General features: G+C 68.2%; 42 protein-coding genes. 22 read left to right on the forward strand and 20 right to left on the reverse strand.

Going from position 1 to position 43,620, the window contains the following annotated elements; translation table 11 throughout:
• Nucleotides 1-124 precede the first annotated feature (124 nt).
• Nucleotides 125-1,807: an ABC transporter substrate-binding protein gene (locus tag ACFWUU_RS25100; RefSeq protein WP_380178715.1), complete on the reverse strand. Its 1,683-nt coding sequence runs from the start codon at nucleotides 1,805-1,807 to the stop codon at nucleotides 125-127.
• Between the two features lie 165 nt (nucleotides 1,808-1,972).
• Nucleotides 1,973-3,016: a LacI family DNA-binding transcriptional regulator gene (locus ACFWUU_RS25105; protein ID WP_380178717.1), complete on the reverse strand. Its 1,044-nt coding sequence runs from the start codon at nucleotides 3,014-3,016 to the stop codon at nucleotides 1,973-1,975.
• 232 nt (nucleotides 3,017-3,248) lie between these two features.
• Here ACFWUU_RS25105 and ACFWUU_RS25110 point away from each other — a divergent pair, with 232 nt between their 5' ends.
• Nucleotides 3,249-4,427: an ROK family transcriptional regulator gene (locus tag ACFWUU_RS25110; protein ID WP_380178719.1), complete on the forward strand. Its 1,179-nt coding sequence runs from the start codon at nucleotides 3,249-3,251 to the stop codon at nucleotides 4,425-4,427.
• Here the strand turns inward: ACFWUU_RS25110 and ACFWUU_RS25115 are convergent.
• Complete coding sequence (locus ACFWUU_RS25115) at nucleotides 4,424-5,650, reverse strand: family 16 glycosylhydrolase (RefSeq protein ID WP_380178721.1); 1,227 nt, start codon at nucleotides 5,648-5,650, stop codon at nucleotides 4,424-4,426. The genes ACFWUU_RS25110 and ACFWUU_RS25115 overlap by 4 nt on opposite strands.
• 234 nt (nucleotides 5,651-5,884) lie before the next feature.
• Here ACFWUU_RS25115 and ACFWUU_RS25120 point away from each other — a divergent pair, with 234 nt between their 5' ends.
• The 4 genes from ACFWUU_RS25120 (at nucleotide 5,885) to ACFWUU_RS25135 (ending at nucleotide 10,374) form a co-directional block, all read left to right on the forward strand.
• A complete protein-coding gene (locus ACFWUU_RS25120; RefSeq protein ID WP_380178723.1) occupies nucleotides 5,885-7,747 on the forward strand; it encodes a ricin-type beta-trefoil lectin domain protein in 1,863 nt (620 codons plus the stop codon).
• On the forward strand, nucleotides 7,744-9,114 hold the full coding sequence (locus ACFWUU_RS25125) for a ricin-type beta-trefoil lectin domain protein (RefSeq protein ID WP_380178725.1): 1,371 nt from the start codon (nucleotides 7,744-7,746) through the stop codon (nucleotides 9,112-9,114). The genes ACFWUU_RS25120 and ACFWUU_RS25125 overlap by 4 nt, the downstream gene beginning before the upstream one ends.
• Before the next feature lie 93 nt (nucleotides 9,115-9,207).
• Complete coding sequence (locus ACFWUU_RS25130) at nucleotides 9,208-10,023, forward strand: MerR family transcriptional regulator (RefSeq protein ID WP_380178727.1); 816 nt, start codon at nucleotides 9,208-9,210, stop codon at nucleotides 10,021-10,023.
• A 3-nt stretch (nucleotides 10,024-10,026) separates the two neighbouring features.
• The gene (locus ACFWUU_RS25135; RefSeq protein WP_137258102.1) at nucleotides 10,027-10,374 is read left to right on the forward strand and encodes a VOC family protein; all 348 of its coding nucleotides are present in this window, start codon (nucleotides 10,027-10,029) and stop codon (nucleotides 10,372-10,374) included.
• Here the strand turns inward: ACFWUU_RS25135 and ACFWUU_RS25140 are convergent.
• Both ACFWUU_RS25140 and ACFWUU_RS25145 read right to left on the reverse strand, forming a co-directional pair.
• Nucleotides 10,371-10,676 (reverse strand): helix-turn-helix transcriptional regulator, encoded by a 306-nt coding sequence (locus ACFWUU_RS25140; protein WP_137258101.1) that lies wholly within the window; start codon nucleotides 10,674-10,676, stop codon nucleotides 10,371-10,373. The two genes, ACFWUU_RS25135 and ACFWUU_RS25140, sit on opposite strands and share 4 nt — an antisense overlap.
• Before the next feature lie 38 nt (nucleotides 10,677-10,714).
• Nucleotides 10,715-11,275 carry a TetR/AcrR family transcriptional regulator gene (locus ACFWUU_RS25145; RefSeq protein ID WP_380178729.1) on the reverse strand — a complete coding sequence of 187 codons (561 nt, stop codon included), beginning with the start codon at nucleotides 11,273-11,275 and terminating at the stop codon, nucleotides 10,715-10,717.
• A 33-nt stretch (nucleotides 11,276-11,308) separates the two neighbouring features.
• Between ACFWUU_RS25145 and ACFWUU_RS25150 the strand changes: the two genes are divergently transcribed.
• Entirely contained in the window at nucleotides 11,309-12,052 is a 744-nt protein-coding gene (locus ACFWUU_RS25150) for an SDR family NAD(P)-dependent oxidoreductase (RefSeq protein WP_380178731.1), read from the forward strand.
• Here the strand turns inward: ACFWUU_RS25150 and ACFWUU_RS25155 are convergent.
• Nucleotides 12,032-12,769 carry a 6-phosphogluconolactonase gene (locus ACFWUU_RS25155; RefSeq protein WP_380178733.1) on the reverse strand — a complete coding sequence of 246 codons (738 nt, stop codon included), beginning with the start codon at nucleotides 12,767-12,769 and terminating at the stop codon, nucleotides 12,032-12,034. The genes ACFWUU_RS25150 and ACFWUU_RS25155 overlap by 21 nt on opposite strands.
• 110 nt (nucleotides 12,770-12,879) lie before the next feature.
• On the opposite strand from ACFWUU_RS25155, the gene ACFWUU_RS25160 reads away from it, so the two are divergent.
• Nucleotides 12,880-13,557 carry a DedA family protein gene (locus tag ACFWUU_RS25160; RefSeq protein WP_380178735.1) on the forward strand — a complete coding sequence of 226 codons (678 nt, stop codon included), beginning with the start codon at nucleotides 12,880-12,882 and terminating at the stop codon, nucleotides 13,555-13,557.
• A 59-nt stretch (nucleotides 13,558-13,616) separates the two neighbouring features.
• A complete protein-coding gene (locus ACFWUU_RS25165; RefSeq protein ID WP_137258096.1) occupies nucleotides 13,617-14,234 on the forward strand; it encodes an NADPH-dependent FMN reductase in 618 nt (205 codons plus the stop codon).
• Here the strand turns inward: ACFWUU_RS25165 and ACFWUU_RS25170 are convergent, their stop codons facing one another.
• The 3 genes from ACFWUU_RS25170 to ACFWUU_RS25180 form a co-directional block, all read right to left on the reverse strand.
• Nucleotides 14,235-16,700 (reverse strand): ABC transporter permease, encoded by a 2,466-nt coding sequence (locus tag ACFWUU_RS25170; RefSeq protein ID WP_380178737.1) that lies wholly within the window; start codon nucleotides 16,698-16,700, stop codon nucleotides 14,235-14,237.
• Complete coding sequence (locus ACFWUU_RS25175) at nucleotides 16,697-17,482, reverse strand: ABC transporter ATP-binding protein (protein WP_380178739.1); 786 nt, start codon at nucleotides 17,480-17,482, stop codon at nucleotides 16,697-16,699. The genes ACFWUU_RS25170 and ACFWUU_RS25175 overlap by 4 nt, the downstream gene beginning before the upstream one ends.
• Nucleotides 17,483-17,559: 77 nt before the next feature.
• Nucleotides 17,560-18,156 carry a TetR/AcrR family transcriptional regulator gene (locus ACFWUU_RS25180; RefSeq protein ID WP_137258093.1) on the reverse strand — a complete coding sequence of 199 codons (597 nt, stop codon included), beginning with the start codon at nucleotides 18,154-18,156 and terminating at the stop codon, nucleotides 17,560-17,562.
• Between the two features lie 101 nt (nucleotides 18,157-18,257).
• Between ACFWUU_RS25180 and ACFWUU_RS25185 the strand changes: the two genes are divergently transcribed.
• From ACFWUU_RS25185 to ACFWUU_RS25200, 4 genes are all read left to right on the forward strand, one after another.
• A complete protein-coding gene (locus ACFWUU_RS25185) occupies nucleotides 18,258-19,253 on the forward strand; it encodes a hypothetical protein (protein ID WP_380178741.1) in 996 nt (331 codons plus the stop codon).
• Nucleotides 19,254-19,443: 190 nt separating this feature from the next.
• Nucleotides 19,444-20,844, forward strand: coding sequence for an extracellular solute-binding protein (locus ACFWUU_RS25190; protein WP_380178743.1), 1,401 nt, complete (start codon nucleotides 19,444-19,446; stop codon nucleotides 20,842-20,844).
• A 28-nt stretch (nucleotides 20,845-20,872) separates the two neighbouring features.
• Nucleotides 20,873-21,811: a carbohydrate ABC transporter permease gene (locus ACFWUU_RS25195; RefSeq protein WP_371404249.1), complete on the forward strand. Its 939-nt coding sequence runs from the start codon at nucleotides 20,873-20,875 to the stop codon at nucleotides 21,809-21,811.
• Complete coding sequence (locus ACFWUU_RS25200) at nucleotides 21,808-22,635, forward strand: carbohydrate ABC transporter permease (RefSeq protein WP_137258091.1); 828 nt, start codon at nucleotides 21,808-21,810, stop codon at nucleotides 22,633-22,635. The genes ACFWUU_RS25195 and ACFWUU_RS25200 overlap by 4 nt, the downstream gene beginning before the upstream one ends.
• Before the next feature lie 495 nt (nucleotides 22,636-23,130).
• On the opposite strand, the gene ACFWUU_RS25205 is transcribed toward ACFWUU_RS25200, so the two are convergent.
• Nucleotides 23,131-23,982, reverse strand: coding sequence for an SDR family NAD(P)-dependent oxidoreductase (locus ACFWUU_RS25205; protein WP_380178746.1), 852 nt, complete (start codon nucleotides 23,980-23,982; stop codon nucleotides 23,131-23,133).
• Nucleotides 23,983-24,084: 102 nt separating this feature from the next.
• On the opposite strand from ACFWUU_RS25205, the gene ACFWUU_RS25210 reads away from it, so the two are divergent.
• Nucleotides 24,085-24,666, forward strand: coding sequence for a CGNR zinc finger domain-containing protein (locus ACFWUU_RS25210; RefSeq protein WP_380178748.1), 582 nt, complete (start codon nucleotides 24,085-24,087; stop codon nucleotides 24,664-24,666).
• A gap of 29 nt (nucleotides 24,667-24,695) precedes the next feature.
• Here the strand turns inward: ACFWUU_RS25210 and ACFWUU_RS25215 are convergent, their stop codons facing one another.
• The 3 genes from ACFWUU_RS25215 to ACFWUU_RS25225 form a co-directional block, all read right to left on the reverse strand.
• Nucleotides 24,696-25,364, reverse strand: coding sequence for a hypothetical protein (locus ACFWUU_RS25215; protein WP_380178750.1), 669 nt, complete (start codon nucleotides 25,362-25,364; stop codon nucleotides 24,696-24,698).
• A gap of 19 nt (nucleotides 25,365-25,383) precedes the next feature.
• On the reverse strand, nucleotides 25,384-26,595 hold the full coding sequence (locus tag ACFWUU_RS25220) for an MFS transporter (RefSeq protein WP_137258088.1): 1,212 nt from the start codon (nucleotides 26,593-26,595) through the stop codon (nucleotides 25,384-25,386).
• An 84-nt stretch (nucleotides 26,596-26,679) separates the two neighbouring features.
• Nucleotides 26,680-27,177, reverse strand: a complete 498-nt coding sequence (locus ACFWUU_RS25225) for a GyrI-like domain-containing protein (protein WP_380178752.1) — start codon at nucleotides 27,175-27,177, stop codon at nucleotides 26,680-26,682.
• Nucleotides 27,178-27,854: 677 nt separating this feature from the next.
• Here ACFWUU_RS25225 and ACFWUU_RS25230 point away from each other — a divergent pair.
• Nucleotides 27,855-28,280, forward strand: coding sequence for a CBS domain-containing protein (locus ACFWUU_RS25230; RefSeq protein ID WP_137258086.1), 426 nt, complete (start codon nucleotides 27,855-27,857; stop codon nucleotides 28,278-28,280).
• Nucleotides 28,281-28,337: 57 nt separating this feature from the next.
• Here ACFWUU_RS25230 and ACFWUU_RS25235 read toward each other — a convergent pair whose 3' ends face one another.
• Together ACFWUU_RS25235 and ACFWUU_RS25240 are read right to left on the reverse strand one after the other, a co-directional pair.
• Nucleotides 28,338-29,687: a M16 family metallopeptidase gene (locus ACFWUU_RS25235; protein WP_380178754.1), complete on the reverse strand. Its 1,350-nt coding sequence runs from the start codon at nucleotides 29,685-29,687 to the stop codon at nucleotides 28,338-28,340.
• Nucleotides 29,684-30,982: a M16 family metallopeptidase gene (locus tag ACFWUU_RS25240; protein WP_380178756.1), complete on the reverse strand. Its 1,299-nt coding sequence runs from the start codon at nucleotides 30,980-30,982 to the stop codon at nucleotides 29,684-29,686. Before ACFWUU_RS25240 ends, ACFWUU_RS25235 begins: the two co-directional genes overlap by 4 nt.
• A gap of 115 nt (nucleotides 30,983-31,097) precedes the next feature.
• On the opposite strand from ACFWUU_RS25240, the gene ACFWUU_RS25245 reads away from it, so the two are divergent.
• Nucleotides 31,098-31,445: a YciI family protein gene (locus ACFWUU_RS25245; RefSeq protein ID WP_137258083.1), complete on the forward strand. Its 348-nt coding sequence runs from the start codon at nucleotides 31,098-31,100 to the stop codon at nucleotides 31,443-31,445.
• Nucleotides 31,438-32,601: an RNA polymerase sigma factor gene (locus ACFWUU_RS25250; RefSeq protein WP_380178758.1), complete on the forward strand. Its 1,164-nt coding sequence runs from the start codon at nucleotides 31,438-31,440 to the stop codon at nucleotides 32,599-32,601. The genes ACFWUU_RS25245 and ACFWUU_RS25250 overlap by 8 nt, the downstream gene beginning before the upstream one ends.
• On the opposite strand, the gene hisN is transcribed toward ACFWUU_RS25250, so the two are convergent.
• Entirely contained in the window at nucleotides 32,585-33,364 is a 780-nt protein-coding gene (gene hisN, locus ACFWUU_RS25255) for a histidinol-phosphatase (RefSeq protein WP_380178760.1), read from the reverse strand. The two genes, ACFWUU_RS25250 and hisN, sit on opposite strands and share 17 nt — an antisense overlap.
• A 148-nt stretch (nucleotides 33,365-33,512) precedes the next feature.
• Here hisN and ACFWUU_RS25260 point away from each other — a divergent pair, with 148 nt between their 5' ends.
• A complete protein-coding gene (locus ACFWUU_RS25260; protein WP_137258081.1) occupies nucleotides 33,513-33,989 on the forward strand; it encodes a DUF2231 domain-containing protein in 477 nt (158 codons plus the stop codon).
• Here ACFWUU_RS25260 and rsgA read toward each other — a convergent pair.
• The 4 genes from rsgA to ACFWUU_RS25280 are packed head-to-tail and all read right to left on the reverse strand — an operon-like array spanning nucleotide 33,982 to nucleotide 37,680.
• Nucleotides 33,982-34,995, reverse strand: coding sequence for a ribosome small subunit-dependent GTPase A (rsgA, locus tag ACFWUU_RS25265; protein ID WP_380178762.1), 1,014 nt, complete (start codon nucleotides 34,993-34,995; stop codon nucleotides 33,982-33,984). The two genes, ACFWUU_RS25260 and rsgA, sit on opposite strands and share 8 nt — an antisense overlap.
• The gene (gene aroA, locus ACFWUU_RS25270) at nucleotides 34,995-36,266 is read right to left on the reverse strand and encodes a 3-phosphoshikimate 1-carboxyvinyltransferase (protein ID WP_380178764.1); all 1,272 of its coding nucleotides are present in this window, start codon (nucleotides 36,264-36,266) and stop codon (nucleotides 34,995-34,997) included. Before aroA ends, rsgA begins: the two co-directional genes overlap by 1 nt.
• A gap of 45 nt (nucleotides 36,267-36,311) precedes the next feature.
• Nucleotides 36,312-36,890 carry a DoxX family protein gene (locus ACFWUU_RS25275; protein ID WP_380178766.1) on the reverse strand — a complete coding sequence of 193 codons (579 nt, stop codon included), beginning with the start codon at nucleotides 36,888-36,890 and terminating at the stop codon, nucleotides 36,312-36,314.
• Between the two features lie 58 nt (nucleotides 36,891-36,948).
• Entirely contained in the window at nucleotides 36,949-37,680 is a 732-nt protein-coding gene (locus tag ACFWUU_RS25280; RefSeq protein ID WP_380178768.1) for a DsbA family protein, read from the reverse strand.
• A gap of 70 nt (nucleotides 37,681-37,750) precedes the next feature.
• On the opposite strand from ACFWUU_RS25280, the gene ACFWUU_RS25285 reads away from it, so the two are divergent.
• From ACFWUU_RS25285 to ACFWUU_RS25305, 5 genes are all read left to right on the forward strand, one after another.
• Entirely contained in the window at nucleotides 37,751-38,593 is an 843-nt protein-coding gene (locus ACFWUU_RS25285; protein ID WP_380178770.1) for an aminoglycoside phosphotransferase family protein, read from the forward strand.
• A 28-nt stretch (nucleotides 38,594-38,621) separates the two neighbouring features.
• Complete coding sequence (locus tag ACFWUU_RS25290; RefSeq protein WP_380178772.1) at nucleotides 38,622-40,898, forward strand: ATP-binding protein; 2,277 nt, start codon at nucleotides 38,622-38,624, stop codon at nucleotides 40,896-40,898.
• Between the two features lie 125 nt (nucleotides 40,899-41,023).
• Nucleotides 41,024-41,479 (forward strand): hypothetical protein, encoded by a 456-nt coding sequence (locus tag ACFWUU_RS25295; RefSeq protein ID WP_380178774.1) that lies wholly within the window; start codon nucleotides 41,024-41,026, stop codon nucleotides 41,477-41,479.
• A gap of 102 nt (nucleotides 41,480-41,581) precedes the next feature.
• Entirely contained in the window at nucleotides 41,582-42,250 is a 669-nt protein-coding gene (locus tag ACFWUU_RS25300) for a DUF4097 family beta strand repeat-containing protein (RefSeq protein ID WP_137258073.1), read from the forward strand.
• A 32-nt stretch (nucleotides 42,251-42,282) separates the two neighbouring features.
• The gene (locus ACFWUU_RS25305; protein WP_380178776.1) at nucleotides 42,283-43,506 is read left to right on the forward strand and encodes a serine hydrolase domain-containing protein; all 1,224 of its coding nucleotides are present in this window, start codon (nucleotides 42,283-42,285) and stop codon (nucleotides 43,504-43,506) included.
• The last annotated feature ends 114 nt before the right edge of the window (nucleotides 43,507-43,620 follow it).

Consider the following 43,620-nt stretch of genomic DNA (forward strand, 5'->3'; position numbering starts at 1 on the left):
GTCTTCCCGGTATGTTTTCCTTGCGGCCTCCCCCCCCCTTACCTCCCCGGGTCGCGGTGCCCGTCTGGGTTCTCAATGGGGGGGCCCGGGGCGCCGGGGGGCCCCCGGGGCCCCGCGGTCCGAATCACTGGCTGCCGGCGGGCTTCAGGTTGAGGATGATCTGCAGAGCGTTCTGCTGGGTCGGCTGCGCCGGCCCGTACTGGTTCTGCTCATCGGGCCAGCCGACCCAGTTCTTCGTGCTGTAGAGACCGCCGACGTTGGACGCCGAGGTGGGGATGATCGGCATCTGCTCGACCATGATCTTCTGCAGCGTGTTCAGCGCCGTCGTGCGGGTCGCGTCGTCCGCGGCGTTGGCGTACTGGTCCAGCGCCTTGGTCGCCTCCGGGCTGTTGAACCGGCCGTAGTTGCCGCTCACGCCGCCCTTGCCGACCGGCTTCAGGATCTTGCCGTCCATGATGTTCTGGTAGATGTCGAACGGCGTCGCGCCGCCGTTGGTCCAGTGCATCGCGGCGTCGAAGTTGCCCTCGTCGATGTTCTTGAACCACGCGTCCTGGTTGGCCTTGTCGACGGTCGCCTTGATGCCGATCGTGGACAGGTTGTCCTTGATGATCTCCAGGTCGGTGATGTAGTCGGACCAGCCGGCCGGGTCGGTCAGCGTGATCGTCACCGGCTTGCCGGTCGGGTCCTTCAGTACGTCGCCCTCGAGCTTGAAGCCCGCGTCGGTGAGCTCCTTCTTCGCGCCGTCGACGTCGACCGCGTGCTTCTTGTCCTTGTACTCCGGGGCGATGAACGAGTCACCGGCCGGGGTCGGGATCCCGGTGACGGACTCGACCTTCGGGTAGAAGTAGCCGGCCTCACCCTGGTTGAAGATGTCGTCGCGGTTGATCACCAGGTTCATCGCCCGGCGCAGGGCCGGGTTGTCGAACGGCTTCTTGGTGGTGTTGATCCACAGACCGTGGATACCGAGGTTCGCCGGGAACCAGAGCTTGTGGTTCTTCGGGTCCTTGTCCTGGTAGACGGCCTTGACGTTCGGGACGAAGACGAAGCTCCACTCCGACGAGCCGTTGGCCAGCGCGGTGGTCTGCGCGTTGTTGTCGTTGTACGACGTGTACCGCAGCTCCTTGACCTTCGGGAGGTCCTGCCAGTACGAGTCCCGCAACGTCAGCGTGGTGGTCTGCGGGGTGAACGACTTGACCGTGTACGGGCCGGTGCCGATCGGGTTCTTCAGCGTGTCCTGGGTCGGGTCCTTGAGCGTGGACCACTGGTGCTTCGGGACCACGAAGACGGTCAGGATCTTGTTCTGGTTGGTGAACTGCGACCGGGTGAAGGTCAGGTCCACCTTGTTGCCGGACGCGGTGATCGTGCCGTACGGGATCGCGTCCTGGTTCAGGCCGTCGTACTTCTTCCGCAGCTCGAACGAGTACGCGACGTCGTCGGCGGTCATCGGCTGGCCGTCGGAGAACTTCACGCCGTCCCGGACGGTCAGCGAGAGCTTGGTGTAGTTGGCGTCCCACTTCCACTCGGTCGCCAGCCACGGCTTGCCCGGCTCGGTCGGCTTGATCCCGTTGATCATCACCAGCGGCTCGAAGATCATCCAGCGGTAGCCCAACGAGGCGCCGGCGGAGGAGCCGAGGAACGGGTTGTGGTTCTCGGTCTGCGGCCCGTTCGGCATGCCGATGTTCAGCACGGTCGCGCCACTGCTCGACCCGCTGCTTTCGGTCTTCCCGTCCCCGTTACTGCAGGCAGCCAGCGTGGCTGCCGCGAGCAAGCCCGTGAGGGCCAGCGCGACGGTACGTCGTGCTCGCATCGGTTCCTCCTGTGCATCTGTTGGCGGATGGCCCACCCTGAGCCGGTGGGCCAGTGCATCGTGGCGTGAGAACGCTCTCATCGGAAGAGCGAACGCCATATCGGTTCGGTGTCGGGAGGTACGCCGGCGGCGGAACAGGGGCAGCTGTCCCGCCGCCGGAGTCTTCTAGCGGGACCGGTGTTTCGGGGCGGGTCTGGTCCGGGAATCGACTTTCGGGGCGGTTGAGCTGCGGACGATCAGCGTCGTCGGCAGCACCTGCGGGGTCTCGGGCAGCGGCGTGCCGCCGAAGTACCCCATCAGCATCCGGGCCGCGGCCTGACCCATCTGGCGCATCGGCTGATGCACCGTGGTCAGCGGCGGCTCGGTGTGTTCGGCGTACGGGATGTCGTCGAACCCGACCACCGACACGTCGTTCGGCACGTTCCGCCCGGTCTCCCGGACGGCCTGGATGGCACCGCCGGCGGACAGGTCGTTGTGCGCGAAGACCGCGTCGAAGTCGAGTCGTTCGTCGAGCGCGTACTGGACGCCGCGGCGTCCGCTCTCATGGGTGAAATCGCCTTCGAACACGAGTCTCCGGTCGAGCTCGATACCGGCCTGCGCGTAGGTGTCGCGGAAGCCGTCCAGGCGTTCGTGGGTACAGCCGAAGCGCTCGACGCCGGTGATCACCAGTGGCCGGCGGCGACCGAGCTCCAGCAGGTGCCGGGCGGCGGACTCGCCGCCGGCGTAGTTCGTGGTGGCGACGGACGGGAACTGCGGGCGCTTGTCGCGGTCGTCGATCAGGACCACCGGCAGACCACGCGCGTGGAGTTGCTCGATGAAGGTGAGCGTGCCTTCCGGCTCGATCACCAGCAGGCCGTCGAACGACTGCGACGAGACCTGGGAGGCGAACTGCTGCATGGATTCCGCACCCCGGTTGAAGGTGAACAGCAGCAGGCCGTACCCCTCGCTCTCGACCACGTCGACCGCGCCCTGCAGCACCTCGCCCATCCAGGGCCAGGTGAGCGACGGGACCAGCATTCCGACGATCCGGGTCCGGCCGCGGGCCAGGCCGACCGCGCGGGCGCTCGGCACGTAGCCGAGCTCCTCGATCACCTGGCGGACGCGCTCGGCGGTGCGGAGGTCCAGCTCGCCCTTGCCGTTGAGGACGCGCGACACGGTGGTCTTGCTGACACCGGCACGGGCCGCGACATCGGCGATGGTGATGGACACGCTGAATCTCCCCTCGGGCGGTCGGGGTGCTGGGCGGATCAACCGGTCGGAACCGGTTTCGGAAGCGGTTCCGTAGATCAAAGCCGAGCCGCAAGTCACCGTCAATCACGGAGCGGTAACGAATCGAGTCTTAGTTCACGACCTGGAAGAAGGGAGCTCTTCCGTGCTGCCGGACGGCATGATGGACTCGGGTTCGAGTGGCCCGCACGGGGCCGGGCAGGGTGAGGTAAGGATGGAAGTACGCCGGACCACGGTGCGTGACATGCGCCGGTCCAACCGCTCGGTGATCCTCACCAGCATCTACCGCGAGGGTCCGCTGAGCCGCCAGGAGCTCACCGTGCGGACGTCGCTCAGCGCCGCGAGCGTGAGCAACCTGGTCGCCGAGCTGATCACCGAGGGCGTGGTCGAGGAGGCCGGCTCGGTCGAGTCCGAGGGCGGCCGCCCGCGCGTGTTGCTACGGGTCGCACCGACGTTCCGGTACGTCGTCGGCGCCGAGGTCGGCGAGACCCGTGTCCGGGTAGAGCTGTTCGACCTCGCGATGAACGTGCTTGCCCGCGCCGATCACCCGATCAGCTCGCCGACGCCCGCAGAGGTCGTGAAGCACGTACTGGAAGGGCTTTCGAGCGTCATCGCGTCGTCCGGCGTCCAATCTTCGCAGGTTCTCGGGCTCGGCGTCGCGGTCGCCGGCGTGGTCGAGGACAACGCGATCGTCGATGCGCAGACCCTCGGCTGGGAAGCCGTTCCGCTGGCCGAGATGCTTGCTGAGGGCACCGATATCCCGGTGCACGTCGACAACGGCGCCAACATGCTCGGACAGGCCGAGATGTACTTCGGTGCGGGCCGCGGCGCGACCGATGCGGTCGTCGCGCTGGTCGGCTCCGGTGTCGGCTCCGCCCTTGTAGCCGGTGGATCCAGCTACCGCGGCACTCGCAGCAGCGCGGGCGAGTGGGGCCACATGACGATCGTGTACGGCGGCCGCCAGTGCCGCTGCGGCGCGCTCGGCTGTCTCGAGGCGTACGTCGGCGCGGAAGGCGTTCTCGATCGGTACCGTGAGGCCGGCGGGCTGGTCGAGGGTGACGAGGAGACCGCCTTCGTCGAGCTGCTGTCGTCGACCTCGGAGCCGGCGGCAACCATCATCGCGGACACTATCGGCTACCTGGCGGCGGGATTCGCCAACCTGGTCAACCTCGTCAACCCCGAGCGCATCGTCCTCGGCGGCTGGGCCGGTCTGCTGCTCGGTGAGAAGCACCTGGACGAGCTGCGCGCCGAGGTGGGCAAGCACGCGCTCCGGCGGCCGTACGCGCAGGTGTCGATCGTGCTGTGCGAGCTGGGCCGCGACGCCGTAGCACTCGGCGCCGCGACCCTTCCGGTGGTGCGGTTGTTGCGCGACGGTGGCGCGCTACCTCGTTAGACGGTCCACTTCTGGTTCGCTCCGCCGGTGCAGGTCCAGACCTGCGTCGGGGTCGAGTTGGCGGAGTTGTTGCCGGTGACATCGAGGCACTTGTTGGCGTGTGGATTCACCAGGTCGTGTCCACCTGTGTAGGTCCATTGCTGGGCCGCGTTGCCGTTGCAGGTCGCCAGTTGCACTCTGGTGCCGTCGGCAACACCGGCGTTCGCGACGTCGAGGCACTTGCCCAGGGCACGGATCGTGCCGTCGCCGGGGCGACTCCACTTCTGGGCGTTCGTACCGTTGCAGTCGTACAGCTGGACCGTCGTACCGTCCGCTGCGTTCGCGCCGGCGACGTCGAGGCACTTGCCGGCCAGGCCGCTGATCTGCGAGCCGCCTCCGCCGGAGCTGCCGAGCGTGGAGACGCGAACGTAGTCGACGGTCATCGTCTGCGGCATCTGCGTCGTACCGTCGGGGTAGCCCGGCCAGTAGCCGCCGACCGCGAGGTTCAGGATCATGAAGAACGGGTGGTTGAAGACCCAGGTGTTCCCGTTCAGATCGGCTGGCGTACGGCGCTCGTACTGCACGCCGTCGACGTACCAGGTGATCGAGTCCGGGGCCCAGTCGACCGCGAACGTGTGGAAGTCGTCGGCGAACGACCAGCCGTTCGGATGGTTGTACGCGGCACCGATCCCGCCGGCGCCGGAGTACCCCGGTCCGTGGATCGTGCCGTGCACGGTCGCGGGCTCGCGGCCGATGTTCTCCATGATGTCGATCTCGCCGTCGTTCGGCCAGTTGCCGCCGCCGAGCATCCAGAACGCGGGCCAGATCCCCTGTCCGCGCGGGATCTTGATCCGCGCCTCGAACCGGCCGTACGTCTGGGTGAAGGTCTGTGCGGTCAGCAGCCGGGCCGACGTGTACTGGCACGGTCCGTAGTGGCACTGGTAGCCGGCGTTCTCCTGCCGGGCCGTGATCACCAGGTTGCCGTTGCCGTCGAGCGCGGAGTTGCGGGTGCTGTTGGTGTAGTACTCGCGTTCGTCGTTGCCCCAGCCGCTGCCGCCGATGTCGTACCGCCACTTGGCGGGGTCGGGGGCCTGGCCGGAGGGGCCGTCGAAGTTGTCCTCCCAGATCGTTGCCGTGGTGGCGGCAGCGGCCTGCTGATGCGCTGTGGCTGCAGGCTGGAGGAGCGCGGTGCCGGCGAGTGCGGCACCGATCGCGAGGAACGCGAGCATGCGGGGACGCTTCATGAGTACCTCATTTCCGGGGGCGTCTGAATGAGGACAGGAATTGGACGGCAGCGTGCCGTGAGAACGCTCTCAGGTCAACCCCGGGACTAAATAAAAGATCTGAAAAAAGTCTCGGTTTCGACGTTGACACCGGTTTGCACGGATGGTTACCTCTTGCTGACCACCAGTTGCGGCGCGGGCAGACGCGGCAACTACACCGCCCCAAACTCCTTTATACAAAGGGAGAACCGCCCCATGAAACGCTTCCTGCCGCTCGTGGTCGCTGCGCTCTGCGCGGCCGCCGCCGGAATCGGCATCGGCACCGCTCCACCGGCGCAGGCCGCCGGCGAGCAGGTCAACATCTGGCTGACCACCACCAACGACAGCGCCGGCCAGAACGTCACCCGCGGCCTGCAGCAGCAGACCCCGGTCGCCTTCGGCCCGGCCGGCGGATCGGCGAACCAGACGATCACGGTCAACGAGAACACGACGTACCAGTCCTTCGAGGGCGGCGGCGCCTCGTTCGCCGACAGCTCCGCCTGGCTGCTGAACAGCAGCAACACGATCTCGGCCGCGACCCGCAACCAGGTGATGAAGGACCTGTTCGACCCGGTCGACGGGATCGGCCTGGCCTTCATCCGCAACCCGATGGGCGCCTCCGACCTGGCCCGGTTCAACTACTCGTTCGACGACACCTGCTGCGACCTGAACGACTTCAGCATCCAGCACGACCTGGCGGACGTCGTACCGCTGACCAAGCAGGCCCGGCAGCTCAACCCGGCGGTCAAGGTGATGGGCTCGCCGTGGAGCGCGCCGGCCTGGATGAAGGACAACAACGACTTCGTCCACCGCGGCTGGCTGAAGGCCGAGTACTACCCGATGTACGCGCAGTACTTCGTCAAGTACCTGCAGCAGAACGAGGCCCAGGGCAACCACATCGACTACGTCTCGGTGCAGAACGAGCCGACCTGTTGCGGTACCGACAGCACCGGCTACGCATCGATGAACTGGAACGGCTCCGGGCTGCTCGAGTTCACCAAGAACAACCTGATGCCGGCGCTGCATGCCGCCGGGCTGACGACCAAGGTGCTGATCCTCGACTACAACTGGGGCAACTACAACGACCTCGGTTCGGTCCCGATCGCGGACGCTGCGCTGCGCAACGATCCGAACTTCGGCGGGATCGCCTGGCACGGGTACGGCGGTGACGTGAACCTGCAGACGCAGATCCACAACCAGTACCCGAACGTGAACGCGTACATGACCGAGCACTCGGGCGGGACCTGGATCGCGAACCAGCAGGTCGAGGACATGAACAACCTGATCGACTACACCCGCAACTGGGACAAGTCGTGGGTCAAGTGGGGTATCGCGCTGGATGAGAACCACCTGCCGTACGTCGGCTCCGGCTGCAACGTCTGCACCGGACTCGTCACCGTGCACCGCAACGACAGCCAGCGCGGTCAGGTCACCAAGACCGTCGAGTACTACACGATGGGCCACCTGACCAAGTTCGTGAAGCCGGGCGCGCTGCGGATCGACTCGACCGCGAACGGCTCGGTGAAGAACGTGGCCTGGAAGAACCCGGACGGTTCGAAGGCGCTGATCGCGTTCAACACCACCGGCAGCTCGCAGTCGGTGCGGGTGAACTGGGGCTCCCAGTCCTTCACCTACACGCTTCCGACCAAGACCTCGGCGACGTTCACCTGGTCCGGGAACCAGAGCGGCGGCGGTGGCGGCGGCGGTCAGATCACCGGCCTCGGCGGCAAGTGCATCGACGTCGCGGGAGCCAACAGCGCGGACGGTACGGCGGTGCAGCTCTACGACTGCAACGGTACGACGGCGCAGCAGTGGGACCGGCCCGGTGACGGGACGATCCGTGCCCTCGGCAAGTGCCTCGACGTCAACGCCGGCTCCGTCGCCAACGGGGCGAAGGTACAGCTGTATTCGTGCAACGGCAGCGCCGCCCAGCAATGGACCTACACGAGCGGGAGAGATCTGGTGAATCCACAGGCGAACAAGTGTCTCGATGTCACGGGCAACAATTCCGCGAACGGTACGCCGCTGCAGCTGTGGAGCTGCACCGGTGCCGCGAACCAGAAGTGGAGCGTGTCATGAAGCGCGTGGCGGCAGTAGTCGGGGCACTGGTGCTCGGCGCCGGTCTGTTGATGACGGCAACTCCGGCGCAGGCGGCGACCGGTGCGATCACCGGGCTGGCCGGGAAATGTGCGGACGTGGCGGCCGCGAACAGCGCGGACGGTACGGCGGTCCAGCTGTACGACTGCAACGGCACGGGTGCACAGCAGTGGAGCCGGTCCAGTGACGGGACATTGCGGGCCCTCGGCAAGTGTCTGGATGTGTCGGGCGGATCCGTGGCCAACGGCGCTCGCGTCCAGCTGTGGACCTGTAACGGCAGCGCCGCGCAGCAGTGGACCTACACTGCCGGACGCGATCTGGTGAACCCGCAGGCGAACAAGTGTCTCGATGTCACCGGCAACAATTCCGCGAACGGTACGCCGCTGCAGCTGTGGAGCTGCACGGGGGCGGCGAACCAGAAGTGGAACGCCCCGGCCTCCGACGACGGTCCGCCGCCGACGGGTGGTGCGCCGATGGCGGCAGCGCCGTACCTGTACGAGGGCTGGGGTGACCCGCCGAACCCGGCGACCGTGATGAACGCGTCCGGGGTGAAGTGGTTCACGATGGCGTTCATCCTGTCCAACGGGTACTGCAACCCTCAGTGGGACGGCGGCCGGCCGCTGACCGGTGGCGCGGACCAGCAGGCGATCAACACGATCCGGTCCAACGGCGGCGACGTCGTGGTGTCGTTCGGCGGCTGGTCCGGGAACAAGCTGGGGCAGAGCTGCGGGTCGGCGAGTGAGCTCGCGGCGGCGTACCAGAAGGTGATCAACGCGCTGTCGCTGAAGGCGATCGACATCGACATCGAGGACCAGGAGGTGGCTCAGCCGGCGGTCCGGCAGAAGGTCATCGACGCGCTGAAGATCATCGAGCAGAACAACGCCGGGATCACGACGTACCTGACGTTCGGTACGACGACGTCCGGGCCGGACGGCAACGGGCAGGACCTGATCCACCGTGGCGCGGCGTCCGGGCTGAACCTGGACGGGTGGGTGATCATGCCGTTCGACTTCGGTGGCGGGTCGAACAACATGGGCACGCTGACGCGGCAGGCGGCCGACGGGCTGAAGAACCAGGTGAAGGCGGCGTACGGGCTGAGCGACGACGCGGCGTACCGGAAGATCGGTATCTCGTCGATGAACGGGAACACCGACAACGCCGGTGAGCGGGTGAACCTGTCCGACTTCGAGTCGATCCTGTCGTACGCGTCCGAGCACCACCTGGCCCGCTTCACGTTCTGGTCGGCCAACCGCGACCGTCCGTGCACAGGCGGCAGCGCCGACAGCTGCTCCGGCATCTCCCAGAACCCCTGGGACTTCTCAAAGGTAATCGGCCGCTACCGCGGTTGATCTGAACCTGTTCGACGACTGCCCACCTGGAGAAACCTCCAGGTGGGCAGTTCGGTTTGACCCTCCGGTTACCGGAGGGTGGAAGCTTGTCGCATGACGGCGACGGTGACGGTGGGGGAGTTCTCCCGCCTGACGCATCTGAGTGTGAAGACTCTGCACCACTACCACGAGATCGGCCTGCTCGCGCCGGCCTCGGTCGACGCCTCGTCCGGCTACCGGCGCTACAGCACCGCGCAGGTCGACACCGCGCAGCTGATCCGCCGGTTACGCGAACTGCGAATGCCGCTCGCCGACGTACAAGCCGTGGTCGACGCCGGCGACGGCGCGGCCCGGGAGGAACGCCTGCGCGCGCACCTCGAGCGGATGGAGCAGGAGCTCCAGCACACCCGCGACGTCGTCGTGTCACTACGCGAGCTGCTCACCCCCGGTCAGCCGGTCCTCGACGTCGAGTACCGGTTCATCCCGTCGTTCCGTGCGTACGGCGTCCGCGGACAGGTGCTGCGGGACGAGATCGGCCCCTGGTGCGGCTACGCCTTCGGGCGGCTCGACGAGGTGGGCCGCGACATCCGCGCGACCGCGGGAGCGACGTACAGCGACGAGTTCTTCACCGACGACAAGGGCGAGGTCGTCGCCTTCCTCCCGGTCGCGCCCGACCAGGCGCCGGCCGACGGGGTGGAGCTCGTCGACCTCCCCGGCGGGTACTTCGCGATCGCCGTCCACGTCGGGCCACTGACCGACTTCGACCGCACGTACGGCGCACTCGGCAGCCACGTCGCGGAGTACTGCGAGGTCGCACCCGGCCCGATCCGTGAGCTCTACCCGATCGGCCCGGGCGACGTGCCCGATCCGGCCGACTACCGAACCGAAGTCTGCTGGCCGATCCGGCAGATCCCTTCCCTGAAAGGCTGAATCGTGTCCATTTCCCTCGAGAACATCGCCTTCGACTGCGCCGACGCGGCGACGCTGGCCGCCTTCTGGGCCGGCGTCCTCTCCACCGAGGTCGATGCTGACGGCAACGAGTTCTTCGCGACCGTGAACCGGGCCGCGGACGGGCCGACGCTGATGTTCCTGCAGGTCCCCGAGCCGCGCAACGGCAAGAACCGGCTGCATGTCGACCTCGCCGCGACCGACTGGGCCGCCGAGGTCGACCGCATCGTCGGGCTCGGCGCCAAGCGTGTCGACGAGCACACCGAGTACGGCACGCACTGGATCACGCTGGCCGACCCGGAAGGCAACGTCTTCGACGTGGCCGAGCACTAATCCATCTGGTCGAGATGCGCTTCGAGCGCGTCGAGGCGGTCGCGCCACAGGTCGCGGTACGGCGCCAGCCAGGCGTCGACCTCGGCCAGCGGCGCCGGGCGGAGGCGGTACCAGCGGCGCTGGGCGTCGTGACGGACCTCCACCAGCCCGGCGTCGCGCAGTACCTTCAGATGTTTCGACACCGCGGGCTGGCTGAGGGACAGCGCGTCGACAAGCTCGCCGACGGGTCGCTCGCCGGCCCGCAACAGATCGAGGATGTCCCGGCGCCGAGGCTCCGCCAACACCTCGAACGTAGTTGCCATACCAGGAATATAACCCGATTCCTCACTTTTCACGCTGTTCAGAGCGTGTGCCCGAAGGTGGCCGCGAAGGCCTCGCGGAAGAGGTTGGGCAGGCTGGGTTCGCCGTTGGCGGCGGCCCAGTGGAGCAGTGCGACGTGGGTTACGCCGAGGCAGGCGCTGGCGGCTGCTTGGGCGGCGTACTCGAGGGTGGGGTCGTCGGCGCAGATTGCTGTGACGAACGCGTTCTGCAGGCGGAACTGGCTGTCCAGGTGGCGGGCTTGCAGGGCCGGGGTCGAGATCATCAGTTGCAGACGGACGAGGAGGAGGTCCGTGCTCGCCTGGTCGAGGGTGGCGAGGACGGCGCGGCCGATGCGGTCGGTGAGGGGGCCGGTCTGCGGGAGGTCCGCGATCGAGGTTGCGGCCAGTTGGTCGAAGTCGTCGTACAGGACGAGGTCTTCCTTGGTGGGGAAGTTCCGGTAGACGGTCATCGCGGAGACGCCGGCCGCGTCGGCGACCTGGTTGACCGTGGTCGCGTCGTACCCCTGGTCACTGAACAGGCGGAGCGCCTGGCGCTGGATGCGTTGCCGGGTGTCGGCGCGCTGGCGGTCCCTCAAGCTCATGTGGTAGATACTAACAATATGATAGTTTCTAACATGAATGACAGGGTTGCGTTGGTGACGGGTGCGTCGCGCGGCATCGGGCGGGCGATCGCGGAGCGGCTGGCTGCGGCGGGGGCCGAGGTGGCCGTGCACTACAACCAGGACAAGGCCGGCGCCGAGGAAACACTCGAGCGGATCGGCGGTCGCGGGTTCGTGATCGGGGCCGAGCTTGGTGTGCCGGGGGATGCCGACGCCGTGGTTGAGCAACTGGCTGCGGGGCTGTCGGGTCGGCGGCTGGACGTGTTGGTGAACAACGCCGCGGCGCCGCCGGCCGGGCCGATCGGTACGGACTCGGTGGAAGCGTTCGATCGGTTGATGGCGGTGAACGTGCGCGCGCCGTACTTCCTGATCCAGCGGCTGCTCCCGGTGCTGGCAGACGGCGGGCGGATCATCTCGGTCTCGTCGGTCGCGACCCGGATGGCGAACCCGACGCAGACCTCGTTCGCGATGACCAAGGGTGCGGTGGAGACGATGACGCGGACGCTGGCGCAAGAGCTTGGTCGTCGGAGCATCACCGTGAATGCGGTGGCGCCGGGCGCGACCCGGACCGAGGCGAACGGGGCGATCTTCGAGACTCCGGGGTTGTCGGAGCTGATCGTCAGTCACACCGCGCTCGGTCGGCTGGGCAGCGGTGAGGATGTCGCCGAGGTGGTCGCGTTCCTGGCCTCGTCCGAAGCGCGCTGGATCACGGGCCAGGTCGTCGATGCCTCGGGCGGTCTACACCTCGGCGTCGGCTGATTCGGTGTCGAGGAAGAGTTGTACGTCGGCGTGGGTGCGCAGCGCCGTACCGGGGTAGTCGGGGCTGATCGGCTGCGTCAGGGTGTCGTGGACGGCCTGTCGCTTGACTGATCCGGGGACCGAGCCGATGAGAGCCTGCGCGTTGAGGAGACGGGGGATCGTCACCGTGACGGCGTGGGTGGGTACGTCGTCCATCGTGGCGAAGTTGCCCTCGTCGACCTGCTGGCGGCGACTGGTCTCGTCCAGCGCGACGATCTTCGCGGCGCGCGGGTCGTCGAAGTCGGCGGGCGGGTCGTTGAAGGCCAAGTGGCCGTTGACGCCGAGGCCGAACAGGACGAGGTCGAACGGCTCGTCGCCCATCAGGTCGGCGTAGCCGTCCGGGCCGGCTTCGGGCGCCATCGAGTGGAAGGTTGCCTGCGGCACCTGATCGAGGAAGCTCCGGTGCAACCAGTTCCGGAACGACTGCGGGGCGTCCGGCGACAGGTCGACGTACTCGTCCATGTGGAAGCACTCGACGCGGGTCCAGTCGATGTCCGGCTCCACGGCGAGGGCCGCGAGCGTCGCAGTCTGGCTCGGCGCGGCGGCCAGCATGATCCGCGCGCGTCCGGTCGTTGCGATCGCCTTGCGGATCTGCTCGGCGGCTGCTGCGGCTGCGGCCCGGCCGAGCTCCTCGCGCGACGGGTGCGTACTGATCCGGGGAGCGTGCTCGACTGTCATCAGAACCCTTTCTATCGGCGGTCAATCCTTTCACAGCGGGGGTTTTCCCCCGGTCGGTACGGTGGGTGGCTCCAGTGTGTGCGGCGCATCCGCGACCTAGCGTCGCACCCATGATGACGACGACGAATCAGGTGATGATGACCGCGCTGCAGGCGACGCAGGAGCCGACCGGTGGAGTGGCCGGGTGGGCGATCGATCTGATGGAGCGAATGGGACCGGCGGGTGCCGGGCTGGCGGTCGCGCTGGAGAATCTCTTCCCGCCGTTGCCGAGTGAGGTGATCCTGCCGCTGGCCGGGTTCGCGGCGGCGCGCGGCGATCTCGGGCTGGTCAGCGCGATCGTGTTCACCACGCTGGGGTCGGTCGTCGGTGCGCTCGCCTTGTACGGCGTGGGCCGGGCGCTCGGGCGGGATCGGACTCGCGCGATCGCCGGCAAGCTGCCGTTGGTGAAGGTCGCTGACGTCGACAAGGCCGAGGAGTGGTTCCTGCGGCACGGTCCCAAGGCGGTGCTGATCGGGCGGCTGGTTCCGGTCGTCCGGAGCCTGATCTCGGTGCCGGCCGGGGTGGAGCGGATGCGGGTCGCGCTGTTCCTGCCGTTGACCGCGCTCGGGAGCCTGGTGTGGAACTCGGTGCTGATCCTGGCCGGTTACCAGCTCGGTGAGCGGTGGCATCTGGTCGAGTCGTCGGTCGGGGTGTTCCAGAAGGTGGTGATCGCCGGCGCGGTCGCAGCCGTGGTCTGGTTCGTGGTCGTGAAGCTGCGCGGGCGTTCAGATCCTGAGAAAGTCAAGTAGCGCGCTCGACTTTGACTACGCTCGAGGTATCACTGCCGATGCCTCAGGAGTTGGGTCAGATGCCCTCAGTCGCGTTCGAGTCGCAGGTCGTGCCCCAGGATGCGCCGGTCTGGCCGCAGTCCGTGGTCACGGTGGTCGGCAATCCACGGGCCGGTTCGCGGACGGCGGCCGCGGCGGCGTCGGTCGCGGAGTTGCTCGCCTCCGAGCTCGGTACGCCGTACCGGATCGACGAGCTGATCGACCTGGTGACGTTCGCACCGGCGATCTTCCAGGGTGATCGCGCCGGCGAGGAGGACCACGCGGCACTGGAGAGCGCGGTCGACCTGGTGTCGTCGGCATCGGTGATCGTGGTCGCCACGCCGGTCTACAAGGGCAGCTACACCGGTCTCCTGAAGAGCTTCCTCGACGTACTGCGTCCTTCGGCGCTGGCCGGATCCGTCGTCGTACCGGTCACCGTCTCCGCTGCCCCGAGCCACAAGCTGCTCGCCGACCAGCACCTCCGCCCGGTCCTCGCCGAACTCGGCGCGAGCGTGCCGGTCCCCGGAGTGATCCTCGAGGAACGAGACCTCGAGGACCTCCAGGTAGTCCTCTCCAGTTGGATCCGCACCAACGCCGCCATCGTCCAGGCCACCACGATCGCCCTCCAGCCGGTGGCCGAACCTACGCCGGCCCGGTAACTAGTCGTTGTAGCTGGGTTGGGTCGGGGCGTGGCGGAGGGTTGTGGTTGCGGGGACGAGGGTTGAGCCGAACGTCAGGATCGTGGCGGCGGCGACGATGACGCCGTAGATCCAGAGGGGGCCGGTGGGGAGTGCGCTGTTGGAGACCTTCGCGGAGAAGGGGAGCAGGCAGGCCAGAGCTACTGCGGTGCCCAGCGTGACTCCGGCGAGGGTGACCAGAGTGCTTTCGGTCCACAGCATGCGGAGGACCTGGAATCGGGTCGAGCCGGTCAGGCGTTGGAGCGCGAACTCGCGGCGGCGGCGCAGGGTCGACGACACGAGCGTGTTCACGACCGAGACGGCGGTGTACGCGATCAGCATTCCGACGAGCATGTAGTTGACCCACGCCTGCGTCTGCAGATCTTCGGCGTTCGCGGCGACCAACGTACTGCGGTCAGCCACCTGGACAGTCGGATGAGCCGCCGCCAGCTTCGCAAGCCCCGGTCGTACGTCGGCATCCGGCGCGGCGCGAACGAGGATCTGCTTCGTCAGACCGTCCGTCGTGTGAGCGGCGACCAGCGAGGCCGGCATCATGATCGTCTCGTACCCGCGTTCCGCCGCGAACGTCGCGACCACCCGCAGCTTCACCGGGGTCCCGTCGCCCATCGTCATCGAGACCTCCGACCCGACTCCACGGCCGGTCTTCGTGGCCATGTAATCCGGGATCGCCACGGTCGAACCGGTCAGCCCCGCGAGCGATCCGCTCGTCAGCCGGACCGGCGCCGTACCGTTCGCGCCCTGGGCGTCCACGCCGATCACCGGCGCACCGTCCTCGTCGAACGGTGACTTGCGCGGGTCGTCGACCGCGCCGATGCTCCGGACGTACGCCGACGCGCTCGCCACGCCAGGCACGCTTCGAACCTGCTGAAGCAGTGCCGGCGACAGACCAGCGTCCGAGACCAGTACTGCGTCTGCGCGCAGATCCCGCGTGAACGCCTCAGAGGACGCGTGAACCTGCGTGGTCTGCATGTACAGGTTGGCGGTCGAGATGCCGACGGCAAGCATGACCGGCATGACAGCAGCCGACATCGCGACGGATCGCGCCGACAGGTTGCGGATCGCGAGGCGACCGTTGACCCGGGTCAGTGCCTGAATCGGCCACCGCCAGAACGCGAGCACGACCTTGGTCCAGAACGGCCCGAGCAACGCGACACCGATCGCCCAGCAGAGGATCGACGGACCCGCGGTCGAGGCCGCGAGCGGTCCCGTCATCACCGTCGCGGTGACGATCAGCAGCGCGAGCCCACCACCGAGGAACAGCAGGCCGAACAGCAGCCGGATCCAGCTGAACCACTTCCGCTGCAGTGACGCTTCCATGAGCGCCTCGACCGGCCGGATCTTCGCGGACTTCCGGGCCGCGATCAGGCCTGCACCGATGGCTGCGAGTACGGCGGCGCCCGCGCCGGCGGCGAACGGGATCAGACCCTGCGAGAACTGGATCACCGGCGACGCGACGCCGTGCGTGCTGAGCTGGTCGAACAGGAACCGTCCCAGGAAGGTGCCTGGGATGACTCCGACCGCAACGGCCGGCAGCGAGACGAGTAATGCTTCGCCGAGGATCATCCGCCGGACCTGGCCGGGCGTCGTGCCGATGCCGCGGAGGAGGGCGAACTCGCGCTCGCGGTGCTGCGCGGCCAAGGCCAGCGTCGAGGCGACGACGAACATCATCGTCATGGTCGCGATGCCGCCGAAGGAGCCGGCAACTGCGATCAGCGCAGTTTTGTGGGACTCGGCGTCCGGGCGCTCGGCCAGGCCGCGGTCGACGCCTTGGCGGACGGTGAGGCTGCCGTCCAGCTTCTCCAGGCTCTTCTTCACGTCGCCGAGGTTGGCGCCGGGGGCAACTTGTACGCCGACGTCGGCGAAGCGGTCCGGGTTGCGGACGAGCTGCGCGGCGTCGTCGTCGGAGAGGAAGGCGTTGGTGCCTGCTGTCGGGGCGATCCCGCTGACGGTGAAGGTCTTGGGGTCGCCGTTGACGATCAGCGTGAGGTGATCGCCCGGCTTGCCGGACGAAACCACTACTTCGCCGGAGCGTGGCGCGTGCCCGCTGGTGAGGTGATACGGAGCTAGCGCGGCGCTGGACCAGTTGTGGCCCTCGGCAACTGATGGGCCGACGGCCGGGAAGGTGTAGTCGCCGACCGCGGACGAAACGCCTTGGGTGGAACGGATCTTGGCGAGGGCATCCACGGGGACGCCGACGCGCTCCGGCAGGGGAGTGGCATCTTCTTCGCCGGGGCGGAGGTGGGACTGCTTGCCGGTGACAACCAGGGAGGTGCCGGCCAGGCGCTGGGGTTCGACGTTGGAGCGGATGCCGGTCTCCATCAGGCCGCCGCAGGCCATCACGATCGCCGTACCGAAGACGACCGCGACGAACGTGGCGATGAATCCGCTCTTGCGGTGCCGCAAGGTACGGATGGCTTGGCGCATCATCCCGCCACCACCTGCAGGTTGGATCGTGCACCGAGGTGGGTCATCCGGTCGGCGACCTGTTCGGCCGTCGGCGCGGAAAGGCTGCCGGCGAGTACGCCGTCGGCCAGGAACACGACCTGGTCGGCGTACGACGCCGCGACCGGATCGTGGGTGACCATGACGACGGTCTGGCCCTGGGTGCGGACCGGCTCACGCAGCAGCTCGAGTACGTCGGCCGCGGTCTGCGTGTCCAGCGCGCCGGTCGGCTCGTCGGCGAAGATGACCGCCGGACGGGCGACGAGTGCGCGAGCGATCGCGACGCGCTGCTGCTGGCCGCCGGACAGCTCGCCCGGGCGACTCCTCTGCTTGTCAGACAAGCCGACGCGCTCCAGGACCTGGCGGACCGCGGCCTTGTTCACGCGGCGGCCGTCGAGCTCCTGCGGCAGGCAGACGTTCTGCCAGACGGTCAACGCAGGCAGCAGGTTGAACGACTGGAACACGAACCCGATCCGCTCGCGGCGGAGCTCGGTCAGCCGGCGCTCGCTCAGCCCGGCCAGCGCCATGCCGTCGATCAGCACGGTGCCCGACGTCGGCCGGTCGAGCCCGGCCGCGCAGTGCAGGAACGTGCTCTTGCCAGAACCCGACGGACCCATCACCGCGGTGAAGGTGCCGGGGGCGAACTTCATCGAGATCCCGTTGAGGGCGGTGACGGTGTTCCCGCCACGGCCGTAGACCCGTCGTACGTCCTGCAGGACGACCGAGTATCCGGTCCCGTCGACTGCTTCCTGCTTCCGCTTTCTCATGCCGTCGACGCTACGGAGCAACGACGTACCGACCCATGGTGCTGGACCACCGTACGGGGTGGGTGAAAGTCCACCCCCTACGAGCGCAAGAGCGCCCGCAGGCCGGCCGTGTAGGTGGCCGGAGTGATGTCGCCGATCAGCAGCCGCTGCAGGACGAATCCCGGGATCATGCTGAACATGACCTGCGCGACGTGCTCGGGATCGACGTCCGGGTCGAGGGTGCCGTCGGCCTGCGCACGACGGGCGATCACCACGAAATGGTTGCGGAGCTGGCAGTACTTGCCCTTCGCGACCTCGCGGATCGAGTCGTTGCGCAGCGCCTCGGCCCAGGCCTGCACCGCGACCCGGGTGACGTCTCCGGGTGGGGTCGTCGCGACCCGCACCACGTGCTCGATCGTGGCTTCGAGCGCGGCCAGCGGGGTGAGCGGCTCATCGGAGGCGAGCAGGTTCTCGAAGAGCTCGTCGACCGTGCCGAGGGCGTCCTCGGCGATCGCCGCGACGATCTCCTCCTTGCTCTTGAAGTAGCCGTACACGGCGCCCGCCGACAGGCCGGACTCGCGGATCACGTCGGCCATCGTCGTCTTGTGGAAACCCTCCGCGTTCATGCAGGCACGCGCCGCGGCGACGATCTGCTCGCGGCGGGCCAGGCGGTGCTCCTCGGTGACCTTCGGCACGCTCGCAACATAAAACGAATGTCCGTTCTTGACAAGTCGCCAGGCCGTCGCGAGTCTATAAAGAACGGTTATTCGGTTTTCTTGTCGAAGGAGTTCCCGCCATGACCACTGAGGCGCACGCGGCCGAACGTCGCCGGCCGCCCCTGATCGCCGTCATCGTGCTGTTGACCGCGGTCCTCACGGTGTTCCTGATCGCCTTCGCCTGGCCGTCCGCGCGGTCCGAGCCGCGGAACGTCCCGATCGCGGTGTCCGGCCCGACGCCTGCGGTCGAGCAGGTCAAGACGCAGCTCGGCCAGGCGATGCCGGGCGGCTTCGAGATCACCGCCGTACCGGATCGGCAGGCTGCCGTGCAGCGGATCGAGGACCGGGACGCGTACGGCGCGATCGTGCTCGACTCGGCGCAACCCGAAGTACTCACGGCGTCCGCGGGCGGACCGGTCGTGGCGCAACTCCTGACCCAGCTGTCCGCGCGGATGGACAGCCGGGCGAAGGTCACGGACATCGTCCCGCTGCCGAAGGACGATCCGCGCGGCGCCGGACTGGCTGCCGGAGCTCTGCCGCTCGTGCTCGGCGGGATCATCGCGGCCGGCGCGTTGACCCAGCTGGTGCGGTCCGGGCCGAAGCGGATGGTCGGCGCGATCGTGTTCTCGATCACGGGCGGGCTCGCGCTGGCCGCCGTACTGCAGTACTGGCTGGGCTCTTTCGAGGGCAGCTACCTCGGCAACGCGGGGGTCATCGCGATGTCGATCGGAGCCATCAGCCTCACCCTGCTCGGGCTCGAGTGGCTGATCGGTACGGCGGGGCTCGCGCTCGGCGGCGCGACGATGATGCTGCTCGGCAACCCGCTCTCCGGGATGACCAGCGCGCCGGAGATGCTGCCGAACGGCTGGAGCACGCTCGGGCAGCTGTTGCCGCCGGGAGCGGCCGGTACGGCGCTACGTTCCGTGAGCTTCTTCGACGGTGCCGGGGCGGCCAGACCACTCGTCGTACTGGCGTGCTGGCTGCTTCTCGGAGTCGTGCTCTGCGGACTCGGCGCGATGCGGAGCAGAGGACGCGCCGTGCAGCCGCGACATGAGGCGTCGGCTGTCGCAGCCTGACAAAGTAGACGTATGACAGCGCGGTGACCGGATCGTTACACCCCGGTCACCGCGTTCCTGCGTACCTGCCGCGACAACGTTGTCTGTCAAGCATTGACTTCGCCTGTTCAGGACTCCTACGGTCGCGAGAAAGCCCGCAGGGTTTGGGCCGTGGTACCGGCATGACAACGATTGCCCGAAGGTGGACCTGATGGTGACAAGGAAACGTTTCATGGCAGCGGCCGCCGCGGGCGCGCTGCTGCTGGGGGTCTCGGCCTGTAGTCAAGGCTCGACGACCAAGCAGCCCGAGGCCGGCGGCTCGCAGAGCTCCGGTCCGGCGCACATCAAGATCGCGTACCAGCAGTGGGGTCCGGGCGTGGTGATGAAGAACTTCCTCACCGGCGTCAAGACCGAGTACGAAGCCGCGCACCCGGGATCCCAGGTCGAGATCGTTCCGGTCGTTGCCAGCGAGAACGACTACTACACCAAGATCCAGTTGATGATGCGCTCGCCCAACACGGCGCCGGACATCGTCTACGAGGACACCTTTCTGATCAACTCCGACATCACCGCGGGGTACCTGAAGCCGCTCGACGACTACATCGGCAAGTGGGACCAGTGGAGTCAGTTCGAGGACACCGCCAAGGGCGCGGCGCGGGGCCAGGACGGCAAGACGTACGGCGTACCGGACGGCACCGACACCCGGGCGCTCTGGTACAACAAGCAGATCTTTGCCAAGGCCGGCCTGCCCGCCGACTGGCAGCCGAAGACGTGGGACGACGTACTCAGCGCGGCGCGCACCATCAAGCAGAAGGTGCCCGGCGTGATCCCGTTCAACATGTACTCGGGCAAGCCGATGGGTGAGGCCTCGGCCATGCAGGGCTTCGAGATGCTGCTCTACGGCACCAAGGACACCCTGTACAACTTCGACCAGAAGAAGTGGGTCGTCGGCAGCCAGGGCTTCAAGGACTCGCTGAACTTCGTCAAGACCGTCTTCTCCGAGGGCCTAGCGCCGTCGCCGAAGGACGCGCTCAGCCCGAACATGGGCAGCAAGGTCGGCACCGAGCTGCTGCCGCAGAGCAAGCTGGCGATCGACCTCGACGGCTCCTGGATCTACGGCAACTGGCTGAAGTCCGGCGCCAAGCCGTGGCCGCAGTGGAGCACGGTGCTCGGTCAGACCGCGATGCCGACGCAGGACGGCGGCGGCAAGGGCAAGGTCAGCCTCTCCGGTGGTTGGACCTGGGCGATCCCGGCCAAGTCGAAGAACCCCGACGCGGCCTGGGACTTCATCAAGACCCTGCAGACGCAGAAGAACGCGGCGAAGTACGCCACCGACGGTGCGCAGATCGCGGTCCGCAAGGACGTTGCCTCCGACGCGGCGTACAAGTCCTCCTCGGCGAGCACGCAGTTCTTCACCGACCTGGTGTCGGTGACGGTCTACCGGCCCGCGCTGCCGGAGTACCCGAAGGTCTCGAACGAGATCATCACCGCGATGGAATCGGTGATGACCGGTCAGTCCCAGCCCGATGGAGCCGCGAAGAACTACGACCAGGCAGTTGAGGGCATCGTCGGCGGCAAGGACAGTACGACGACGCAGAGCACCGGTCAGTAGTCTCCCGGCTCGAAGGGATATCTCCCCTGTGACGACGACTGTCGCCCCCACCTCGGCCACCGCTCCCTCCGGTAAATCCACCGGAGGGGGCGGGAAGCCGAAGGCCGCCAAGCTGGTCCGGATGCTGCCGCTGTCGCCGGCGATCGGACTGATGCTGGTCTTCCTGGCCGGCCCGATCATCTACTGCGTGTACGCCGCGTTCACGAACATGGCGCTCACCGGTACCGGCGCGGCGAACGTGAAGTTCGTCGGGCTGGACAACTTCCGCAAGGCCTTCTCCAGCGGCGCGTTCACGAACTCGATCTGGCTGACGCTGGTCTTCACGCTGATCTCCGCGATCATCGGCCAGAACACGCTCGGCCTCGGGCTCGCGCTGCTGATGCGCCGGTCGACGAAGCCGGTTCGCAACTTCGTCGGTACGGCGGTGATCGGCGCGTGGGTGCTGCCCGAGGTCGTCGCGGCGTACCTGCTGAGCGCGTTCTTCAACGACGACGGCACGCTGAACGTGATGCTGCACGCGGTCGGCCTGCCCGGCCAGGACTGGTTGTACGGGGCACCGATCATCGCGGTGTCGCTGGCCAACATCTGGCGCGGTACGGCGTTCTCGATGCTGGTGTACTCCGCCGCGCTGAGCGAGATTCCCAAGGAGATCGAGGAATCCGCCGAGATGGACGGCGCCGGCGGGTGGCGGCGACTGCTGTTCGTCACGCTGCCGATGATCACCCGTGCGGTGATGACCAACCTGATGCTGATCACGCTGCAGACGCTGAGCGTGTTCGGCCTGATCTACGCGATGACCCGGGGCGGCCCGGGGACCAAGAGTCAGACGTTGCCGCTGTACATGTACGAGCAGGCGTTCAGCTTCTCCCAGATCGGCTACGGTACGGCGATCGCGTTGGTGATGCTGGCGATCGGTGCGGTCTTCTCGCTGATCTACCTGCGTGGACTGAACTCGGAGGCAGCATGATTGCCCGCGACCGGATGAGCAAACTCGCGTCGAACCTGGTGCTGCTGGCCATCGGCGTACTGTTCGTCCTGCCGTTGCTGTGGGTGCTGTTCGCATCGATCAACCGGACGGCGGGGCTGCGGGTCGAGTTCCCGACGCATCCCACCCTCGGGAACTTCAAGGCGGTGCTGAACACCGACACGACGTACCGGCCTGTGCTGAACGGGATCGTGCTGTGTGGCGGGGCGGCGTTGCTGACGATGATCTGCGCGGTACTCGCGGCTTATCCGTTGTCGCGGTTCCGGACCCGGTTCAACCGGCCGTTCCTGTTGACGGTGCTGTTCTGCACGGGGTTGCCGATCACTGCGGTGATGGTGCCGGTGTATGGGCTGTTCGTGCAGCTGAACCTGGTGGACACGCTGGGCGGCACGATCATGTTCATGGCGACGAGTGCCTTGCCCTTTGCGATCTGGCTGACGAAGACGTTCATGGACGGCGTACCGCTGTCGTTGGAGGAAGCGGCTTGGGTCGACGGCGCGGGGAACATGCGCGCGCTGTGGGCGATCGTGCTGCCGCTGATGTGGCCGGGGATCGCGGTCGTGCTGATCTTCACGTTCATCGGCATGTGGGGGAACTTCTTCGTCCCCTTCATGCTGCTGCTGTCGCCTGAGCGGCTGCCGGCGTCGGTCAGCATCTTCACGTTCTTCGGCCAGTACGGCGAACCGAACTACGGCCAGCTGGCGGCGTACTCCCTCATCTACACGATGCCCGTCCTCCTCCTCTACCTCCTCCTCAGCCGCAAACTCGGCGGCGCCTTCGCCCTGGGCGGAGCCATCAAGGGCTGACCTACCAAATACCCAGCCGCCGCGAAACGGACACCGCTTCGCGGCGGCTGTTCTCTTGCCGGCTTCGCCGGGTGCCTGTGTCGAGCTGGACCGTTGTTGGTGTGGCAACTGGCTCGGCGGGCAAAGGACACCGCTTCGCGGCGGCAGTTCTATTGGCCGGCTTCGCCGGTGTGCGTGAGTCGCGGCGGGCTGGTTCGTTGTCTGCGCGGCAGCTGCATCCGTGGGGAACGCGTGGTGCTGCTTCGCCGTAGCAGCTGAGTGCCGACAAGGGTGCCGCTCGGCCAGCCGCCGCGAAACGGACACCGCTTCGCGGCGGCTGTTCTATTGGCCGGCTTCGCCGGCGTGTGTGAGTCGCGGCGAGGTGGTTCGTTGTCTGCGTGCAGCTGCATCCGTGGGGAACTTGCGGTGCTGCTTCGGCGTAGCAGCTGAGTGGCGGGAACGGTGCTGCTTCGGCCAGCTGCCGGCTACCTCATCCTGTTCGTCTCGAGTGGGTGTTCAGTTGGAGTTGTCGACTGCGTTGCTTACCGGGGTCCACTCGTCGAGTTCTGCGATTCGGGCTACCAGGGCGGTGCGGATGTCCTGGACGGCGGTGCTTCCGGTTGCGATGCGGTGTGGCGGGGTGTTTGCCTCGGTGGCGGCGATGATTGCGTCGACGACACCGTCGGCAGTGTTGTACGCGGTCGGCGGTAGGGCGCCGATCGTCTTGAGGACTTCGCGGACCGTCTGGTCGTAGTCGCTGATCGTCTCGGCGTGGTCCAGGTTGGCCAGGAAGGACGTCGCCGTGAGGCCGGGCTCGACGAGTGTGACCTTGATGCCCAGCGGGTCGAGCTCTCCGAACAGGGCTTCGGTCAGACCCTCGACGGCGTACTTGGTTGCCGCGATCATGCCGACGCCCGCGTGCGCCATCTGCCCGAAGTACGAGGAGCCCTGCAGGATGTGGCCCGACTTCTGGGCGCGCAGCGTCGGCAACGTCGCGCGGAGGACGTTCAGGACGCCGTGCACGTTGGTGTCGAAGATCGCGCGGACCTGCGCGTCGGTCGCTTCCTCGACGGCGCCGAAGACGCCGTACCCGGCGTTGTTGGCAACGAAGTCGATGCGACCGAACCGCTCGAGGCCGGCGCTGACGGCGCTCTGCAGCTGACTGAGGCTGGCGACGTCGGCGCCGGCGGCGAGCACCTGGTCGCCGTACTTCTCGGTGAGCTGTGTCAGGCCTTCGGCGCGACGGGCGACGGCGATCACGTTGTCGCCTCGTTCTGCCGCGCGGACGGCGAGGGCGAGGCCGATTCCGGATGAGGCACCGGTGATGAACCAGGTGCGGGTGGTCGGGGTGTCGAATGAGTTCGTCATGGTGAGGACCATAACAGCTTCACCCATAACGTCAAGATGCCTTGTGGAGATTCTGTTATGATCAAAATGCGAGTGGCCACAACCATCTGAGAGGAGCGCAGCGTGAGTACGTCGACGTTGTCCGCGCTTGAGCTGGTGCTGGCGTTCGCGAACACGCATGCAGACGCCGGCGACCGCGTAGAACGGTTCACCGACACTGAAGGACTGACGACCTGGCTGAACGAAGTGGCCTGGGGCGGCGCCGAGCCGGCCAGAACCGTCGCGGACTCAGACGTCGTCGAGGCTCGAGAGCTTCGGGACGCGCTGGTGACGGTGCTGCTCTCGCACTCGAATGACCCGGCTACCTCGGACCCGGCGGTACGGTCTGCTGAGGCAATACTCGAGAGAGCCGGCGACAGATGTCCGGTCGCAGTGCGGCTGAGTGGCGCAGAGGCGCGTCTTGGTCCGGGATGCGGCGGAGTCGCAGGCGCGTTCGCAGGCGTGCTGGCCGCGGCGACCGAGCTTGCGTTGTCAGGTCAATGGGCTCGAATCAAGGCGTGCCGCAACGAGCCTTGTCACTTCGCGTTCTTCGACCGGAGCAAGAACACATCGGCCGGCTACTGCAGCACCCAGTGCTCGAGCCAGGCGTCGATGCGCGCCTACCGTGCCCGGAAGAAGGAAGCGCTCGCAACCGACAACAAGTAGGACTGAAAGATTCAGGGTCCTGTCGTTGGCTACGTGTTCGGGGTGAGGGTGGTGCGGGTCTGCTTCCAGAAGTCGAGTTTCTGGTCGAAAGTCCAGTCCCACTGGGTGTCTGGCGAGGACTTGGCGTAGCGGTCGAGTGCGATCGGCGCCAGCGTGGCTGTTGATTCTGGTGCGCTGTCGGTGACTACGGCCAGGCGGACGACGAAGGTGACCAGGCGGGTCAGCTTCGAATGCTCGTGGGAGGTCTCGAGCTCTTTCAGTTGCGAGCGGAGTTGCTTGATCGTGCGGAGGGCAGCGCGGTGCTCGCCTCGACCGGGTGACGTGAGCTCGTCGGTGGGGATGCCCAGTAGGTCGGCGATGTCGGCGTCAGCCTGCGCGGAGGACTTGCCGAAGAGGCCGGGTTTCTGCGACTGGAGGCGGTCGGCGATCTCGTCGAGCAACTGATCGAGTCCGTGGACCACGTCGGGGAGGACGCGGTCGGCGGTCCTCCGGCGGTTGGTGGCGAGCGCGACGACGCGAGCATGCTCCGCCTCGACGGCCGAACGCAGTGACTCGGGCCAGTCGTCGAGACCCGTCAGTTCTTCCTGCGGTGGCGCCGACGTGTTCAGGTCGCCTGGCTGCAGCGGCTTGGCGCCGGAGCGGGCCGCGTCGATTTCCTGCTCGAGCTTCTTCTGCGGACCCGGAACGATTGAGCTCACCCCTCCACCCTACGCAGGTTCAGATGTCCAGACGACGCAGGTTCCAGACGGAGGGGACGATCAGGGTGAGGACGGTGATCAGCACGAAGAGGGCCGCGCCGTACAGCTCGACGGCTTTCACGCTGACCACGGCAGCGACGTACCCGACGGTGAGCTGACCCGCGGGGCCGGCGATGAACGAGCCGAGCATGTCGTACGACGAGACGCGCGAGAGCTTCTCGATCGGGACGTGCTGGCCGAGCGCGGTCTCCCAGCTGATGCCGAAGATGTCGAAGCCGACGCCGAGGAGGAACGCGGCGATCGCCATCGCCCAGGTGTACGGGAGCAGCGCGAGGCAGAGCATGACCGGGACCGTGAGCAGCATGCCGAGCATGCCGGTGCGCAGCGGGCGGCGGGGTTTGAGCCGGAGCATGATGATGCCGCTGGCAACTAGTCCGGCGCCGAAGCAGGCGCTGACGACACCCCAGCCGGTTCGGCCGAACGTACGATCCGCGATCACCGGGCCGAGCGTCTGGTAGCAGGCAGTGAAGATCAGGTTCAGCAGGCCGAACGCGAGCACGATCACCCAGATCCACTGCCTGGACACGAACTCGCTCCAGCCGTCGCGCAGGTCGGTCAGCATCGAGGTGGCGGCGCGTTCGATCCGCGGGATCGTCAGGCGGGACAGCAGTACGGCGGCGATCAGGAACGTCGCGCCGTCGACCGCGAGCCCGACGCCCGGCCCGGTCAGGCCGACGATCACACCCGCGACCGCGCCGCCGCCGATCATCGCGCTCGACCGCGCGAAGCCGGCGATCGCGTTCGCCTGCGGGAGTTCGCTGCGGTCCACGATCGACGGGAGGATGCCGGTCATCGCCGGCATCACGAACGCGGCCGCGATCCCGTTGACCGCCTCGATCGCGGCGAGCTGCCAGATGGTCGCGTGGCCGGAGAGCACGAGCGCCGCGGCGAGGCCCTGGGTCAGTCCGCTGACTGTGTTGGCGACGACCAGCACGAGATGGCGCGGGAGCCGGTCGGAGATGACGCCGCCGACCAGCAGGAAGATGATGTTCGGGATGCTGCGGGCTGCGAGTACGATGCCGACCGCGCTGGCGGAGTCCGAGACGTCCAGTACTGCGAACACCAGCGCCACGGGCGCGATCGTCGACCCGAGGATCGAGATGAACCGGGCGGAGATGAACACCCGTACGTCGCGATGCCGCAGTACGGCCAGATCCTGCCGGAACCCCACCGCGCCCCCTCCGTCGTGCCGAACCTGGCGATCCTACGGGCTGCGGGTGCCGACGGGCCTGTTGTTTTCGGAGGGCAGAGCGGCCTAGGCGTCGGCCAGGCGGAAGTCGAGCTCGACCATCCATTTGGTCTTGCGCGGCTCGGTCCGGGGGTCGGTGCGGAACGCTTCGTACCGGCACGCGAAGAGGTCGCCCTCGGGGACTTCGCGACGGTCGAGGACGAGCCCTTCGGCGGCCACCCAGTCGAGCAGGGCACGGTTGGCGCGGAGCGAGTGGTTGCGGTAGGTGAGCGTGGCGTACTGCCCTGCGGGGAGCGTGGACGGGCGGACTCGGTCGTCGCCGGGCAGCGGTCCCGGCGTCATCATGCCGACCTCTAGGTCCATTGGCCCGGCCATGTCGATCACGTGCAGGCGAAGGAAGAACATGCCGGAGTCGTCGGTGCCGGTCTCCCGAAGCCAGCCGAAGAGCTCGTCCAGGAGCTCGTTACGCTTGGACAGCATGCCGCGGAACGGCGTGATGGTCCGAATACCGAGGCACTGCTGCTCCGGACGCTCGACGACGCGCGGCGGCTCGAGTAGCTCCATGCCACCTCCCTTCGATCGCTCGACTATAAGCCGGGGCTCCTGGGTTGCTGGTGAGCTCCGTAGGAAGTCCTCTACAGGTCTGTGGTTGGTGTAGAGGTTTTCCTACGGTGGCGACCCGAGCAGCTATCCAGTCAGCCTGCGCCCAGGACCTGGCCGCCCAGCCGGTCCAGGACGAGCACACCCGACCGCGTCCGCCGGTGAAGCGAAGCACGCTGCGCGAATTGCAAGCAGCCAGCGCAGCAGTCCGCTTGACGAAGCGTGTTCGCCCCGCAGTCCGCCGCGACCCAGCTCGGGCAGCTTACGTGGTCGAGCTGCAGCACCGATCGGCTCCTCTTCCCGTCGCGGCTGCCCGATCGGGTGCAGCCCGCGGGGCGGACCCCAGTACCCGGGGCGCGGCCGTCCGATCGAGGTGCGTCGGCTTAGTAGTCACCTGCGAGCGATAGCGAGCAGAGTCCGGCGATAGCCGGAAAGGATGCACGGCGCTGAGCCGGGGGTGGGTGGGTGCGTGTGGAGCGGGTGTGAGGAGCGGAGCGACGAACGGAGCGGCTGCGTAGCACGCGGGGGCTTCCCGTAGTACGCGGGACTTCCCCGTCACGGGTTGTCCTTCGTTGTCACGGGGTGTAGTGGGGGGTTTGCCGTTACCTTGGGGTATTGGTCCTCGATCTGCAGGAGGCTCCGTGAAGATCAACGACGTACTGCGCGGTAAGGGCAATCAGGTCGTCACCATCTCCCCAGAAGCCACTGTCACCGAGCTGCTCGCACTGCTGGCCGAGAAGAACATCGGCGCGGTGGTGGTCAGTGCGGACGGGTCGACGGTGTCGGGCATCGTGTCGGAGCGTGACATCGTGCGGCTCTGGAACGGTACGCCGGACGCGGGCGACGTACGGGTGAGCGCGATCATGACGTCCGAGGTGCGCACCGCGACACCGGACGACCTGATCGACAATCTGATGCGGCTGATGACCGAGCACCGGATCCGGCACGTCCCGGTCGTTGTCGACGGCAACCTCGCCGGGCTGGTCAGCATCGGCGACGTGGTCAAGTCCCGCATCGGCGAACTCGAGTTCGAGAAGGAACAGCTCTCCAACTACATCAGCAGCTGACCCGGCAGCCTCGTTCCCTCAGCCCAACGGAGCTGAGGGAACTAACGCTGCCCGCGTTCAGCTGAGGTCGATCAGGTCGCCGAGGTCGAGGCCCTCGAGTTGCGGGCGGACGTCCTTGGACTCGCCCACGACGACGACCAGCAGGCCGTCGGTTCCGACGTACCGGCGGTAGGCGTCGGTCGCCTCGGCCGCCGTCGTGGCGGCGATCTGAGCGAGGTAGGTGTCGGCGAAGTCGATCGGTACGCCGTTCGCGATGTTGCTGCCGACCTGCTGGGCGACCGAATCGGCCTGCTCGTAGCGCAGGGGAGCGGTGCGGATCAGGCTGTCCTTCGCCTCCTGGACCTCCTGCTCGGTAAGCCCGTCGCGGGCCTCGCGCAGGATCCGCAGCGCGTCACCGATCGCAGCCCCGGTCACCTCGGTGCGTACGGCGCCGCCGAGGCTGAAGGTCCCGCCCTTGCGCGGCGCGGCGAAGCTGGTCCGCGTGCCGTACGTGTACCCCTTCTCCTCGCGCAGCACGGTGTCGACGCGGGAGGTGATCGTCCCGCCGACCACGTGGTTCGCGACCGCGGCCGAGCCCCACAACGGATCGCGGCGATCGGGACCCTTGCACCCGATCAGCAACTGGCTCTGCACCGAACCCGGCCGGTTGACGAGCACGACCCGGTTGCCCGGCAGGTACAACGGCTCCGGCGTTTCGCCCACCGGGCCCGCGCCCGACGTCCAGCCCGCGAAGGCCTCGTCGATGATCGCGGCCGCGTCCACACCGGTCGCGTCGCCGGCGAAGAGGATCTCCGCGCGCTCCGGCCCGATGTTCCGCCGGTAGAAGTCAGCGACCTCGACGTTCGTCAGCGGCCGGATCGTGTCCGGCGTACCCGCGGTCGGCCGGGACCGCCGCGTCGCCGTGTCGAACAGATGCGACGCGAACGCTTCGCGCGCCCGGTACCCGGCGTTGGCCCGCTCCTGGTTGATCTCGCCGAGCCGGATCGTCACGTGCCGGCCGACATCGGCCTGGTTGAACGCGGGTCGCGTGATCGCCTCCGCCAGCAGCGCGACCGCCGGCGCCAGGTGCGACACCGGCACCGAGATCTCGACATGCAGCGCGTCCGAGCTGACATCCACGCCGTACGCCGCTCCGTGCCGCTCCAGCGCGGCCGCGAACTCGTTGGCCGAATGCAGCTCGGTGCCCTCGTCGAGCGTCCGCGACATGATCGTCGCGACGCCTTCGAGTTCACGCGGCTCGGCGATCAGCGGCATCGCGATCGTGACGCGCACGGTGGCGACGTACTGCCCGGGGCGGTCGAAGACGTGCACCGGCGTACCGACGCTGGTCCGCGTCGTCACGGCCTCCGGGAACTTCCACGGACGCGGTGCGCCGACGGCCGGTGGGGTGGTCAGAACCTGGTTCATTCCTGCTCTCCTGCCGTCTCTGCCGCGGACTCCTGACGGCGGTAGGTCACCTGGACCCGCCCTGAAGAACGGATCCATTTCGCCGCGGCCGCCTGCACCTGCTCGACCGTCACGGCCTGCACCTGGTCGATCCGGGTGTTGATCCGCCCAGGGTCTCCGAACAACAAGGCGTGGTGAGAGATCTCGTCCGCGCGCCCCGCGCACGTCGCCAGCTGCTCGAGCCAGTCCCGCTCGGCCTGTGCCTGCACGGTGGCCAGCTCTTCAGCGGTCACACCCTCGGTGGCCAGCTTCTCGATTTCCTCCAGCAGCGCGTCCTCGACCTTCTGCAGCTCAACGCCGTCCGACGCGATCCCGGTCAACGTCCCGAACGAGACCCCGCCGATCAGCGGCAGCGCGCCACCGGACACCGACTGGGCGATCTGCTCGTCACGGACCAGCCGCCGGTTCAGCCGGCCGCTCTGCCCGGCCGCGAGGATGTCGAGCGCGAGCCCGGCCGCGTCGAGCTCCGGCGTGCCGTCCACGGGCAGCCGGAACATCATCGTGATCAGGTCGGACGGTACGTCGGACTCCACGTCGTCCTTCTGTACGTCGGTCATCGGCCCGATCGTCCCGTCCGGCGCGGGCGGCGGCGCGGGGATCGCGGGCAGGTGGCCGAAGTACCGCTTGGCGGCGTCGAAAGCGTCGTCCTCGGACACGTCGCCGACGATCGTCAGTACGGCGTTGTTCGGTCCGTAGTACTTGCGGAAGAACGCGTGCACGTCCTCCAGCGACGCGGCGTCGAGGTCGGCCATCGACCCGATCGTCATATGCGCGTACGGGTGGCCCTCGGGGAACGCGAGCCGGACGAGCCGCTCGTACGAATCGCCGTACGGGCGGTTGTCGTACGACTGCCGCTTCTCCTCCTTGACCACGTCGCGCTGGTTGTCGAGGTTCTCCTGGTTGACCGCGTCGAGCAGGTAGCCCATCCGGTCCGCCTCGAGCCAGAGCGCGAGGTCGAGACCGCCGCTGGGCAGCGACTCGAAGTAGTTGGTGCGATCGAAGAACGTGCTCGCGTTCAGGCTGGCGCCGGCGGTCTCCAGCAGGCTGAAGTGCTGACCGGAGGCGACATTGCGCGACCCCTGGAACATCAGGTGCTCGAAGAGGTGCGCGAACCCGGTCAGACCCGGCGGTTCATGGCGCGATCCGACGTCGTACCAGAGGTTGACGGCGACGATCGGGACGGCGCGGTCCGAGCTGACGACGACCCGCAGGCCGTTGTCGAGCGTCTGCTCGGCGATGGGGTACGTCAAGGGCATACCGGCCACCTTACGTGGTCACGAAATTCTCGGCAGGTGCTGTCGATTTCGTCCCGGGTCGCGCATCGGAGTGGTAGATGCTGGAACCGGGAGTGGACGAGAGAGGTGACCCCGAGTGGGCAAGTACCTGGTGATGATCTACGACGACGAGGCGAAGTGGGCCGCGGACGACGGGTCGGTGATGGAGCAGAACCACAAGAACCATCAGGCCTTCGTCGAGGCCAACGGATCCGCGGTGCGCGGCGGCGGGCAGCTCGACGGGAGTGAGACCGCGACGTCGATCCGTTCCGACGGCAACGGCGGGTACGTCGTCACCGACGGCGTCTTCGCGGAGACCAAGGAAGTGATGGGCGGCTACTACATCATCGAGGCGGCCGACCTGGACGAGGCGCTCGCGATCGCCAAGCAGGTGCCGTCGCCGATGGGTGGTGTCGAGGTCCGCCCGCTGGTCAACGGTGGCTGACCCCATCGTCGAGGCGGTGGCGGAGGCTCACTCGACCGAGTGGGCCTCCGTGCTTGCCGCGACCGCACGGGTCGCCGCGGATCTCGATCTGGCCGAGGACTGCGTGCAGGACGCGTACGCGAAGGCGCTCGTGCACTGGCGGGCCGACGGCGTACCGAAGAAGCCGGGCGCGTGGCTGACGACGGTCGCGACCCGGCGGGCGCTGGAGCATCGGCGGCGGGCGGATGTCGCCCGGCGCAAGCTGCCGCTGCTCGTGCTCGAGGACGACGTGACCGATGAGCTCTTCCCGGACGACCGGTTGCGGTTGGTGTTCACGTGCTGCCACCCGGCGCTCGCCCAGGAGGCGCAGATCGCGCTCACGCTGCGGCTGGTGTGCGGGTTGTCGTCGGCGGAGATCGCGAAGGCGTTCCTGGTCAAGGAAGCGACGATGCAGGCCCGCATCACCCGGGCCAAACAGAAGATCTACCGCTCCGGCATCGCGTACCGAATCCCGCGTACGGCGGACTTCCCGGCGCGGATCGACGCGGTCCTCGACGTGGTGCATCTCGTCTACACAGCCGGGCACAGCCCACGGGGCATCGATCTCGCGCGGATGATTCGTCTGCTGCTACCGGACAGCGCGGAGGCGGCGGGGCTGCTGGCGTTGCTGGTGCTGACGGAGGCGCGGCAGGGCGCCCGGGTGGACGACGCCGGGCGGTTGGTGTTGATGGAGGACCAGGACCGGGCGCTGTGGGACCGGAAGCTGATCGCCGAGGGGTTGGAGTTGGTGCCTGACGCGGTGCGGGCGGCGGGGCGGTTCGGGTTGATGGCGGCGATTGCAGCTGTGCACGCGGAGGCAGAGCGCTGGGAGGACACGGACTGGGCCGAGATCCTGGGGCTGTACGACCTGCTGCTCGAGCGATGGCCGTCGCCGGTGGTTGCGCTCAATCGGGTGGTGGCGCTCAGCTACGTGGACGGTCCTGAGGTTGCATTGCGCCACCTGCCTGATGACCCGGCGCTCTCGACGTACCCGTATCTGTCGTCCACCAGAGGCGAGTTGCTGTGGCGGCTCGGGCGCACCGAAGAGGCAAGCAAGGCGTACGAGGAGGCGTTGGCGTTCACCAGCGATCCGGTGGAGGTGGAGTTCCTCCAGCGGCGGATCACTCGAGGCGTTTGAGTACTTCGTCGTGGAGGCGGCCGTTGGTGGCTACCGCGTTGGGGCCGTTCGGGCCGGGGGCGCCGTCGACCGAGGTGAACTTGCCGCCGGCCTCGTCGACGATGATCGCCAGCGCGGCCATGTCGTAGAGGTTGAGCTCCGGCTCCGCGGCGATGTCGACCGCGCCTTCCGCGACCAGCATGTACGACCAGAAGTCGCCGTACGCGCGGGTCCGCCAGACCGTGTCCATCAACTCGGACCACTGGTTCTTCTTGCCGATCTTCTCCCAGCCCTTGAGCGACGCGTACGACAGCGAGGCGTCCTCGATCTTGCTCACGTCGCTGACCCGGCACGGCTGCGACGAGTGCAGCGCGCGGCCGGTCCACGCGCCGTCGCCGTACGACGCCCACCAGCGCTTGCCGAGTGCCGGCGCGGAGACGACGCCGACGACGACCTGGTCCTCGATCATCAGGCTGATCAGCGTCGCCCAGACCGGGACGCCGCGGATGTAGTTCTTGGTGCCGTCGATCGGGTCGACCACCCAGCGGCGTACGCCCCAGCCGGAGGTGCCGTCCTCTTCGCCCACGAACGCGTCCCGCGGGCGGGCCCGGGAGAGCGTCTTGCGCATCACATCTTCGACCTTCTTGTCCGATTCGCTCACCGGGGTGAGGTCGGGCTTGGTGGCCACGTGCAGGTCGAGCGCCTTGTAGCGGTCCATCGTGGTCGAGTCCGCGTCGTCGGCCAGGATGTGGGCGAGCCGCAGGTCATCCGTGTGCGAAGGCATGCCGGAAGGCTAGCCTGAGCGCCGCCCGGGCGGTTCAGCCGTCCGCGAAGTGTTGCGGATCGGTTGCGACGCCGATTGAACCAAATCGAGTCGTTGAACGTGCCATTAGTGTCTGACCACGCTGTTACGACTGCCATGGAGGCTGTCCATGTTCGAGCGCTTCGGGGACCTGCCGCTGCACGTGCTCGTGATCCACCTGACGGTTGTGCTGCTGCCGGTGGCGGCGCTGACCCTGATCGCCTTCGCAGTGGTGCCGAAATGGCGCCGTATCCTGCGCTGGCCGGCTCTGGTCCTCGGCGTCGGGGCGCTCGTGTGCGCGTTCGTGGCGAAGGAGAGCGGCGAGGCGTTCGTGAACGCGGTGCCGACGCTGTCGAAGGCGGTCGAGCTGCACTCGAAGCGCGGTGACTTGCTGTTCTGGTACTGCCTGATCTTCGCGGTCGTCTCCGTCGCGGCCTTCCTGCTGCTGGCCGGCGTGAGGGGTGACAGCGCCACGAAGATCCGTCCGCTGGAGCTCGTGACCCAGGCGGCGGTGGTCGTGATCGCAGTGCTCGTCATCTGGCAGACGGTCCGTACCGGTGACGCCGGTGCGCGGGCGGTCTGGGAAGGCCAGCTGCCGGCTAAGTAGCCTCTTCCGTCGCGTCCCGGAGCTCGCGGCCTTCGCGGCTGGCCAGCAGGCGGCGGAACGAGTCCACCCGGGCCGCGTCGGCCCGGCCCTCGGCCACGGCCTCGTCCAGCGCGCAGTCGGGGGCGTCGACGGTATGGGTACAGCCGCGCGGGCAGTTCTCGGCGATCTCGGCCAGGTCCGGGAAGGCGTTGATCAGCTGATCCGGCTGGACGTGGGCCAGGCCGAACGAGCGGATGCCCGGGGTGTCGATGATCCAGCCGCCCTCGGGCAGGCGCAGTACGAGCGTGTTCGTCGAGGTATGGCGTCCGCGGCCGGTCACCTCGTTGACGGCGCCGATCGCCCGGTCGGCGCCGGGGATGAGGCCGTTGACCAGCGTGGACTTGCCGACGCCGGAGTGGCCGACGAGAACGCTCGTCCGGTCGTCCAGCTGCTCACGGAGACTGCTGAGGTCGCCGTTCTGGTGCGTCGCCACCGACTCGACGCCGAGCGGGCGGTAGATCGACAGCAGCGGATCGGGGTCGGCCAGGTCGGTCTTGGTCAGGCACAGCAGCGGTCGCATGCCGGCGTCGTACGCCGCGACCAGGAAGCGGTCGATGAGACCGGTCCGGGGCTCTGGGTTGGCTACGGCGACCACGATGACGAGCTGGTCCGCGTTCGCGACCAGGGGCCGCTCGACCGGGTCATCGTCATCGGCGGAGCGGCGCAGCAGCGTCGTACGGGGGAGGACCTCGACGATCCGGGCCAGCGAGCCCTCGTCGCCGGTCGCGTTGCCGTCGAGCTTGACCCGGTCGCCGACGATCACGCCGGTGCGGCCGAGCTGGCGGGCCTTCATCGCGGTCACCTCGCGACCGCCGTCCGAATCCTCGACCCAGCAGGCGTACCGCCCGCGGTCGCGGGTGAACACGAACCCGATCACGGCGTCGTCGTACGAGGGGCGGTCCTTGGTCCGCGGCCGGGTCCGGCGCTTGGGCCGGTCGTACTTGGCCTCCTCGTCGTACCGCGACATCAGCTGGTGAGCCCCGACCACATGTCCGGGAACTCGGGCAGGGTCTTCGCCGTGGTTCCGATGTTCTCGATCTGCAGGCCGTCGACGAGCAGGCCGAGTACGGCGGCGGCGTGCGCCATCCGGTGATCGTCGTACGTGTGGAAGAGACCGCCGTGCAAGGTCTTCGGCCGGATCTCCAGCCCGTCCTCGAGCTGCGTGACATCCCCGCCGAGCGCGTTGAACTCGGTCTCGAGCGCCGCCAGCCGATCGGTCTCGTGGTTGCGCAGGTGCGCGATCCCACGCAGGTACGACGGCCCGTCGGCGAACGCCGCCACTGCCGCGATGACCGGCGACAGCTCGCCGACCTCGCTCAGGTCGATGTCCACGCCCTGCACCCGACCGGTGCCGCGCACAGTCAGGCCACTGTCGGTGAGGGTCGCCGAGGCGCCGAAGCGGGTGAAGATGTCGGGCAGTTGGCCGCCCGGCTGTGTGGTCTGCGACGGCCAGCCGGTGACGGTCACCGACCCGCCGGTGATCACGGCCGCGGCCAGGAACGGCGCCGCGTTCGACAGGTCCGGCTCGATCGCGGTGTCCAGCGCGTGAATGGGGCCCGGGGCAACGACCCAGCGGTTCGGCTCGGCGTCGTCGACCTGGACACCGCGCTCGCGCAGCATCCCGACCGACATGTCCAGGTGCGGCTGGGACGGCACCGGCTTCCCGTCGTGCCGGATGTCGACGCCCTCGTCGTACCGCGCGCCGGCCAGCAGCAGCGCGGACACGAACTGGCTCGACCCGGACGCGTCCAGCGTCACCTTCCCGCCACGCACCGAACCCGTGCCCGAGACCGTGTACGGCATCCGCCCGGTCCCACCGTCGTCGATCTGTACGCCGAGGGTCCGCAGCGCGCCCAGGATCACGCCCATCGGCCGCTCCCGCGCGTACTCATCGCCGTCGAACGCCACCACGCCGTCAGCCAGCGCGGCGACGGGCGGGACGAACCGCATCACGGTGCCGGCCAGACCACAATCGACGCTGGCCGGGCCCTTGAGCGAGCCAGGCGTGACAGTGACCGACGTACTGCCGTCGCTGATACCCACGCCGAGAGAGACGAGGGCGGACCGCATCAGAGCGGTGTCGCGAGCGGCCAGCAGCCCGGTCAGGTGGGACGGGCCGTCGGCGAGCGCGGCGAGGATGAGGGCACGGTTGCTGATCGACTTCGATCCCGGGACCGTCACTGTGCCGCTCACGGCTCCAGTTGCCCGCGGCGCCGGCCAGCCCTGCTGCTCGCTCATCCCACTCCCTCGACTCAGGTGTCTACAGCCCTGAGCCTAGGGCATTCAGCCGAACGGGAGCTCCGCCTTTGCCAGCTTCGCGGCCTGCTTGGCCTCGCGGGCCAGTTGCTTGGCCTCGCGCTTGGCTGCCTTGGCGCCGCGCTTGGTCTCGCGCTTCGCCGCCTTGGCACCGTGCGAGGCGCGCCAGGCGACACCCGGCTTGCCCTCGGTGTCGACTGCTGCGAGCAGCAGTCCGCCCATCAGGCCGAGGTTCTTCATGAAGTTGATGCGCTGCTGGTTGCGGACCGCCTTGTCCTTCTCCAGCCAGAACGGGTGGCCGGCGAGCGTCGTCGGCACCAGCGAAGCCGCCAGCAGCGTCGCCCCGAGCCGACGGCCCTTACCGGTCGCCAGCGCGAGACCGCCGAGCACGTGGACCGCGCCGTTCAGCCGGACCAGGTTGGCGGTCGTGTCAGGGAGCCGGTCGCTCACCTGCGGCGGCGCGACCCGCTTCACCATCGGCACCATCCGGTCGGTGACCGGCTGCGCCTTCGGTACCAGCGGCTCCGGGTTGCGGATCGCGTTCGTGCCCTGCACGACGAAAATGACGGACAGCAACGGCCTGGCCAATGCGCGCACGACAGTCATGCCTCCTTCATACACCACGGTTTGTACGACTTCCGGTACCCACCGCTGATGCGGATGCTCAGATCGGGCAGCCGTCCGGGCCGCACGCGGCGTCACCGTCGGTCGTCGCACCGGGGGCGGTGATGAGCGTCACCGGCTTGCGGTCCGCGTTCGCCCGGCGCAGTGCCTCCTGGAAGACCTCCACCGGCTGCGCGCCGCTCACGCCGTACTTCTCGTCGATGACGAAGAACGGTACGCCGTTGGCGCCGTACGCCAGAGCTTGTGCCTGGTCCGCCGCGACCTCGTCGGTGTACGTCGATGACGCGAGCACCTCACTCACGCGATCGGCGGGCAGACCGACCTCGGTGCCCAGCTCAGTCAGCGTGGTGTGGTCACCGACCGGGAGGCCGTCGGTGAAGTACGCCTTGAGCAGCCGCTCCTTGAGCGCGCCCTGCGTACCTGCCGGCACCTCACCGGCGTCCTCGAGGTCGCGGGCGAGGTGGAGCAGCCGGTGCGCGTCGACGGTGTTGGCCGGCTTCGCCTGGTCGAGGTGGTACTCCAGACCGACCTCTGCGGCGATCCCGGTGACGTGGGCGTTGGCCTGCAAGGCCCAGTCGCGGCCGCGGCCGTACTTCTCGCCCAGCCGGGTCGCCAGGTCCCGAGGGTCGTCGTTCGTGGAGGAGGGGTCGAGCTGGAAGCTGTGCCAGACGATCGTGGCGGTGTCACCGCTGGCGGTCAGAGCCTCTTCGAGCCGACGCTTCCCGATGTAGCACCACGGGCAGACGACGTCGGACCACACATCAATGCGCATGACAGTGGGCAACTGACCACTCTGCGGACCTATTCCCAACCACTCGCTGTTGTGACGCGTCTGACGGTCCATGGACGACGAACTCGTGCGGACCCTGCTGAAAGAACAGCACCCGGACCTGGCCGAACTGGAGCTGAAGGAGGTCATCGGCGGCTGGGGCAACCAGATGTGGCGCCTCGGCGAGGACCTGGCCGTCCGGATGCCTCGTGCCCACGGATCGCCCCAACAGCTCCGCAAGGAGCACCACTGGATGCCTGACCTCTCCGCCCGGCTTCCGCTACCGGTCCCGGCCCCGGTCCGCCTCTGTGAGCCATCGGAGCGCTTCCCCAACCCGTGGCTGATCACGAGCTGGGTCCACGGCGTACCTGCGGAGCATGCTCCGATCACGGACCCCGCCGCGGCCGACGTACTGGCCGACTTCCTGCAGGCACTGCACACCGAGGCGCCTGCGGACGCACCGGTCAGCGACCGGACAGCCCTGCCGCCGGGCCTCGGCTTCCCAGAGGTCCAGGAGTACGTCGGCCGCCGCGACGCGCTCCGTGCGGTCTGGGAGGACGCGGCCGCCGCCCCGGCGTGGAGCGGGCCGCCGCTGTGGGTGCACGGTGACCTGCACCCTGCCAACGTGATAGTTGCCGATGGCACACTTACTGGCGTGGTGGACTTCGAGGAGCTGGGCTCAGGGGATCCGGCCACCGATCTCGCGTCCGCCTGGGTCCTGCTCCCGGACGGCGCTGCCGACCGGTTCTTCGAGCGCTACCAGGCGGACGAGGCAACGGTACGGCGAGCCCGCGGGTGGGCTGTGACGCGGGCGCTGTTCCTGATCGCCATGGGTATCAACGGCGAGAAGGGCATCCCGGGCGGCAAGACCCACTGGGGACCGGCCGGCCAGGCTGCACTCGAACGCCTGCTGTAATACGGGGAATTCCGGCGAAAGGTTGAGGGTGCGCGATGAGTTGGCGGGGCAGCTGTCACAGCTGCGCGACCTGACCGGACGGAGCCTGCGCGAGCTCGCACGCGACATCGACGCCAGCAGTTCCTCGCTCTCGCGGTACTTCTCCGGTCAGGCTGTACCGCCCTGGCCGACGGTCGTTGCGCTCTGTAAAGCAGCGGGTCGGGATCCGCGACCACTGCGAGAGATCTGGGAGCGCGCCAAGGAGGGACCACAGACGGCTCCGGCTGCTCCTGTACGCAATGACCTTCCGCACGACGTCACTGCCTTCACGGGACGCCGGGCCGAGCTGGACGCACTTCTCGGTGCTGCCCGGACCACGCAGGTCGTGGCGATCGACGGAATGGGCGGAGTGGGGAAGTCCGCCCTCGCCGTCCACGCTGCGCACCTGCTGACGGCGGAGTTCCCTGACGGGCAGTTCTACCTGGACCTGCACGGGTTCACTCCGGGACGAGAGCGGGTGGAGCCGGCCGAGGCGCTGCGGGTGCTGCTGTCCGCGTTGGGGTTGCCGCTGGGCCGGATTCCCGAAGGACTCGCGGAGCGGGCCGCGCTGTGGCGGTCGGAGCTGGCGACGCGGCGCGCGATCGTACTGCTGGACAACGCCGCAGACGCCGACCACGTACGGGACCTGCTGCCCGGTGCCGGTCAGATCTTCGTCGTCATCACGAGCCGACGCCGCATGGTGGAGCTGGACGGCGTACAGCCGATCTCGTTGGATGTCCTGCCCAGTGAGGATGCCGCACGGCTGTTCGTCGAGTCCGCGGGCGGAGCACGGCCTGGCGACGTCAACGAAGTACTGCGTCGTTGCGGCAACCTGCCGCTGGCCATCCGCGTCGCTGCGGCGCGACTCCGGCACCGGCCCGCGTGGACGCTCGACACTCTGGTGGAGCGGCTACGCGAGGGCGAACTGGCGGTGTCGGACGTCTTCGAGATGTCACTGCGACAGCTGGACCCAGCCCAGCGCCGCATGTTCCGCCTGCTCGGCCTGGTCCCCGGCGAAGACATCGACGCGTACGCCGCGGCCGCACTGGCCGGCATCCCCCTGGCGAACGCGCGCTCGCTGCTGGAAGACCTCGTCGACGTCCATCTGGTCCAGGAGCCGTCGGCCGGCCGCTACCGGATGCACGACCTGCTGCGACAGGCCGCTCGCGCAGACGACCCGACTGCCGATCCGGCTCCGGCGATCACCCGGCTGGCCGATTACTACCTGAGCTGCATGCTCGCTGTGAGGGAGCAGATCCGGATCTTGATCCCGCTCCCGACGACCGTGTCACAACCGCCGCCATCGCTTCCAGACCTGTGCGACCACGACGCGGCCATCAAGTGGCTGGACACCGAGTGGGACAACCTCATGGCGATGTTCGCACTCACGGTGCAGCTGGGTGTCGACACAGCGGCGGTCGGACTTGCACAGCTCGCCACGATGGCTCATGCGCGACGCGGCGGTTCTGAGCTGCTGCGCAAAGGTCTAGAGGTCACCCTGCCCGTCGCAGAACGGCTCGGCGACCGCCGCGTGCTGGCCTCCCACAAGTACCTGCTGGGCAGTCTGCTGCTGCGCATGGGCCGGCTCGACGAGGCGATGTCCGAGCTCGAGGACGGCCGCGTGCTGATGGCTGCGGAAGGCGACGCCGTCGGCGAAGCCATGTGCCTGTTCCAGCAGGGGGAGGTCCAGGGGGAGCTCGCTGACGCCGAAGGCGCCGTGCAGCTCCTGGAGCGTGCGGTCGCCGTGGTGCCGCCGCACGAGGTCGCCGTACGCGCGCGACTGCGGGCCAGCCTCAGTCATGCTCTGCGGAGCCACGGCGACTATGCCGCGGCCCGTGAGATTGCCGCCGACGTACTCGAGACGACTCGGGAGACCGACCGGCAGACCGCCCGCATGTGCCTGGACGTGCTCAGCCAGGCCGCACTCGACCTTGGCGACGCGCAGACCGCGCTCGACCTCGCCGAACAGGCCGTCGACATCAATCGGGAGACCCACCATGCGTTCTTCGAGGCGATCAGCCTCGCCGACGTAGCCGTGGCGCTGCTCCACCTCGGACGCCCGGAGGAGGCCGCGGCCAGGCAGGCCGAGGCGATCGCGATCCTCGAACTGGCAGCCGAGCCGGACCGGCTGGTGCGCGTTCACCTCCCGTACGCGGAGGCATGCCTGGCCACCGGCAACCGGGACACCGCTGCCCGGCACTTCCAGGAGGCACTGGAGATCGCGACCGCTCATGGGCTCGACTACCTGGCGCCTGAGGCCCGCTCCGGCCTGTCCCGTGCGTCCTGAGCTGTCCCGTCCCGTCCCGGGACAGCCGTTCGATCCTGCAAAAGCGCAGGTCAGCCGTCGATTCCGCGTCCCGGCGGGACAGCTGTGGGTGGTCCGGGCCGAGCGCCTCGGCCAGTCTCTCCACCATGCTGCTCAACGAACTGGACGCACTGCCCACGCTGTGGGAGGTGCAGGGCACGGTCGCCGCGCCCGTCGCAGCGGTCGCCGAGCTGCTGCTCGCCGTCACTGCGGGACGGGTCGGCGACGACAACCTGCTGGTCCTGGCCAGGGCTTCGGCAGCACGCCAGGGAGCGATGACCGTCGTAGGTGCCGGGCATACCTTCCGGGCCGAGCTGGCAGGGCACGTCGAGCCGGTGGAGATCCAGGTAGAGGACTCCAGGCTCGCAGTACAGAGCTGGTACGGCGGTGTCCACGCCGTCACTGCCTGCTCGACCGGCACACGAGTCGTCCACCGTGTGCAGCGGGTCCTGCCTGAGCATCCCGGCTTCGCGCCTGGCGTCGCCGAGCTCGGAATGCAGACCCGGATGGCACGTGACCTGCAGCGGGTGCTGGCTGTCATCGCCGACCGCCTGGGCTGCTGACACGTGTCAGGGCCCGTGTCAGGGCTACGGCGGCCCGGTGTCAGGGCGGTCTTCGAAGCTGGTCCCAGTCGAACAAACTCAACGAATCCGAAAGGTACGACAATGTCTACTTTCAACACCCCCGAGCCGATCTCCGCAATCCTCGACATCCCCGCCGGCCGCATCGAGCTCGTCGCCGCCGACCGGGCCGACACCACCGTCGAGGTCCTGCCCGCCGACTCCTCCAAGAGCCGCGACGTGAAGGCGGCCGAAGAGGCCAAGGTCGCGTACGCCGACGGCGTACTGCGGGTCGAGATCACCGCGAAGAAGCAGTACTTCGGCCCGTCCGGCTACGTCGCGGTCAAGGTCGAACTGCCCGCCGGCTCCAAGGTCGACGTGAAGGTCGCCAGCTCCGAACTGCGCTCCACCGGACGTCTCGGCGACGTGGCGATCAACAGCGCGCACGGCTCGATCGACCTCGAGGACGTCGCGAGCGCCAAGCTCACCCTGACCGCCGGTGACGTCTCGGTCGGCCGCCTCAACGGCCCGGCAGAGATCCGCACCAGCAAGGGCGATATCCGGATCGCCGAGGCCGCCGCCGGCGCGCTCGAACTGCGCACCGACGTCGGCGAGATCGAGGTCGGCGCCGCCGCCGGTGTCTCGGCCTCGCTGAACGCCGGCACCACCACCGGCCGGATCGACAACGCGCTCAAGAACGCCGAGGGCGCCGGCGCCCAGCTCACCATCCGCGCGACCACCACTGTCGGCGACATCGTCGCCCGCAGCCTCTGATCTCCAACTACCAATCGAAGGAGCACCCCACGATGTCCACCACCAACGGCTTCACCGAAACGGGTCTGCGCCGGCTGCACGACGTACTCGCCCGGCACGTCGACTCCGGGAAGATCCCCGGCATCGTCGCCCTGGTCAGCCGGGGCGACGGTGAGCCGCACGTCGAGACGCTCGGGACCATGCGCCACGACGGTGGCGCGCCGATGCAGCGTGACACCATCTTCCGGATGGCGTCGTCGTCGAAGCCGGTCGCGATCTCGGCCGCGATGGTGCTGCTCGACGAGTGCCGGCTGCGGCTCGACGACCCGGTCGAGCCCTGGCTGCCCGAGCTCGCGAACCGCCAGGTGCTGAAGCGGATCGACAGCCCGGTGGACGACACCGTGCCGGCGAAGCGGCCGATCACGGTCCGGGACGTGCTCACCTCGACCTTCGGGCTCGGCATGGACATGACGATGATCGGTACGCCGATCATGGGCGCCCTGTTCGAGCAGGGCATCACGCCGAACGGGCCGGTGCCGATGCCCGAGCAGGACGAGTGGATGCGCCGGCTCAGCACGCTTCCGCTGATGTACCAGCCGGGCGAGCGCTGGCAGTACCAGATCAGCAGCGACCTGGTCGGCGTACTCGTCTCCCGGGTCACCGGTCAGTCGTACGACGAGTTCCTGCGCGAGCGGATCTTCGAGCCGCTCGGGATGAAGGACACCGGCTTCTGGGTGCCCGGTGACCAGATCGACCGCCTGCCTCCGCTGTACGCGCCGGACCCGGCGACCGGCGAGTTCCAGGTGTGGGACGAGGCGGAGGGCGGCCGGCACAGCGCTCCGCCGGCGTTCCAGGGCGGTGGCGGCGGACTGAACTCCACCGCCGACGACTACCACGCGTACCTCCGGATGCTGCTGAACCACGGCGTCCACAACGGCGAGCAGATCCTGTCCAAGCCGGCTGTGGAGCTGATGACCAGCAACAGCCTCACACCGGAGGTGCTGGCCGCACGCGAGACGCTGGCCCGGGACAACGTGCACATCTCGTTCGGCCAGGGACAGCAGGGCGGCTGGGGCTACGGGATGGCCGTCCGCACCTACCGGGGCGACTACGCGCCGGTCGGCCAGTTCGGCTGGGACGGTGGCGCCGGTACGTCGACGTACGCCGACCCGACCAACCAGATCGTCGGCATCCTGCTCACCCAGGTCGGCACGACGGTGCCGTCCGCGGTGCAGCTCGCGGGTGACTTCTGGACCACGCTCTACCAGGCCATCTGAGTACCAGCCGGGCGGGCCCCGGAAATCAAGCGGGGCCGCCGCCCGCCGTTTTATCGCGGGGCCGGCGCGCTGAAGCGGGGGGCCGAGGGGCCGTGGGGCAGGGCGGACACGGGC

It is taken from the genome of Kribbella sp. NPDC058693 (assembly GCF_042715335.1).
Taxonomy (GTDB): domain Bacteria; phylum Actinomycetota; class Actinomycetes; order Propionibacteriales; family Kribbellaceae; genus Kribbella; species Kribbella jiaozuonensis.

Coding starts and splice junctions, on each gene's coding strand:
- ACFWUU_RS25100 (WP_380178715.1), bottom strand. CDS start 1,807: ATGCGAGCACGACGTACCGTCGCGCTGGCCCTCACGGGCTTGCTCGCG.
- ACFWUU_RS25110 (WP_380178719.1), top strand. CDS start 3,249: ATGGAAGTACGCCGGACCACGGTGCGTGACATGCGCCGGTCCAACCGC.
- ACFWUU_RS25115 (WP_380178721.1), bottom strand. CDS start 5,650: ATGAAGCGTCCCCGCATGCTCGCGTTCCTCGCGATCGGTGCCGCACTC.
- ACFWUU_RS25120 (WP_380178723.1), top strand. CDS start 5,885: ATGAAACGCTTCCTGCCGCTCGTGGTCGCTGCGCTCTGCGCGGCCGCC.
- ACFWUU_RS25125 (WP_380178725.1), top strand. CDS start 7,744: ATGAAGCGCGTGGCGGCAGTAGTCGGGGCACTGGTGCTCGGCGCCGGT.
- ACFWUU_RS25130 (WP_380178727.1), top strand. CDS start 9,208: ATGACGGCGACGGTGACGGTGGGGGAGTTCTCCCGCCTGACGCATCTG.
- ACFWUU_RS25140 (WP_137258101.1), bottom strand. CDS start 10,676: ATGGCAACTACGTTCGAGGTGTTGGCGGAGCCTCGGCGCCGGGACATC.
- ACFWUU_RS25145 (WP_380178729.1), bottom strand. CDS start 11,275: ATGAGCTTGAGGGACCGCCAGCGCGCCGACACCCGGCAACGCATCCAG.
- ACFWUU_RS25150 (WP_380178731.1), top strand. CDS start 11,309: ATGAATGACAGGGTTGCGTTGGTGACGGGTGCGTCGCGCGGCATCGGG.
- ACFWUU_RS25155 (WP_380178733.1), bottom strand. CDS start 12,769: ATGACAGTCGAGCACGCTCCCCGGATCAGTACGCACCCGTCGCGCGAG.
- ACFWUU_RS25160 (WP_380178735.1), top strand. CDS start 12,880: ATGATGACGACGACGAATCAGGTGATGATGACCGCGCTGCAGGCGACG.
- ACFWUU_RS25165 (WP_137258096.1), top strand. CDS start 13,617: ATGCCCTCAGTCGCGTTCGAGTCGCAGGTCGTGCCCCAGGATGCGCCG.
- ACFWUU_RS25170 (WP_380178737.1), bottom strand. CDS start 16,700: ATGATGCGCCAAGCCATCCGTACCTTGCGGCACCGCAAGAGCGGATTC.
- ACFWUU_RS25175 (WP_380178739.1), bottom strand. CDS start 17,482: ATGAGAAAGCGGAAGCAGGAAGCAGTCGACGGGACCGGATACTCGGTC.
- ACFWUU_RS25185 (WP_380178741.1), top strand. CDS start 18,258: ATGACCACTGAGGCGCACGCGGCCGAACGTCGCCGGCCGCCCCTGATC.
- ACFWUU_RS25190 (WP_380178743.1), top strand. CDS start 19,444: ATGGTGACAAGGAAACGTTTCATGGCAGCGGCCGCCGCGGGCGCGCTG.
- ACFWUU_RS25200 (WP_137258091.1), top strand. CDS start 21,808: ATGATTGCCCGCGACCGGATGAGCAAACTCGCGTCGAACCTGGTGCTG.
- ACFWUU_RS25205 (WP_380178746.1), bottom strand. CDS start 23,982: ATGACGAACTCATTCGACACCCCGACCACCCGCACCTGGTTCATCACC.
- ACFWUU_RS25225 (WP_380178752.1), bottom strand. CDS start 27,177: ATGGAGCTACTCGAGCCGCCGCGCGTCGTCGAGCGTCCGGAGCAGCAG.
- ACFWUU_RS25235 (WP_380178754.1), bottom strand. CDS start 29,687: ATGAACCAGGTTCTGACCACCCCACCGGCCGTCGGCGCACCGCGTCCG.
- ACFWUU_RS25240 (WP_380178756.1), bottom strand. CDS start 30,982: ATGCCCTTGACGTACCCCATCGCCGAGCAGACGCTCGACAACGGCCTG.
- hisN (WP_380178760.1), bottom strand. CDS start 33,364: ATGCCTTCGCACACGGATGACCTGCGGCTCGCCCACATCCTGGCCGAC.
- ACFWUU_RS25260 (WP_137258081.1), top strand. CDS start 33,513: ATGTTCGAGCGCTTCGGGGACCTGCCGCTGCACGTGCTCGTGATCCAC.
- rsgA (WP_380178762.1), bottom strand. CDS start 34,995: ATGTCGCGGTACGACGAGGAGGCCAAGTACGACCGGCCCAAGCGCCGG.
- aroA (WP_380178764.1), bottom strand. CDS start 36,266: ATGAGCGAGCAGCAGGGCTGGCCGGCGCCGCGGGCAACTGGAGCCGTG.
- ACFWUU_RS25275 (WP_380178766.1), bottom strand. CDS start 36,890: ATGACTGTCGTGCGCGCATTGGCCAGGCCGTTGCTGTCCGTCATTTTC.
- ACFWUU_RS25280 (WP_380178768.1), bottom strand. CDS start 37,680: ATGCGCATTGATGTGTGGTCCGACGTCGTCTGCCCGTGGTGCTACATC.
- ACFWUU_RS25285 (WP_380178770.1), top strand. CDS start 37,751: ATGGACGACGAACTCGTGCGGACCCTGCTGAAAGAACAGCACCCGGAC.
- ACFWUU_RS25295 (WP_380178774.1), top strand. CDS start 41,024: ATGCTGCTCAACGAACTGGACGCACTGCCCACGCTGTGGGAGGTGCAG.
- ACFWUU_RS25300 (WP_137258073.1), top strand. CDS start 41,582: ATGTCTACTTTCAACACCCCCGAGCCGATCTCCGCAATCCTCGACATC.
- ACFWUU_RS25305 (WP_380178776.1), top strand. CDS start 42,283: ATGTCCACCACCAACGGCTTCACCGAAACGGGTCTGCGCCGGCTGCAC.